Raw genomic sequence first — 57,671 nt, 5'->3', positions numbered from 1 at the left:
TCGAGAGCGCGACCGAGGTCATGTTCGCGCCGGCGCAAGGGTCGTCGCCGTGGCGGGTCGGCGACGACGTCACGCACCGCGAATTCGGGCACGGCTGGGTGCAGGGCGCGGGCCACGGCGTGGTGACGGTGCGGTTCGAGACCCGCGGTTCGGGTCCCGGCCAGGCGCGGACCTTTCCCGCGGACACCGCCGACCTGGCCGGCGCCAACCCGGTCGACTCGCTGGACTGGCCGGGCTACGTCGGCGCCCTACAGGCCACCGCCCCGCCGTCAGGTCTAGCCCCAGCGGCCGATGACGTCGGCGACCGGTAACCCCGCGGCCAGTGCGGCCATCAGCAGCACCCGGGCCTGAGGCGGCCGCAGCCGCGGCACCATCACCGCGCCGGCGGCCGCCATCGCGTGTCCGGGACCGTAGCCCGCGCCGACCCGCCCGCCGGGCACCCGGGTGGACACCGCAACGACGACGCCGTCGCGGCAATGGCGGCGCACCCCGTCGACCACGGCGTCGCCGGCGTTGCCCGAACCCAACGCCTCGAGCACCAACGCCCGCGCGCCGGCGCGCACACAGGCGTCCATGGCCACCGCGTCGCTGCCCAGGTACGCCGCGACGATGTCGACGCGCGGGGCGCCCGCGGCGCCCAGATCGCCGAGGTAGGGCCGCGTCTTGGCGCCGGTCAGCGCCGCCTCGCCGCCGCGCGACGTGCCGACCAGCTCACCGGCGAAGCCGCTCAGGTCCTCGGTGGCCACCTTGTGCATGCCCAACGGCTGCAGCACCCGGCCGGCGAAACACACCAACACCCCCAGGCCGCGGGCGGCCGGGCTGGCCGCCACCGCCAGCGCGTCGCGCAGGTTTGTGGGGCCGTCGGCGTCGGGGGCGTCGGCGCTGCGCATGGCGCCGGTGAGCACGACCGGAACGTCGCCGGCGTGCGTGAGGTCGAGCCACAGCGCGGTCTCTTCCATGGTGTCGGTGCCGTGGGTGACGACGACGCCGTCGGCTCCGCCGTCGATCGCGGCCCGCACGGCGCCGCGGATGCGGTCCCAATCGGCCGGCGTCAGCTGGGAGCTGTCCAGTGCGAGCAGGTCGACGACGTCGACGTCGAGGCCGGCCGTCAGGTCCGCCCCGCTGTAGGCGGGCCGGCGCACCCCGTCGGCGCCCCTGCCGGTCGATATCGTTCCCCCGGTGGCGATGACGGTGAGGCGGGCCATGCTGGAATCATCGCGCACTCGCCAGGCGGGCTCCGGCGAGGCAGCGCCCGCATTAGGGGAAGATAGGGGGGTGCCCGAGGAACGAACAGGACCGGCCGAGCCGGCAGAGGCCGGGGACGAGCCGGCGGCCGCCGCGCCACCACGCAGGTTGCGCCTGCTGCTGTCGGTCGCGGCGGTGGTGCTGACCCTGGACGTCGTGACCAAGGTGCTCGCGGTCAAGCTGCTGCCGCCGGGCCAGCCGGTGTCGATCATCGGCGACACCGTGACCTGGACCCTGGTGCGCAATTCGGGCGCGGCGTTCTCGATGGCCACCGGCTACACCTGGGTGCTGACGCTGATCGCGACGGGTGTGGTGGTCGGCATCGTCTGGATGGGGCGGCGGCTGGTGTCGCCCTGGTGGGCGGTCGGCCTCGGGATGATCCTGGGCGGGGCGATGGGCAACCTGGTCGACCGCTTCTTCCGGGCGCCGGGCCCGCTGCGCGGCCACGTCGTCGACTTCCTGTCCGTGGGCTGGTGGCCGGTGTTCAACGTCGCCGACCCGTCGGTGGTCGGCGGCGCGATCCTGCTGGTCGTGCTGTCGATCTTCGGCTACGACTTTGACATCGTGGGCCGGCGCAAGCCGGATCTGGGGCGGCGGAAGGCCGACCAGCGTTGACGGACCGTTCGCTGCCCGTTCCCGAGGGCCTGGCGGGCATGCGCGTCGACGCCGGGCTGGCGCGCCTGCTGGGCCTGTCGCGCAGCGCCGCGGCGGCGCTCGCCGAGGACGGCGGCGTCGAGCTCGACGGCGTCCGGGCGGGCAAGTCGGACCGACTGACCGGCGGAGCGTGGCTGCACGTGCGGTTGCCGGACGCTCCGCCGCCGCTGCAGAACACGCCCATCGACATCGAGGGCATGACGATCCTGTACTCCGACGACGACATCGTCGCGGTCGACAAACCGGCGGCGGTGGCCGCGCACGCCTCGGTCGGCTGGACCGGACCCACGGTGCTCGGCGGCCTGGCCGCCGCGGGCTACCGCATCACCACGTCCGGCGTGCCCGAGCGTCAGGGCATCGTGCACCGCCTCGACGTCGGGACCTCGGGGGTGATGGTGGTGGCGCTGTCCGAACGCGCCTACACCGTGCTCAAGCGGGCGTTCAAGTACCGCACCGTCGACAAGCGCTACCACGCGCTGGTGCAGGGGCATCCCGATCCGTCCAGCGGGACGATCGACGCGCCGATCGGGCGGCACCGCGGCGGCGAGTGGAAGTTCGCCGTCACCAAGGACGGCCGGCACAGCCTTACCCACTACGACACCCTGGAAGCGTTCGTGGCCGCCAGCCTGCTCGACGTGCACCTGGAAACCGGCCGCACGCACCAGATTCGGGTGCACTTCTCGGCGCTGCACCACCCGTGCTGCGGCGACCTGGTCTACGGGGCCGATCCGACGCTGGCGAAAAGGCTTGGGCTGCAACGGCAATGGTTGCACGCGCGGTCGCTGTCCTTCGCGCACCCGGCCGACGGCAGGCGGATGGAGATCGTCAGCCCCTACCCGCGCGACCTGCAGCACGCGCTTGACGTGTTGCGCGCCGAGGGCTGATCACTCCGGCTTGCGGGCGTCGACGAGGACCCGCGTCGGGTGCGCGACGAACGACCCGTCGGCCTCGATCCGGTCGTGCAGTTCCCGCAGCCGGTCCCGATAGCGCTCCACGGTGAAATCCGGCACCGTCCACACCACCTTGCGCAGGAAGTACACGACGGCGCCGATGTCGAAGAACTCCGCGCGCAGCCGCTCCATGCGCAGGTCGACGACCTCAAAGCCGGCGCCCTCCGCCTGCTTGCGCACGGCGTCCGGGTGGAATTCGGCCCACTTTTCGGGCTGCGGGCCGATGAAGAACTCGACCAGCTCGCCCATGGTCGCGGGCCCGATGTGCTGGGCGAAGTAGGTGCCGCCCGGGCGCAGCACCCGACGAATCTCGTCCCACCACACCGAGATCGGGTGGCGCGTGGTCACCAGGTCGAACGCCTCGTCGGCGAACGGCAACGGCGGCTCGTTCCGGGTCGCGACGAGCACCACGCCGAGCGGGTGCAGGCGCTTGGTCGCCAACGCCGCGTTCGGGGGCCACGTCTCGATGGCGGCCATCGTGGGCGGGAACGGTCCGGCGCCGGAGAGGACCTCCCCGCCCCCGGTGTGGATGTCGAGCGCGGCCGACACCGTCGCCAAGCGGCGGCGCAGCAACCGCTGGTAGCCCCACGACGGCCGTTCCTCCGTCGCGCGGCCGTCGAGCCAGGAGAAGTCCCAGCCGTCGACGTTCACCGAATCGGCCTCTGAGACCAGGTCTTCGAATGTGCGGGGCATGCATTGCATTGTGCCGCCCCGACGGCCGGTCGAACGTGGCGACGTTTCCCTACCAGGCCAGCACGTCGAGAACGTCGAATTCGATGGGCAGGGTGATCGGGCCGCTCAGCGTGGTCAGCGGTTTCCAGGGCGCCGGACCGGTCCGCCGGGCGTTCGGCATGCGGTGCGCCATGATGGCCAGGGCTTCGGCGAGTTCGAGCCTGGCCAGGTTGGCGCCGAGGCAGTAGTGCATGCCGGCGCCGAACGTCTGCATGGGGGGCGCCCCCAGGCGCGTGATGTCCAGCCGCTCCGGGTCGTCGTACACCACCGGGTCGCGGTTGGCGGCGGCGGTGTTGGGGATGACCAGCGTGCCGGCGGGAATCATGACTCCCGCCAGTTCGACGTCCTCCAACGCAAGGCGTAGGGCGCCCGCGGCGATCGGTGAATGGCGCATCGTCTCCTCGACGGCGTTGGGCGCCAGTTCGGGACGCTCGCCCAGCAGTGCCCACTGGTCGGGGTGCTCGCACAGCGCGTGCACCGAGGCCGCCAACTGGTTTCGGGTGGTGTCGGTGCCGGCCATCAGCAACCCCGCCACCAACATCCGCAGCTCATCGCCGCTGAGGCGGTCGCCGTGGTCCTCGGCGCGGATGAGTTCCGAGATGAGGTCGTCGGTCAGGTCGAGGCGCCGGCGGGCGACCAAGTCGTCGATGTAGGCGTCGAGTTCGTCCCACGCCGCCAAAATGGTCGCCTCGTGCGCCGCGACGTTCCAGTCGAAGACCTTGAAAATGTCGTCGGCCCAGTCGGAGAACAGTTCCCAGTCTTCGGCCGGGGCGCCGAGCAGCGCGCAGATGATCGGGATCGGGAATTGACGGGCGATGTCGCCGACCACGTCGCAATGCCCCGAGGCCGCGTGCCGGTCGATCAGGCCGGTGATGACGTCGGCGATCGTCGCGGCCAGCCGCGCACTGGCGCGCGGCGTGAAGGCTTTGGAGACGAGCCGGCGCAGGCGGTAGTGCTCCTCGCCGTCGAGGCTGAGCAGGTTCGTGACGAATCGGTCCCACAGCGCGCCGCTCGTGATGCCTTGGGCGGCAAGGAACATGCCCCGGGGCACCCGGAATCGCGGGTCGCGCAGCACGGTGCGGACGAGTTCATAGGTCAGCAGCTCGGGCCCGTGGACGCCGATCGCGATCGGCCCACGCTCGCGGGCCTGCGCGATCAGCCGGTGCGCCTCCGCGGGATCGTCCAGGTGCTCGTAGGCCAAGGTGGGCAGCCCGGCGTCGAAGACGTTCGGGCGACTGCGGGAAGGCCTCGTGTCGAGGTTGATGCCGGTCACGACGCCATCGTTGCCCCGGCTTGGAGACGACGCGTGAGTAGTCGACTACTCGATTCTCCGAAGCGGGGCCGCGCGGCCGCTCAAACGGTCGTGGTCTCCGCCGATGCGATCTCGGGCGCCAGCGGAGCGATGGCGTCGATGATCTCGGTGACCGTCTCGGACGGCACGCCGGCGGCGGTCAGCGCGTCGGTCAGATGGCCGGCCACCAGGCCGAAGTGGTGCATGGTGATGCCGCGGCCCTGGTGCACCTGCTTCATCGGCGCACCGGTGTAGGGCTCGGGGCCGCCGAGGGCGGCCGCGAAGAACTCGACCTGCTTGCCCTTGAGGCGGTTCATGTTCGTTCCCGCGAAAAAGCCGGACAGTTGCGGGTCGGCGAGCACGCGAACGTAGAAGTCTTCCACCACGGCTTCGAGGGCCTCGTGCCCGCCGATCCGCTCGTAGATGGTGGCCGGCTCGGGCTTGCGGAAGCGCGCCATGATTTTCATGACGTCGATTGGAACACCGGAGGTTTGCCTGTCAGTTAGTGCGTGGTCACGCACGGATTGCCGTGTGTAACAAGCGGATTGCGCTTGCGTAACCGCGTGGTGGGTCGCCGCGTGAGGCGCGGGCCCGGTTCACTTGCCCGCAATGTGCATCCGGTGGCCACACCGATGGCCTAGGTTAGGTTTTATGACCCACGTCACAAAGTCCACGGGGGACGAACATCGAGGGGGAGACCGGTGAATCTCATTGGCGACTTGACGAGCTTGGTGGAAAAGCCGATCGCGGCGGTCTCCAACATGATCAACACCCCGAACTCGGCCGGGCGATACCGGCCGTTCTATTTCAGGAATCTGCTCGACGTGGTGCAGGGCCGCACGCTCAGCGACGCGGTGCAGGGCAAGACGATCCTCATCACCGGCGGCTCGTCGGGCATCGGGGAGGCCGCCGCCAAGAAGATCGCCGAGGCCGGTGGCGCGGTGGTCCTGGTCGCCCGCACCCGAGAGAACCTCGAGAAGGTCGCCGACGAGGTCCGCGGGGAAGGCGGCACCGCCCACATCTATCCCTGCGACCTGACCGACATGGACGCCATCGCCTCGATGGCCGACCGGGTGCTCGACGACCTCGGCGGCGTGGACATCCTGATCAATAACGCGGGGAAGTCCATCCGGCGCTCGCTGGAGCTGTCCTACGACCGCATCCACGACTACCAGCGGACCATGCAGCTGAACTACCTCGGCGCGGTCCAGCTCATCCTCAAGTTCATTCCGGGCATGCGCGAGCGGCGCTTCGGGCACATCGTCAACGTCTCCTCGGTGGGCGTGCAGACGCGCGCGCCGCGCTTCGGCGCCTACATCGCCAGCAAGGCCGCGCTGGACAGCCTCTGTGACGCGGTGCAGGCCGAGGTCGTGAACGACAACGTCAAATTCACCACCGTGCACATGGCGCTGGTGCGCACGCCGATGATCAGTCCGACCACGATGTACGACAAGTTCCCGGCGCTGACGCCGGATCAGGCGGCCGGTGTGATCGCCGACGCCATCGTGCACCGGCCCCGGCGCGCGAGCTCGCCGTTCGGGCAGTTCGCGGCCGTCGCCGACGCCGTCAACCCGGCGGTCATGGACCGGCTGCGCAACCGCGCGTTCGAGATGTTCGAAGACTCCGATGCGGCCAAGGGTGCCGAATCCGCCAGCGACGGAAAGCCTTTCGACAAACGAAGCGAGACGTTCGTGCGGGCCACTCGCGGAATCCATTGGTGACGCCATGAGCCTGCCGAAACCCGACATGGGCACCACCGTCGTCATCACCGGCGCCTCCTCGGGCATCGGCGCCGAGCTGGCCCGCGGACTCGCCCGCCGCGGCTTTCCGCTGCTGCTGGTCGCGCGGCGCCGCGAGCGCCTCGACCAACTCGCCAACGAGGTGGGCGCTGAGCACTCGGTGGCGGTGGAGGTGCTACCGCTGGATCTCAGCGACAAGAAGGCCCGCGCCAAATTGGCGGACCGGCTGGCCGCCGAACCGATCGCCGGCCTGTGCAACAGCGCCGGTTTCGGCACCAGCGGGGTGTTCCACACGCTGCCGCGGGAGCGCGAAAGCGAAGAGGTGGTGCTGAACGCGCTGGCGTTGATGGAGCTCACTCACGCCGTCCTGCCCGGCATGGTCGAGCGCGGCGCTGGGTCGGTGATGAATATCGCCTCCATCGCCGGGTTCCAGCCGATGCCCTACATGGCGGTGTATTCGGCCACCAAGGCGTTCGTGCAGACCTTCTCCGAGGCCGTGCACGAGGAGCTGCACGGCACGGGCGTGTCGGTCACGGTGCTGTGCCCGGGGCCGGTCCCGACCGAGTGGGCCGAGATCGCCAACGCCGAGCGGTTCAGCGTTCCGCTCGCGCAGGTCTCGCCGCACGACGTGGCCGAGGCGGCCATCGGCGGAATGCTCGCCGGCAAACGCAGCGTGGTGCCCGGGCTGGTGCCCAAGGTCGTCAGCACCGGCGGCCGGTTCGTGCCGCGCAGCCTGCTGCTGCCGGGCATCCGGATCGGCAACCGGTTCCGCGGGGGGCCCAGCCGCTGAGGTTCTTTGCGGTTTATTTGGGGGGCTTTTGTGTGTGAGCCTGTGGCGGCGACTGTGAGCCTGTGGCTTTTGGTGTGAGCCTGTGGCGGGAAATTCGGCCGAATCCGCGCCCTGGACTCACACGCAAAGCCCTGGACTCACACGCAGCGCCCTGAATTCACACGCCAAGCCCTGAATTCACACGCCAAGACGACCGGCGGCTACGTTTGCGTCATGGCCTGCGTCGACATGACCACCGACATGCCGATGACCCCGCAGGACATGTGGGATCACGTGTCGGACCTGTCCGAGCTGGGTGATTGGCTCGTCATGCACGAGGGGTGGCGCAGTGAGCTGCCCGACGAGATCACCGAGGGCACGCAGATCGTGGGCGTGGCGCGGTCCAAGGGGTTGCGCAACCGGGTGACCTGGACGGTGACGAAATGGGACCCGCCGCACGAGGTCGCGATGGAAGGATCCGGCAAGGGCGGGGCGAAATACGCCGTCCGGCTCACCGTTCGGCCCACCAAAGACGGCTCTACCCTTGGTCTTCGGCTCGAGCTGGGAGGTCGGCCGCTGTTCGGTCCGGTGGGTGCGGCGGCGGCCCGGGCGGTCAAGGGTGACGTCCAGAAGTCGCTGCAGCAGTTTGTGGAGCTGTACTCCTAGGCGGACCGTCGAGCGCGGCCCGTGGGCCCGAAGCGTCGTGCTGGGCGCGCGCGGCCGCGCCCGAAGTCGTCGACGTTCGCGGTCGAAGCTGCGACTAGCACCATCGACCGCGTGAGTGGAGAGGCAATTGAAAAGTCCTTCACCAGTTGGCCTTTCGGTGCCTGACCGCCCACCCGGGTCGAGCCGGGAATGACGAGATACCCGGGCAGCAGGTCCCCAAGCTCGTCGGTGACGGCGACGGCCTCCCTAAGGGCCGGGTGGCACGAGCACGCGCGGGCGGTGCCGGCCTCCCTAAGGGCCGTCCCGGCACCGGCCTCGCCGCCCCGCAGCAGGCGCAGCGTCACCGCGAGCGGCCCGGCCTCGCGCCGCGACCCCGGTGACGGCGCCCCGCAGGGGTCGGCGGCTGGGTCCTAGCCATCGAACCGCCGCCTTCGCGGCGGCTTTGCAACCGACTTTGAGACACACTCGGCGACACGCCGAATTGCGTCGGTGCCCGGTCATAGACTGGCGTCCCTATGAATCAGTCGTCCTTCGTGCACCTGCATAACCACACCGAGTACTCGATGCTGGACGGTGCGGCGAAGATCACGCCCATGCTCGCCGAGGTCGAACGGCTGGGCATGCCCGCGGTCGGCATGACCGACCACGGGAACATGTTCGGGGCGAGCGAGTTCTACAACGCCGCGACCAAGGCCGGGATCAAGCCGATCATCGGGGTGGAGGCCTACATCGCGCCCGGCTCGCGGTTCGACACGCGCCGGGTCAGCTGGGGGGACCCGAGCCAAAAGGCCGACGACGTCTCCGGAAGCGGCTCCTACACGCACCTGACCATGCTGGCCGAGAACGCCGTCGGCCTGCGCAACCTGTTCAAGCTGTCCTCGCTGGCCTCCTTCGAGGGCCAGCTGAGCAAGTGGGCGCGCATGGACGCCGAACTCATCGCCGAGCACGCCGAGGGCATCATCATCACCACCGGCTGCCCGTCGGGGGAGGTGCAGACCCGGCTGCGCCTGGGCCAGGACCGCGAGGCGCTGGAGGCGGCCGCCAAGTGGCGCGAGATCGTCGGGCCCGACAACTACTTCCTGGAGTTGATGGACCACGGGCTCACCATCGAACGGCGCGTTCGCGAGGGGCTGCTCCAGATCGGCCGCACGCTGGGCATCCGCCCGCTGGCCACCAACGACTGCCACTACGTCACGCGCGACGCCGCCCACAACCACGAGGCGCTGCTGTGCGTGCAGACCGGCAAGACCCTGTCGGACCCCAACCGCTTCAAATTCGACGGCGACGGCTATTACCTCAAGTCGGCCGCCGAGATGCGACAGATCTGGGACGACGAAGTGCCCGGCGCGTGCGACTCGACGTTGCTGATCGCCGAGCGGGTGCAGTCCTACGCCGACGTGTGGGAGCCGCGCGACCGGATGCCGGTCTTCCCGGTGCCCGAGGGCCACGACCAGGCGTCGTGGCTGCGGCACGAGGTGGACGCCGGGCTGCGGCGGCGGTTCCCCGACGGCCCGCCCGCGGGTTACGCCGAGCGGGCGGCCTACGAGATCGGCGTCATCTGCGACAAGGGGTTCCCGTCCTACTTCCTGATCGTGGCCGACCTGATCAACTACGCGCGGTCGGTGGGCATCCGCGTCGGGCCGGGGCGGGGCTCGGCGGCCGGATCGCTGGTCGCCTACGCGCTGGGCATCACCGACATCGACCCGATCCCGCACGGCCTGCTGTTCGAGCGGTTCCTCAACCCCGAGCGGACGTCGATGCCCGACATCGACATCGACTTCGACGACCGCCGCCGCGGCGAGATGGTGCGCTACGCCGCGGACAAGTGGGGCCAGGACCGGGTGGCCCAGGTGATCACCTTCGGCACAATCAAAACCAAAGCGGCGCTAAAGGATTCGGCCCGCATCCACTACGGCCAGCCCGGGTTCGCCATCGCCGACCGGATCACCAAGGCGTTGCCGCCGCCGATCATGGCCAAGGACATTCCGCTGTCGGGCATCACCGACCCGAGCCACGAGCGCTACAAGGAAGCCGCCGAGGTCCGCGGCCTGATCGAGACCGACCCGGACGTGCGCACCATCTACCAGACGGCGCGCGGGCTGGAGGGCCTGATCCGCAACGCCGGCGTGCACGCCTGCGCGGTGATCATGAGCAGCGAGCCGCTGACGGAGGCCATCCCACTGTGGAAGCGCCCGCAGGACGGGGCCATCATCACCGGCTGGGACTACCCGTCCTGCGAGGCCATCGGCCTGCTGAAGATGGACTTCTTGGGCCTGCGCAACCTGACGATCATCGGCGACGCGATCGAAAACATCAAGGCCAACAGGGGAATCGACCTCGACCTGGAGTCGGTGCCGCTGGACGACAAGGCCACCTACGAGCTGCTCGGCCGCGGCGACACGCTGGGCGTGTTCCAGCTCGACGGCGGGCCGATGCGCGACCTGCTGCGCCGCATGCAGCCGACGGGGTTCGAGGACGTGGTGGCCGTCATCGCGCTGTACCGCCCGGGCCCGATGGGCATGAACGCCCACAACGACTACGCCGACCGCAAGAACGGCCGGCAGGCCATCAAGCCGATCCACCCCGAGCTCGAGGAACCGCTGCGCGAGATCCTCGCCGAGACCTACGGCCTGATCGTGTATCAGGAGCAGATCATGCGCATCGCGCAGAAGGTGGCGAGCTACTCGCTGGCCCGAGCCGACATTCTGCGTAAGGCGATGGGCAAAAAGAAGCGCGAGGTGCTGGAGAAGGAGTTCGAGGGTTTCTCCGACGGCATGAAGGCCAACGGGTTTTCGGCCGGCGCCATCAAGGCGTTGTGGGACACCATCCTTCCGTTCGCCGACTACGCCTTCAACAAGTCGCATGCCGCGGGCTACGGCCTGGTCTCCTACTGGACCGCCTACCTCAAGGCCAACTACCCCGCCGAGTACATGGCCGGGCTGCTCACCTCCGTCGGCGACGACAAGGACAAGGCGGCCGTCTACCTCGCCGACTGCCGCAAGCTGGGCATCACCGTGCTGCCGCCGGACGTCAACGAGTCGGGGCTGAACTTCGCCTCGGTGGGCCCCGACATTCGCTACGGGTTGGGCGCGGTGCGCAACGTCGGCGCCAACGTGGTCAGCTCGCTGATCCAAACCCGCAACGCCAAGGGCAAATTCACCGATTTCTCGGACTATCTGAACAAGATCGACATCTCGGCCTGCAACAAGAAGGTCACCGAGTCGCTGATCAAGGCGGGCGCGTTCGATTCGCTGGGCCACGCCCGCAAGGGGCTCTTTCTGGTCCACACCGACGCCGTCGACTCGGTGCTGGGCACCAAGAAGGCCGAGGCGATGGGCCAATTCGATTTGTTCGGCGGCTCCGACGGCGAGGCCCCCGACGCGGTGTTCACCATCAAGGTGCCCGACGACGAGTGGGAGGACAAGCACAAGCTCGCCCTGGAACGCGAGATGCTGGGGCTGTACGTGTCCGGGCACCCGCTCAACCGGGTGGCGCACCTGCTCGCGGCCCAGGTCGACACCGCGATCCCGGCGATCCTGGACGGCGACATCCCCAACGACACCCAGGTGCGGGTGGGCGGCATCCTGGCGTCGGTGAACCGGCGGGTCAACAAGAACGGGATGCCTTGGGCGTCAGCGCAATTGGAAGACCTCACCGGCGGCATCGAGGTGATGTTCTTTCCGCACGCGTATTCCACGTTCGGCGCCGACATCGTCGACGACGCGGTGGTGCTGATCAACGCCAAGGTGGCGATCCGCGACGACCGGATCGCCCTGATCGCCAACGAGCTTGTGGTGCCGGACTTTTCCAACGCCCAACCGGACCGGCCGCTGGCGGTCAGCATGCCGACGCGGCAGTGCACCTTCGACAAGGTCAGCGCGCTCAAGCAGGTGCTGGCGCGCCACCCCGGAACCTCCCAGGTGCATCTGCGGCTCATCAGCGGCGACCGGATCACCACCCTCGAGCTGGACGCCTCGCTGCGGGTCACTCCCTCGCCGGCGCTGATGGGCGACCTCAAAGAGCTGCTCGGCCCCGGCTGCCTGGGCGTCTAGCGCTCACTCCGCCGATCCGGCGGCCGCACGTTTACGAATCCGGCCGGCCAAAGTGTAGGGAAATCCCTAATTGATTCGGTGGCCCTGCGGGGCGTTTGCTGAAGTCACCGCGCGGTCGGCGGTCGCCTCATCGACCACGACGGACGAGCGACACATCGGCACGACTGCGTGCCGGTGCGGTCGCGTTTGAAAGGAACGCAATGTCAACGAATTCGCCTCTGCGCGGCCTCGTGCGTACCGGCACCGGCGGGTGGCGCGGCGCGACCGCGACCCTACGGCGCGGCGCCGCGGCGGGTCTGTTCGCGACCGTTGCCATCGCGGCGGCCCCGGCGATGTTGCCAGCGGCCCAAGCCAATCCGGGGCAACACACCGTCGTGTACCGGATCCTCGGCGGCGGTGACGTGTTCTCCGTCATCCCCGACCCCGGAACCCCGGTCTATCCGTCGAGCACTACGACCTGGGTTTCGACTCCCTGGTCGCAGACCGTGCAGGTCACCGGAAACCCGTACCTCGCGTTGAACTACACCGACAAAGACGGTGGTCCGCACGACTGCACGATCGAGGTGGATGGCCACCGCGTCGCGCTCACCGAACACACGACCGGTAGGTGCGCCTACCAGATTCCGGGCCCCGCGCAGTAACGCGCCGGCGACTCCAAGACGACTGCAACGCGAAGGAGCACAGCGGTGAAGCATCGAATCGTGGTCGGCATCGCCGGCTTGGCCGTCGTGGTCGCGGGATGCGCGGGCTGTTCCAAGTCGAACAAGCAAGCGTCGAACCCGCCGGCACCCGCTGGACCGCAGGTCATCGTCGACGGCAAGAGCCAAAACGTCAGCGGTCCGGTCACCTGCAACCCGGGCGACAACAAGATCACCATCGGCATCGGCGACCCGGCCAACGGCGTCGGCGCGGTGCTCAGCACCGACAACCCGCCCATCGTTCACGCGGTCGGGCTGGGCACCGTCGACGGCATCACGCTCGGTTACTCCGACGCCGCGCCGGGTCAGGGCGGGGCCGCCGGAGCCGCGGCAAGCGGCAAGTCATACCAGATCAAGGGCACCGCGACCGGCGCCGATGCGCGCAACCCGCAGCAGCCGCAACCGGTGACCAAGCCATTCGAATTGGACGTGACCTGCCCCTAAGGGTTGCGCGCACGGATCCCGAGAGGGGACGAAACCGATGTCTATGAAACACCTCGCCGCAGCAGCGGGCGTCGCCGCGGGCCTGGGCTTGTCAGTGGCGGGGGTCAACGCGGGGCTCGCCGGCTCCACCCCGCCGCTGGACCCCTGCCCCAGCTGGCAAAAGAGCTGCGCCCCCGGTCCGAACCCCAACCCGACACCCGCTCCCGGTTACGGGGGCACCGGGCCCGTGCCGCCGCCCGGGTCGAGCGTTCCCGGGGCCGGTCCCAAGCCGACGACCGCGCTGCCGCGGAGCACGACGCCGGTTCCGACCACCGCGCCGCCGCGGAGCACGACGCCGGCTCCGACGACGACCTCGCAGTGGAGCGGTCCGACGACGACGTCGCAGTGGAGCGGTCCGACCACGACGTCGCAGTGGAGCGGTCCGACGCCGACGACCTCGCAGTGGAGCGGTCCCGGGCCGACCACCTCGATACCGGTCTCGTGCGCGAGCTGGTATCCGAACTGCACCACCACTAACCCCGGGCCCAACCCGACCTCCGCCCCCGGTTACGGCGGCGCCGGTTCGACGCCGCCCTCGGCGCCGTGGGGCAACGGGCCCCGGCCGACCGACCGCCCAATCCTCAACGCGCCGAACTATCAGCCCCCGCATCCGCCGTACTATCCGCCGCGCGGTCCCATCTTGCGCGGGTCACCGCAAGTCGGTGGTCCGGTCGACGCGCCGGGCGGCTTCTACGGGTGGGGTCAGGGAGTGCCGCCCCCGCCGCCTCCGCCGCGGCCGAACGGCTACGGCTGGAACGACGGGTCGGCCCCCGGCCACCCGCCGCCGAACTGGGAAGGCCCACCGCCTTCCGGTGGCTGGAACGGGCCGCCGCCTCCCGGTGGTTGGAACCGCCCGTGGGTCGGGCCGCCGGTTGACGCGAGCTACGGACAGCGCTACTTCGCACCGTTCACCTACAACACCTACACCGTCCTGCCAATCTTCAACTGGCAGTACGGGGGCTGGGGCTACTGGTTCGACGGAGTGTGGATCCCGCTGTACTGACACCTAGCCGCGAGCGTGCGCAGATGTACGGGCGTTACGGCGTGTCGCCGTGCAGGCGCGCACGCTCGCGGTGCAGGGGCAGTGCCGCCTGATGGTCGTGCGTCGGGATGATCGACACGATGTGCCGCGCCCGGTGCAGGCGATGCAGCGTTCGGAACGTTTCGTCGCGGTCCTCGTCGACGAAAACGCCTGGATAGCTTGACTTTTGGCGGACCTTGTCGATCTGCAACGTGTGCCACGCCGCGTCGCCGGCGATCAGAAGCCATCCCCGGCGGGTGTGGGCGAGCACGCCGACGCTGCCCGGGGTGTGGCCCGCCAAATCCACCAAAACGACCGCGCCGTCGCCAAAAAGGTCATGGCTGGCGGCGAATGTCAGCACCGGCGGTCCGTCGAGGTCGTATTCGGTGACCCGCCGGTCGCGCAACGAGTCGCGGACGCCGCCGACCGGGGCGACGGGACACGTGATCCCAGTGCGCGTGGGTGGGCACGGCGAAATCCAGCCGCGGCCTTTCGGGCAGCCGGTTCAGCGCCGTGACGGTGGGAATGGTGGCGGCGGGCGGGCGCACCGCGACCCGCAGCGCCGCGGGAAGCTGGGCGATCGCGCGGTGCTGGACGTCCGTGCACACCGCTGGATCGACGATGAACGTCGCCTCGGGGTGCTCGACGACGAACGAGGTCAGCGAATTCTCGACGCGGGCCGGTGCGAACGTCCCCTCGACGACGGTGGCGGTCGGCACCGGGCGCGGCACCTGCGGCAGCGCGGTGACCGTCACGGTGTGGCGGGCATCCGGCAGGCCGGCGTCGGCGATGCCGCGGAGGAACCGCTCGTCGGGCCGCCTCGGCCGCACCAGGCCGCGGGCCAATCCCGCTGCCGCCGAACAGCATTGGGAAATGCTGGGGGAGCGGACCGGGTCGGGCCGCGCGGTCGTCTGCGTCATGGCAGGTCCACCCGGACGATGGCGCTGTCGGGCCACACGCCGCGATCGCGGGCGCGCCGAAGCTTCTCGCGGGCGCACAGGTCCTGGTGCACGTTGGTCACGCCGGGGACCTTGATCAGCGGCACGATGTTCCACTGCCAGCCGTATCGCCGGTGCAACAGGCGGTTGGCCCGCTCCGCGTCGTGCCCCGCCAGGACGGTGGCGCGGCCGGCCACCCACGACGCGGCGGCGCCGGGCCGAACCCGGCCGCGGTAGTCGCATGCGGTCAGTTCGACGTCGGGGCGCGCCGCCAGCCGCCTGGTCTTCGGCCCGACCTTGGTGCGCAACAGCAGCGCGTCACCGTCCAGCCCGAACCAGACCGGGGTGTCCACGGGTGTGCCGTCGGGGCGGAACGACCGCAGCAGGGCGTAGCGGGCGCCGCGCAGTTCCTCGAACGAATGTCTGTGCATGCCCCCAGTCAACGACTTAGAGTTAGCTCTAAGTCAAGCATCGAATCCCGGGGAGGCCCGATGGCCGCAGGCCTGACGATCGGCGAGGTTTCGCGGCGCGCCGGCGTCGCGGCCACGGCCCTGCGCTACTACGAGCAGATCGGCCTGATCGCGGCACCGGCGCGGGTGGGCGGACAGCGACGCTACGACGAATCGGTGCTGGCCCGGCTCGAGGTGATCGGCCTGTGCAAGTCCGCCGGGTTCGCGCTCGAGGAGATCCAGATGCTGTTCGCCGACGACGCGCCGGGGCGGCCGGCCAGCCGCGCCCTGGCGAAGGCCAAGCTCGCCGAGATCGACGCGCAGATGGAGTCACTGGCCCGCGCCCGGGCCGTCATCGAATGGGGCATGCGCTGCACGTGTCCCTCGATCGACGCCTGCACGTGCGGCATCCACGTCCCCAAGGCGAAGCCATGACCCAGCAACAATCCATTGCCGCGCAGAACTTCTCGCGTGTCCGCGGGGGCGTCTCCGACGTCGAACTCGGCGGGGCCGGGCTGGACGCGGTGACCGGCGGGTCCGCCCAGCGGGGGCGGCGGGCTGATCGGTGGTGCGATGGTCGAGCTGCTCTCGCTGGGCGCCGTGCCCGAGCGCCCGAGTGCCGGAGCGGGCCGCAGCCGGGCTACACCAACATCCCGTTCCAGGTCGACGACCTCGACGCCGCGTACGACGCCGTCCGGCGCCAGCATCCCGACGTGCGCGCGGAGCCGCCCGTCGACCTCGGGGGAGCGCGGACGTTTTTCATCCATGATCCCTGCCCGACGGCGTGACGAGCACGGTGCAGTTGTGGCGCCCGGATGCCGGTGACGTGTTCCGCGCCACCACCCGCGGACGTACGCTCACCAAGGGCAGTGCTCACCCGGCGCCGAGGAGAACGCAGATGACGACAGCCGATCGTCCGACCACCATGTGCGAGGCGTTCCAGCGCACCGCGTCGATCGACCCGGAGGCCGTCGCGCTCCGAACGCCCGGGGGCACCGAGGCTTTGACGTGGCGCGACTACGCGGCGCGGGTCCGCAAGGTCGCGGCCGGCCTGGCGGGGTTGGGGGTGCGCCGCGGCGACACGGTGTCGCTGATGATGGCCAACCGGATCGAGTTCTACCCGCTCGAGGTGGGCGCCCAACACCTCGGCGCCACTTCGTTTTCCGTGTACAACACGCTGCCCGCCGAGCAGTTGACGTACCTGTTCGGCAACGCCGGCACCAAGGTCGCGATCTGCGAGGAGCAGTACGTCGATCGCATCCGGGCCAGCGGCGCGCCGATCGAGCACATCGTGTGCGTCGACGGCTCGCCGCCCGGCACCATCTCGCTGGACGAGCTGTATGCCGCCGCGCGGGCGGACTTCGACTTCGAGTCGGCGTGGCGGGCGGTGCAACCCGACGACATCGTCACCCTGATCTACACGTCCGGCACCACCGGAAACCCCAAGGGCGTGGAGATGACCCACGCCCACCTGCTGTTCGAGGGATACGCCCTCGACGCCGTCTTGGGCATCCGGTTCGGCGACCGCGGCACGTCGTTCCTGCCGTCGGCGCACATCGCCGACCGGATGTGCTGTTTGTACCTGCAGGAGATGTTCGGCACCCAGGTCACCGTCGTCTCCGACGCGCGCGCGATCGCCGCGGCGCTGCCCGACGTGCGCCCGACCGTGTGGGGCGCGGTGCCCCGGGTATGGGAAAAGCTGAAGGCGGCAATCGAATTCACAGTCAGCCACGAGACCGACGAGGTCAAGCGGCAGGCGCTGGACTGGGCGCTGTCGGTGGCCGCAAAGCGCGCCGACGCCGAGCTGGCCGGGGAAGCCATGCCCGACAACGTCGCGGCCGAATGGGCCAGGGCCGACGAATTGGTGCTGTCGAAGCTGCGCGAGCGGCTCGGCTTCGCCGAGCTCCGCTGGGCCATTTCCGGCGCGGCGCCCATCCCGAAGGAGACCCTGGCGTTTTTCGTCGGCATCGGCATCCCGATCGCCGAGGTGTGGGGCATGTCGGAGCTGAGCTGCGTGGCCAGCGTCAGCCATCCCCGCGATGCGCGCCTGGGCACCGTCGGCAAGCTGCTTCCCGGGTTGGAGGGCAAGGTCGCCGAGGACGGCGAGTTTCTGGTGCGCGGCCCGCTGGTGATGAAGGGCTACCGCAAGGAGCCGGCGAAGACCGCGGAGGCGATCGACGCCGATGGCTGGCTGCACACCGGCGACATCCTCGATATCGATGAGGACGGCTACCTGTGCGTGGTCGACCGCAAGAAGGAGCTGATCATCAACGCGGCCGGAAAGAACATGTCCCCGGCCAACATCGAGAACGCCATCCTGGCGGCGTGCCCGATGGTGGGCGTCGCGATGGCGATCGGCGACGGGCGGCCCTACAACACCGCGCTGATGGTCTTCGACGCCGACTCGGTCGGCCCGTACGCGGCCCAGCGGGGCCTTGCGGACTCCTCGCCGGCGGCGCTGGCGTCCGACCCCGAGGTGATCGCCCGCATCGCCGCCGGCGTGGCCGAGGGCAACGCCAAACTTTCTCGGGTGGAACAGATCAAGCGCTTCCGGATCCTGCCGACGCTGTGGGAGCCCGGCGGCGACGAGATCACGCTGACGATGAAGCTCAAGCGCAAACCGATCATGGCGAAGTACGCCCACGAGATCGAGGAGCTCTATTCCGACGAGCTGCACCCGGACGTTCACGAGCCGTCCGAATCGGCGACGGTGCAGCCGGCGTGAGCGGGGGACTGGCGGGGACCGCGCGCGAGATCGGTCGCATGGGGGTGCGAAAGCTGTTGCAGCGCACCGGCTTCGTCGCCGGATCGAGCGGGCCGTTGCCCACCGACCGGCCCGAGGTGGTCCAGCTGCTGGCGACACCGTGGTATGACGAGCGGCTGATGAAGCTGGCCGCCGAGCTCGGCCGCGACCCCGACAGCGTGCGCGCCGAGGCCGTGAGCTACCTGCGCGAGATGGCCCCGTCGCTGGACGAGCGGGCCGTCCGGGCCTGGCGCAGCTTTTCCTGCTGGCTGATGCGGGCCTACGACATCCTGGTCGACGAGGACCAAATCGCGCAGCTGCGCAGGCTGGACCGCAAAGCCACGCTGGCCTTTGCCTTTTCGCACCGCTCCTACCTGGACGGCATGCTGCTGCCGGAAGTCATTCAGGCCAACCGGGTTTCGCCGACCCTCACCTTCGGCGGCGCGAACCTGAACTTCTTTCCGATGGGCGCCTGGGCCAAGCGCACCGGCACCATCTTCATCCGGCGCCAGACGAAGGACATCCCCGTATACCGGTTCGCGTTGCGCGCCTACGCCGCGCAGCTGGTGCAAAACCACGCCAACCTGGCCTGGTCGATCGAAGGCGGGCGGACCAGGACGGGCAAGCTGCGGCCTCCGGTGTTCGGCATCCTGCGCTACATCACCGACGCCGTCGACGAAATCGAGGGCCCCGAGGTGTATTTGGTGCCGACCTCCATCGTGTACGACCAGCTGCACGAGGTGGAGGCAATGACCACCGAGGCCTACGGCGCCACAAAGCGGCCCGAGGACTTCCGCTTCCTGATCCGGCTGGCGCGCCAGCAGGGCGAGCGGCTCGGCCGCGCCTATCTCGACTTCGGTGAACCGCTGCCGCTGCGCAAGCGCCTCGAGGAGTTGCGCGCCGAGGAGTCGGGAACCGGGACCGAGATCGAGCGCATCGCGCTGGACGTCGAGCACCGCATCAACCGCGCCACCCCGGTCACGCCGACGGCGGTGGTGAGCCTGGCGCTGCTGGGCGCCGACCGCTCGTTGTCGCTCAACGAGGTGCTGGCCACGGTGCGGCCGCTGGCGTGCTACATCGCGGCGCGCAACTGGAGCGTGGCCGGCGCCGCGGACCTGACCAATCGCTCGACGATCCGCTGGACGCTGCACCAGCTCGTGGCCTCCGGCGTGGTCAGCGTGTATGACGCCGGCACCGAACCGGTTTGGGGCACCGGGGTCGACCAGCACCTGGTGGCGGCGTTCTACCGCAACACCGCGATCCACATCCTGGTCGACCGGGGCATCGCCGAGACGGCGCTGCTGGCCGCCGCCGAGATCGCTGAAACGTCCGCCGACGGCTCGGTGCTGCCGGCCATGGTCCGCGACGAGGCGCTGCGCCTGCGCGAGCTGTTGAAGTTCGAGTTCCTGTTCTCCGCCCGCGCGCAGTTCGAAAAGGACCTCGCCGACGAGGTGCAACTGATCGGGCCGGCGGACGACCCCGTGGACACCACCAAGGCCGCCAGCGCGGCCGCCGTGCGGCGGCTGCTGGAGCGCGCCGATCTGCTGCTGGCGCACCTGGTGCTGCGGCCGTTCCTGGACGCCTACCACATCGTCGCCGACCGGCTGGCCGAGCTGGAGGACGAATCCTTCGACGAGGACGCCTTTCTCACCGAGTGCCTCGAGGTGGGCAAGCAGTGGGAGCTGCAGCGCCGGATCGCCAACGCCGAGTCGCGCTCGATGGAACTGTTCAAGACCGCGCTGCGGCTCGCCCATCACCGTGAGCTGGTCGACGGCTTCGGGGACCCGGACATTGCCCGGCGCCGGCGCGAGTTCGCCGACGAGATCGCCACGGCGATCCGGCGGGTCAACGCGATCGCGGAGCTGGCCAGGGCCCGGTAATCGGCCGGGCGCGGACGCCGCCGCGTGCGCTCGAGTGAGGCGAATTTGTAGGGGAATCACTTATTTCCCCGCGGCCCGACTGGACGTAGCGTCGAGTCGTCGGCAAGACCGAGGAGCCAGTGGAGATTCGCGGCATCGAGGAGAATCGCTGTGCAGCAACAACTTTGCGTACCCATCGCGTCGATAACGGCGGCGGGCCGGCCCGTCGCCGCACCGGTATGTCGCCCAGCAGCGTTGCTCGCCGCCGCCGCGGCGCTGTGCTGCGTTGTCGCGGGGTGCGGGTCGGGAGAGCCCGCGACGGGCGCGGGCGCTCCGGCGGCGTCGCAAAGCGCAGCGCCGCAACGGGCGGCGCGCATCGACGCTTGCTCGATGGTTGCGCCGCAAGACATTTCGTCGCTGCTCGGTGTCTCCGTGACCGGCGTGTCGACGGGTAAGACCGCCCAGATGGGGGATTGCACGTGGACGAATCCGGCTACCGAGGAATCGGTGTCGCTGACGATCAGCAACCCCGGCACGGCTGCCGACAACAAGCTCCCCGCGCCACCTTCGGGCTTTCCCTTGCCGAACGGCCCCGGGCCCGACGGCATGCGGTATCTGGGTGGCGGGCAGGTCGAATTCGCCGCCGGTAACAGGAGCAATACCGTGCAGGTGGCCGTTCTGCGGCTTTCGCCGTCCCAGGCCAACGCCGCGGCGGTGGATCTCGCCCGCAAGATCGCTCCAAAGGTGCCTCAATAGGCACACCGCGTCATCGACGCCAGATCCGCGAAATCAGCAGTCGAAGGCCGCGGGCCAGCCGCCGAACGCGTAGTCATCGGCGGGCACCGCCAGCGCCATCAACAACCGGATCTGGGTGCCGCCCGCCGCGACGGACGTGGCACCGTCGATGAGGCGTCCGGCGGTCTCGCTGATGCAACGAGCGTGCGCTCGAGGGCCGTACCACTCGACGAGGAAGCGCTCGAGCGGCGCTTCGGTGCGGTCCATCGCCCCACGCTATCGGGCCGCACCGTCGGTCGATATCAGGGATTTCCTACTCTTTGGGCAATGCGGGGTTCGTGGTATCGATTGCGCGGTATAGCTCCACGCGCGACCGGACCCCCAGTTTTTGGTAGCTGCGGCTGAGGTTGACCTCGACGGTTTTGGGACTGATGAACAGTGCGGCGGCGATTTCGCGGTTGGTCATCCCCGAGACGGCCAGTTCGGCGACGCGCTGTTCGGATGGGGTGAGCGTTCCGGTGCGGCGCCTGCCCGAAGTGCCGCGGGCCAGCTCGGCGCCGGCGCGGGTGGCCCACAAGGGAGTGCCGAGTCGGTCGAAGGTCTGCTGCGCCTCGCGCAAGGTGGCGGTGGCGGTGTCGCGGTGGCGTTGGCGGCGCTGGAGCTGACCGAGCAACAGCTGGGTTCGGGCCCGCTCGAAGGGCATCGGCAGGCGCTCGTGTTCGGCCATCGCGAGTTCGGCTGTGGCGCTGGCCCCCTCAAGGTCGCCGCGTGCGGCGAACTGCATCGCACGGCCGCGCAGGGCAACGGCCAGCATCCAGGCGCGATCGAGGCGGCGTCCGTTGCGCTCCAGGGCGGCGATCAATGGCTCGGCCTCGTCGGCGCGGCCAACGCCGATCAGCGCCTCGACGGCATCGGGGAGGAATCCGGCGACGAAGATCTCCGTCGCCTCCGGCGCCGCCTTGATGATCCCCAGCAGCGGTTCGAGCTCGGCGATCGCCGCCGGATAATTGCCGAGCGAGACCTCGAGAAAACCCAATGTCGCGACTGTCGACGCTGTCAGAAGTCGGGAGCCGCTGCGGGAGATGGGCCCGATCGCCTCGCTGACGTCGCGGCGGGCGTCGGGTTCGCGCCCGATGTAGGCGGAAACGATCCCTCGGGCGGCCAACGCCGCCGACAGCTGTAGCGCGCCCTCCAACTGCCGCGCCCGTTCGCAGGTGTCTTCGGCGATCAGGGCGGCGTAGCCAAAGTCCGCGCGCCATATCTCGTTGAGAACGCAGTGAAACGAGACGAAGACCAAGTCGCTTTCCTCGCCACGCTCGATGCATCTTTGCCTGATGGCCACGTACTGGCCATGGGCAACATCGAGTTGACCGGTCCAGGCCATGACCATCGCGCTATGGAATGTGGGGTGCAACGTCACCGAGATCGCCGTTTCGCGCTCGGCGAGCGCCAAAGCGTGCCGCAGGTTCCGCTCGTCCAAACCGTCGCCGAGCAGCAGGCGCACCACGGCGCGCATGCCAAGGGCCTGGCTCAATTGTTGCGAGTGGCCGAGCCGCTCGGCGCCCGTGACCGCATCGGCGATGCTGCGCGCGGACGCAGCGAGTCGGCCGATACGGACCTGCACCCAGGCCAAGGCGACCAGAATCTGCACGCGCAATGCGAGGTCGTCGCCTGCCTCCCCGAGGGCCCGCTCGAAATAGTTTGCGCTGTCAAGCAAACTCACCTCTACCTGGCTCATCACGGCGAGCAGATTCAACGCCTGCGCCCGCACCGGAGGTGACGCGGGCTTTTCGATGGTTCGCTCGAGCAAGGCGCGTGCCTGGGCGGCGTTTCCGGCGTTGAAATGAAATGCCGCACAACGGATTCGGCGCTCGGGTGTGTCGCCACCGAGCCGCATTGCCAATTCAAGCAGTTCGCTAGCGGTGGCCGGCGCCCCTCTGCCGCGCGCGATTTCCGCGGCCGTGTCAAGGGCTTCAAGGGTTTGCGGCTCGCCGGTGGGATCGGACAGGGCGAGGTGGCGTGCCCGAAGTTCGGGCTCGGTGACGAGTTCGGCCAGGCGGCGGTGCATGGCGCGTCGGCGCCCGGGGGCTGCGGTGCTGTACACGCCGTGGGCCAGTAGCGGATGGGTGAATTGAACTCGGTTGCCCTCGAAGGCCACCACGGCCTGCGCTTCGGCCGCATCGAGCAGCTTCACAACGCGATCCGGTGCGGTGCCGGTGACTTGGGCGACCAGCTGGACCGTCGGAGCGGGCACGCACGACATCGCCAGCAGCACGTCTTTCGCGCCCGTGCCGACCCGGCCGATCCGGGTGCGCACCAGGTCGCTGAGGCTGGCTGGCAAGCCCAATTCGGTGTTCGCGCGTCGGGTGCCGATTTCGCGGGCCAATTCCAATGCGTAGAACGGATTTCCGCCCGAGACGCTGTGCAGGCGCAGCAACGCGGGCCGAGTTGGCGAGCCGCCCAACCGCAACGTCAGGACTTGGTGCAACTCGCCAACCGTCAATGGCTGCAACCGGATTCGGCGCACGGCATCCGGGCTGGCGAGCTGCAGCCGAGGGGCCGCCTCCCCGGTGCGTACCGTCCATACCATTGCCGCACCGACCGGAAGCCTTCGCGCGGCGAACGACACGACGTTGGCGCTGGAGGTGTCCAGCCACTGCAGGTCGTCGATGGCGACGAGCACCGGGACCTCGGCAGCGAGCCGGTCGATGACGGTGACAAACGCCGCGGCCACGGCCCTGGCGTCGGTGTCGCGCGTGCCGTCTCGGCGGCGCAACAGTGCGGCATCCAAAGCCGCCTGCTGGGGCGCGGGAAGATCCGCCAATATCGGGTCGTCGACATCGCTGACCAGATCTGCCAGCGCGGTGTAGGCCAGCACGGATTCGGCGGCGGCGGCGCGGCTGGTGAGTACGCGAAAGCCACGGTCACGGGCCCGCGCCAGCGTGTCCTGCCACAGTGTCGTCTTGCCGATACCCGCGTCGCCTTCGATCACCAGTGCACACGGCTGGCGGGTCGCCGAGTCGAAAAAGTCGGCGAGGGCTTGCTCTTCAGCCTGCCGGCTGACGATTCGCTGCGCCATGGTCGGTCCTAGGCCCTAGGTCACCGGGCTCACAGACCGCGCACCTCATCGAGCCGCCGCCCTTTAATCGAGCTTTCCCGCCGAAGGGACACCGGTTAGACGGTACTCACATCCACGCTGTGCCCGGCCCAATTAAGCAGAACTGGCCGGGGACCGCCGAAAACGCCTGCCCGAGCCGGCACGGGCCACGCGCACTATGCCTAAGCTTGGGCTATGCCGCTTACGGGTGAATACGCGCCCAGCCCCTGGGATTGGTCCCGCGAACAAGCCGACAAGTACGCCGAATCCGGCGGTGCCGAGGCCGCGGACATGAACGGTAAGCCCATCATCGTGCTGACCACGATCGGAGCCAAGACCGGCAAGGTCCGCAAGACCCCGCTCATGCGCGTCGAGCACGACGGCGAGTACGCGATCGTCGCCTCGCTCGGCGGGGCGCCGAAGCACCCGGTCTGGTACTACAACGTCAAGAAGAACCCGCGGGTCGAGCTGCAGGACGGCAGCGTCACCCGCGACTACGAGGCCCGCGAAGTGTTCGGCGACGAGAAGGCCACCTGGTGGGAGCGCGCCGTCGAGGCCTGGCCGGACTACGCCGAGTACCAGAAAAAGACGGACCGCCAAATCCCGGTGTTCGTGCTGACCCCGGTCGACTAGTGGCGACCGCAAGCGCGGCGTAGCCGGGCGCGGCGGGTCGCCACCATGGGTCTCGTGGCGATCGCAAGCGCGGCGTAGCCGGGCGCGGCGGGTCGCCACCATCGGACCGATCCACCGGGCTGATACCCGGCCGGGCGGCATGGGACCATTGACCGGTGTCCGCTGAACTGAGCAGGAGCCCGGCCAGGTCGCCGTTGTGCGCGGCCGACATCGACGCGGCGGCGCAGCGGATCGCCCCGGTGGTGACGCCCACGCCCCTGCAGTTGAGCGATCGGCTGTCGGCGATCACCGGCGCGCAGGTGTACCTCAAGCGCGAAGACCTGCAGGTGGTGCGGTCCTACAAGCTGCGTGGCGCCTACAACCTGCTGGTGCAGCTCTCCGACGAGGAGCTGGCCGCCGGCGTCGTGTGCTCGTCGGCGGGGAACCACGCCCAGGGCTTCGCGTACGCGTGCCGGACGCTGGGCGTGCGCGGCCGCGTCTACGTGCCGGCCAAGACGCCGAAGCAGAAGCGTGACCGCATCCGCTACCACGGCGGGGAGTTCATCGAGCTGATCGTGGGCGGGTCGACCTACGACCTGGCCGCCGAGGCGGCCCTGGCCGACGTGGAGCGCACCGGCGCCACGCTGGTGCCGCCGTACGACGACCTGCGCACCATGGCCGGGCAGGGCACCATCGCCGTCGAGCTGCTGGACCAGCTCGACGGGGAGCCCGACCTGGTGGTGGTCCCGGTGGGCGGCGGCGGCTGCATCGCCGGCATCACCACCTACCTGGCCGAGCGGACGTCGGGCACCTCGGTGCTGGGCGTGGAGCCGGCCGGCGCCGCGGCGATGATGGCCGCGCTGGCCGCCGGCGAGCCGGTGACGCTCGACCACGTCGACCAGTTCGTCGACGGCGCCGCGGTGCAGCGGGCCGGGACGCTGACCCATGCCGCGCTGGCCGCCGCCGGCGACATGGTGTCGATCACCGCGGTCGACGAGGGCGCCGTGTGCACCGCGATGCTCGACCTCTACCAGCACGAGGGCATCATCGCCGAGCCGGCCGGCGCACTGTCGGTGGCCGGCCTGCTGGAGGCCGACATCGAGCCCGGCTCGACCGTCGTGTGCCTGATCTCCGGCGGCAACAACGACGTGTCGCGCTACGGCGAGGTGCTGGAGCGCTCCCTGGTGCACCTCGGCCTCAAGCACTATTTCCTGGTGGACTTCCCGCAGGAGCCGGGCGCGCTGCGCCGGTTCCTCGACGACGTGCTCGGGCCCAACGACGACATCACCCTGTTCGAGTACGTCAAGCGCAACAACCGGGAGACCGGCGAGGCGCTGGTCGGCATCGAGCTGGGGTCGGCCGCCGATCTCGACGGCCTGCTGGCCCGGATGCGGGCCACCGAGCTGCACGTCGAGGCCCTCGAGCCCGGCTCGCCGGCATACCGCTACCTGCTGTAGGTGCCGGCCTTCGGCACGAGGGTGCGTAGCTGCACGCGTTTCGCGGCATGTCGGCGCGCAACCGCGCACGGTCGCGGCTAGCGCAGGTATGCCGGCAGCGGGATAGCCGGGTCCAGGTCGTCGGCCGGCAGCGGCGCTCCGGCCGTCAGGCTCAGCGGCACCACGCCGGCCCAGTGCGGCAGCGCGGTGTCCTCCGGGTCGTCGGCTGGGCCGCCCGAACGCGCCTTGGCCGACACCTCGGCGAGGTCCAGTGCGAGCACCCCGGTCGCGGCGAGCTCACGCGGGTCCGGGGCCCGGCAGTCCGCCGCCCGGCCGGGCCGGACGTGGTCCAGCAGGGCGGCCAGGGCGCGCCGCTTCTCGGCCGGATCGTCGACGACGCGCGCGTCGCCCCGCACCACCACCGAGCGGAAGTTGACCGAGTGGTGCATGGCGGCGCGGGCCAGCACCAGTCCGTCGACGAGGGTGGCGGTGACGCAGACGGGCAGGCCGTCCGGCGCGGATCGGGCCGCCAGCATCGGCCCCCCGCCCGTCGAGCCGTGTAGGTAGAGCGTCTCGCCGAGGCGGGCGTGCGTCGTCGGCAGCACCACGGGGTCGCCGGCGTTCAGGTAGCCCAGGTGGCAGATCAGCGCCTCGTCCAGGATCCGGTGGACGGTCTGGCGGTCGTATCGCGCGCGGTCCCGGTAGCGGGTTGGCGTGGTGCGGGGCGTGGGCCGGTAGCTCAACGGATTGCCTCCCGCTATTGTCCTAGTACATAATTACTCTCGTGTCAGTACGATATACGGGGACCGGGGCGCAATCCATAGCCGCCAACGTGGAGGACGCCATCTCCCGCGGCGCCCTGGCGCCCGGCGACGCGTTGCCGCCGATCCGCGACTTGGCCGGCCGGCTCGGCGTGAACGCCAACACCGTGGCCGCGGCGTATCGCCTGCTGCGCGATCGGGGGGCGATCGAGACGGCCGGGCGGCGCGGCACCCGGGTACGGCACCGCCCCGCGACCACGCCCCGCTCGCTGCTCGGGGTCGACGTCCCCAAAGGCGTGCGCGACCTGTCGACCGGCAACCCGGACCCGGCGCTGTTGCCGGTCGGGCTTGCCCGGGTCCGGCGGCCCGGGCCGGTGCTATACGGGGAGCCGGCCCTGTCGCCGGAGCTGGCCGAATTCACCCGTCACGCGCTCTCTTGCGACGGCGTGCCCGCCGATCACCTGGCGGTGACAAGCGGCGCGCTGGACGGCATCGAGCGCGCCCTGGCCGCGCACCTGCGCCCGGGGGACCGGGTGGCCGTCGAAGACCCGGGTTGGGCCAACCTCCTGGATCTGCTTGCAGCGCTTGGTCTTTCGGCCGAGCCGGTGCGGGTCGACGATGACGGGCCGGTGGTCGCCGACATGGAGCGCGCGCTCGGTCGCGGGGCGCGCGCGGTGGTGTTGACCAACCGCGCGCAAAACCCGACCGCTGCGGCGCTGTCGGCCGATCGCGCGGAAGCGTTGCGCGCCTTGCTGTCCGGCCGCGGCGACGACCTGCTGCTGGTCGAGGACGACCACTGCGCGGGCATCGCCGGCGCGGCGCTGCACACCCTGGCCGGATCGACGCGGCGCTGGGCCTTCGTGCGCTCGGCGTCGAAGGCCTACGGCCCCGACCTGCGCGTCGCGGTGCTCGCGGGGGACCGCCGCACCGTCGAGCGGGTGCAGGGCCGCCTGCGGCTGGGGCCCGGTTGGGTGAGCCACCTGTTGCAGGACATCGCGGTCGGCCTGTGGTCGGACCCGGAGGCGGCGCGCCTCGTCGGCCGGGCGGAGGCGCGATACGCCCGCACCCGGACGCGGTTGTGCGCCAAGTTGGCCGAGCGGGGCGTGGCCGCGCACGGGCGGTCCGGGCTCAACGTGTGGGTTGCGGTGCCCGACGAGACCGTCGCCATTACCCGGCTGCTGGCCGCGGGGTGGGCCGCGGCGCCCGGGACGCGTTTCCGGATCCGCACGTCACCCGGAATGCGGGTCACCATCGCCGATTTGGGCGACGACGAGATCGATCCGCTCGCCGGCGCGATCGCCGAAGCGGTGCGGGCTACCGGGCGTCCGAGCGTGTAGGAATGCCGGCGGCGCGGGCGACTTCGCCGTAGGCGGCGGCGAGGTCGGCCACGGACGCGTGGGCGTTGCGACCGCTCGGGTTGGGGACCACCCACAGTTCGGTGCCCGGGTAGGGCGTCGGCTGCTTCCCGGGCCTGGCGCGGCGGTCGCCGAACGCGTCGCGGAAGGCGATGATGCCGAGCACGGCGACGACGCGGGGCGAGTACCTTTCCACCGTCGCGTCGAGCTTGCGTCGGCCCTCGACCAGTTCGCGGACGGTCAGTTCGTCCGCGCCCGCGGTCGCCCGGTCGACGAGGTTGGTGATGCCGATGCCGCGATTCAACAGGTATTTCCGGTCGGCGGGCGTGAATCCGGACGAGGCGTCGATCAGGTGATCGGTGATGCCGGCGCGGAATAGCGCCGGCCAGAACCGATTGCCGCGCGGAGCGAAATGGGCTTGCACGGCAACGGTTCTCAGGCCGGGGTTGATCCCGACGAACAGCAGCCGGACTCGGCCCGAGATCAGGTCTGGCAGCGTCCTACCGCTGAACCGCTTCAGCTCGTCGCGGGTGAACCGAACCTTGCTTTCCGCGGCGGGGCCCCGGCCGGATGTCAGAACCAGTGCCGCCGACCGCCGACCGCGCGACCGGTGGCGCCGAGGATCCACAGGATGGCACCGATGACGACCAGGATGATGCCGAGGATGATCATGGCGAGCCCTCCGTTTCGCCTGATGGCTGACCTAGTAAGTCGACCACGGTGATGGGGGGTAGCGATACACCCCGCGGATAGGCGACGGTGGGCGACCACGTCGTCGTGACGCGCGGTCGTGACGAACGTGGCGTCCCTAACCCAGCGTGGCGGTCAGGTAGCCGGAGTCGCGGCCGAAGGCGGCCAACGGGTCGTCGGGCAGCTGAAACCCGTTGGCGGCGTATGCCTGCTCGGTGGTTCGGACGTCGACCCGCCAACCGTGTCCGGCGAGGTACTCGGCGGCGGTGTTGCGCTCGCCGGTGTAGAACAGCTCGGCCAGATTGATGTCGGAACCGATGCGGCGGGACCGCTCGGTGAGCCGGTCCGCCCAGTCCGGGGGGACATTGCGCAGGTCCAGGTGCTCGGTCGCGACCCTGCTGCCGGGCGCCGAGAGCCCGGTGACGTTGTCGAACAGGCGGTCCTGGGCCTCGGGCGGTAGGTAGGGCAGCAGGCCTTCGGCGCTCCACGCCGTCGGACGCGTCGTGTCGAACCCGGCCGCCGCCAGCGCCGCGGGCCAGTCGTCGCGCAGGTCGATCGCGACCGTGCGGCGCGGGGAGGTCGGTTCGGCCCCGAGGCCGGCCAGGGTCCGCGTCTTGAACTCGATGACCTCGGGCTGGTCGATCTCGTAGACCACCGTGCCGGCCGGCCACGGCAGGCGATAGGCGCGGGTGTCCAGGCCGGACGCCAGGATCACCGCCTGCGTGATGCCCGAACCGGTGGCCTGGACGAAGAAGTCGTCGAAAAAGCGCGTCCGCACGGCGATCTGCTCGTTCATGGAACGGCGGCTGAGCACGGGATCGTCGCCGGCGGGCCCGATCTCGCCGTCGATCAGCTTGACGAAGGTGTCGATGCCGACCGCGCGCACCAGCGGGTCGGCCCACGGGTCGTCCAGCAGGGGATCCGGGCCCTGCGACGCCATCGCGCGCGAAGCGGCCACCGCCGTCGCGGTCGCGCCGACGCTGGACGCCAGATCCCACGTGTCGTTCTCGGTGCGGGCCATCAGGCAGCCCCTTTCCGCGCGGCGCGCATTACTTAGGTGATCTAGGTGATGCTTCCTACTGTACCCGCAGGATGGCGAACGAGTGGCCGTCCAGGACGGTGCCCTGCCGGTCCACGGTCGGCTCCCCCCAAGCCAGCACGACCTCGCCGGCGACAGGGACGTTGACCGGCTCGGCGCCGAGGTTGCACACGATGCGCAACCCGCCGCGGCCCACGCTGATCCAGCGTTCGTCCTCGTCGTAGTCGACGGTGAGGTGATCGAGCCAGGGGTCGGCCATGTCGGCGTCGTGGTGCCGCAGGGCGATCAAATCCCGGTACACCCGGAGCAGCCGGGCGTGCTCGCCGGAGTCGACCTCGTCCCAAATCAGCTTGGAGCGCTGGAACGTCTGGGGATCCTGCGGGTCGGGGATGTCGTCGGCGTTCCAGCCGTGCTCGGCGAATTCGGCCTTGCGGCCCTCGGCGGTGGCGCGGGCCAGCTCCGGTTCGGGGTGGGAGCTGAAGAAGAGGAAGGGCGTCGAGGCCGCCCATTCCTCACCCATGAAAAGCATTGCGGTGTAGGGTGATCCGAGCGCGAGGGCGGCCTTGACGGCGAGCTGGCCGGCGTTCAGGTTCTGCGACGGGCGATCCCCGAGGGCGCGGTTGCCGACCTGGTCGTGGGTGCAGGTGTAGGCGACCAGCCGGGTGGCCGGGATGCCCGTGCCCTCGGTGGTGTCCAGCGGTCGCCCGTGGCGGCGGCGCCGGAACGACGAATACGTGCCGGCGTGAAAGTAACCGTGCCGCAGCGTTTCCGCCAGGGTTTGCAACGAACCGAAGTCGGCGTAGTAGCCCTGGCGTTCACCGGACACCGCCGTGTGGATCGCGTGATGGATGTCGTCGGCCCACTGGGCGGTCAGCCCGTAGCCGTTGCGGTCGCGGGGGGTGATCAACCGCGGGTCGTTGAGGTCGCTTTCGGCCACCAGCGACAGGGGCCGGCCCAGCTGCCTTGACAGCCAGTCGGTTTCGGTGGCGAGCTCTTCGAGGATGTGGATGGCCGTGGTGTCGACCAGCGCGTGCACGGCGTCCAGCCGCAGGCCGTCGGCGTGGAAGTCGCGCATCCAGCGCAGCGCGCACCCGATGATGTAGCGCCGCACCTCGTCCGAGTCGGCGTCGGCGATGTTGATCCCCTCGCCCCACGGGTTGCTCGCCGACGACAGGTAGGGCCCGAAGCGGGGCAGGTAGTTCCCGGACGGGCCCAGGTGGTTGAACACCGCGTCGATCAGCACCGCGAGGCCGCGGGCGTGGCAGGCGTCGACGAACCGGACCAGGGCGTCGGGTCCGCCGTAGGGTTCGTGCACGCTGTACCACAGCACGCCGTCGTACCCCCAGCCGTGGGTGCCGGCGAAGGAGTTCACCGGCATCAGCTCGACGAAGTCGACGCCCAGATCGACCAGATAGTCAAGCTTTTCAACGGCGGCATCCAGCGTGCCGGACGGTGTGAACGTCCCGACGTGCAGCTCGTAGATCACCGCGCGGCCGTCCAGCGAGCGGCCGGGCCAATTCCCGTCGGTCCAGGCGAATCCTGCGATGGCGCCCGGGTCCCACAGCTGCGAGCGGGCGTGCACCCCGTCGGGCTGGCGCGGCGACCGCGGGTCGGGCAGCACGGTCGGGTCGTCGTCGAGCAGGAACCCGTACCGGGCGTCCGGCGCCGCCTCGACGTCGGCGTGCCACCAGCCGTCGTCCGAGCGCGTCATCGCGTGCACCCGGCCGTCGACGTCGAGCCGCACCCGCGCCGGTTTGGGCGCCCACACCCGGAATTCAGCCATGATGGCGCTCCAGCAGCACGACGGGCAGGTCGGAGAACGACTGGGCGGCCGCCGTCGGACCGTCGGCGATGGCGCCGCTGAGCGCGTCCACCCAGGTACCCTCCGGCAGCGGCAACACGGTGTTGCCCCAGCCCTTTTCGGCCAGCCGGACGGTCCAGCGGGTCACCGCGACCACGATGTCCGTGCCGCGGCGGAACGCCACGATGTGCTCGCTGGCCTCGCCCTCGGCCAGCACCGGGACGTAGTCGCCGCGCAGGAACGTCTCGGGATGGGCGCGGCGCACCCGAAGCGCGGTGGTGACGACCCGAATCTTGGGGTGCTGCAGCTCTTTCAGCGCGGCCCGCCGCGCGGCGTAGTCGACCGCGCGGCGGTTGTCCGGGTCGACCAGGCTGTCGTCCCACAGCTCGGTGCCCTGGTAGACGTCGGGAATCCCCGGGACGGTCAGCGCCAGCAGCTTCTGGCCCAGCGCGTCGCTCGCGGCATGCGGATTGAGTTGCGAGACAAGCTCGGTCAGCTGGCCGGCCACCGGCCCGTCCAACACGGTGTCCAGCCAGGTGTGCACCGCCGTCTCGAACCCGGGGTCCGGGTCGTTCCAGGAGGTGTGCCAGGCCGCCTCGCGGATGGCCTTCTCGGCGTATTGGTGCAGCCGGCCGCGCAGCTCATCGGTCACCTGACCGGTGAGGGGCCACACGCCGAAGATGTTCTGCCACAAAAACTGTCCGGTTGCGGGTTCGGGGGAGGGTGCCTTGATCTCCCAGCGCGCCAAGAACTCCGTCCACAGCGACGGAACCTGGGAGAGCACGCCGATCCGGGCCCGCACGTCCTCGCCGCGCTTGGTGTCGTGGGTGGTCAGGGTCGTCATCGCCTGCGGCCACAGCCGGGCGCGGTCGGCGGCGTTCTGGTGAAACTCCGCCAGGCCGACGCCGAAGCGGTGGGGTTCGCCGCCCACCTCGTTGAGCGACACCAGCCGGGCGTCGCGGTAGAACAGGCAATCCTCGACGGCCTTGGCGGTCACCGCCCCGCACAGCTGCTGCAGCCGGGTGGCCGGCTCGCCGCGGTGGGCCAGCGCCGCGGCCAGGACCTGCAGCGCCGGTCCCAGATGCGGTGCGGCGGACTGGGTTTCGGCCAACGCCGTGGGCAGCATGGCGGCGAGGCCGGGGTAGTCGCAGCGGTAGACGTCGATGTGGGTGAGCAGCGTGGCCACGGCCTCGGGCAGCAACGGGTGGTCGACGCCCGCCGCGGCCGCGATGGCGCGCCGCAGCCGGGCCAGCTCGCTGGCCAACGTCTGCGTCGCGGTCCGAATCTTGAGCTCGGCCAGCAGCTTTGGCATGGCCCGGTAGTCGACGCCGGCGGAGCCGACGAGCGCGGTGAGCGCCGGTTCGCCGCCCGGGTCCACGAAGACCCCGCCGACCTGCCGCAGCACGTCGTAGCCGGTGGTGCCGGCCACCGGCAGCGTCGGCTCCAGCGCCTCGTCGACGGCGAGGATCTTCTCGATGACGATCCAGGCGTCCGGGCCGGTCAGCTCCCGCAGCCGGACCAGATATCCAGCGGGATCGGACAATCCGTCCGGGTGGTCGATGCGCACGCCGTCCACCAGGCCCTCGTTGAACCAGCGGGCCACCTCGGTGTGGGTGGCCGCGAACACCGCGGGGTCCTCCTGGCGTAGGCCGGCCAGCGAGGTGATCGAGAAGAACCGCCGGTAGCCGCAGACCCCGTTGCGCCAGCCCACCAGCCGGTAGTGCTGGCGGTCGTGCACCTGTTCGCCGGTTCCCTGTCCGGTGCCCGGCGCGATCGGCAGGGCCAGGTCGCCGAGGCGCAGCAGGTCCCCGTCGACCGTCAGGTCGGCCGCGTCGTCGTCAGACCCCAAGATGGGCAACACGATTCGGCCGTCCACGTCGAGGTCCCAGTCGATGTCGAAGAACGACGCGTACGGCGAGTCCCGGCCGTGCCGCAGCACGTCCCACCACCACGGGTTCTCCTGCGGCGAGTCGATGCCGACGTGGTTGGGCACGATGTCGACGACCAGCCCCATGCCGCGCGCGCGGGCCGCCGCCGACAACCGGGCCAGCCCGTCGGCACCGCCCAGTTCCGGTGACACCGTCGTCGGGTCGGTGACGTCGTAACCGTGCGTGGACCCGGGCGCCGCGGTCAGGATCGGCGACAGGTACAGGTGGGTCACGCCCAGGTCGTCGAGGTAGTCGAGGAGGTCCTCGGCGTCGGCGAGGGTGAACCCGAAGCCGCTGGACTCGCCGCGGAGCTGCAGCCGGTAGGTGGAAAGGACAGGTAAGGCCATGCGTCACATGGTCTTACGGAGAACCAGCAGCGAACGGGACGGCAGCGAGACCTTCTCTTCGGCGTTCACGACTTGGTCGGCGTGCCCGGCGGGATGGTTGGTGTCGAGCTCGACGGTCCACTCCTGCGCGTAATCGGCCGGCGGCATGACGAATTCGACGGGGTGCTCGTCGGCGTTGAAGCACAACAGGAACGAGTCGTCCACCACCCGCTCGCCGCGGGCGTTGGGCGCGGTGATCGCGTCGCCGTTGAGGAACACCGCCACGCACTTGTGGAAGCTCTTGCCCCAGTCCTCATGGGTCATCTCCTGTCCGCCCGGGGTCAGCCAGGCGATGTCGCGGACCTCGTCGCCGCTGCGGATGGGCTCGCCTTCGAAGAAACGGCGGCGGCGAAACACCGGGTGGTTCTTGCGCAGGGCGGTCACCTTGCGGGCGAATGCCAGCAGGTCGGCGTTCTTGTCCGCCAAAGACCAATCCATCCAAGACAATTCGGAGTCCTGGCAGTAGACGTTGTTGTTGCCGTTTTGGGTGCGCCCGATTTCGTCGCCGTGGGCGATCATCGGCGTGCCCTGGCTGACCATCAGAGTGGCCCAGAAGTTGCGCATCTGGCGGTAGCGCAGCGCGATGATGTCGGGGTCGTCCGTGGGGCCCTCGACACCACAGTTCCAGGACCGGTTGTGGCTTTCCCCGTCGCGGTTGTCCTCCCCGTTGGCCAGGTTGTGTTTTTCGTTGTAGGAGACCAGGTCGTTGAGCGTGAAACCGTCGTGGGCGGTGACGAAGTTGATGCTGGCGCTGGGGCGCCGTCCCGTCGCCTCGTATAGGTCCGATGACCCGGTGAGCCGGGAGGCGAACTCGCCCAGGGTCGCGGGCTCGCCCCGCCAGTAGTCGCGCACAGTATCGCGATACTTCCCGTTCCACTCGGTCCACAAACCCGGGAAATTTCCGACCTGATAGCCGCCCTCGCCGACGTCCCACGGCTCGGCGATCAGTTTGACCTGGCTCACCACCGGATCCTGCTGCACCAGGTCGAAGAACGCGCTCAACCGGTCGACGTCGTGCAGCTCGCGGGCCAGCGTGGCGGCCAGGTCGAAGCGGAACCCGTCGACGTGCATCTCGGTGACCCAGTAGCGCAGCGAATCCATGATCAGCTGCAGCACGTGCGGGTGGCGGGCGTTGAGGCTGTTGCCGGTGCCCGTGTAGTCCTTGTACAACCGCAGGTCGGTTTCGACGAGCCGGTAGTAGGCGGCGTTGTCGATGCCGCGGAAGTTGATCGTGGGGCCGAGGTGGTTGCCCTCGGCGGTGTGGTTGTAGACCACGTCGAGGATGACCTCGATGCCGGCCTCGTGGAAGCTGCGCACCATCGACTTGAACTCCGCGACGCTGGAGCGGCGGTTGGCGGCGTACTGGTTGTGCGGGGCGAAGAAGCCAAAGGTGTTGTAGCCCCAGTAATTTCGCAGCCCGAGGTCGAACAGCCGCGAATCGTGCATGAACTGGTGGACCGGCATCAGCTCGATCGCGGTGACGCTGAGCGACTTGAGGTGGTCGATGATCACCGGGTGCGCAAGCCCGGCGTAGGTGCCGCGCAGCTCCTCGGGCACCCCCGGGTGGCACTGGGTCATGCCCTTGACGTGGGCCTCGTAGATGACGGTCTCGTGGTACGGGGTGAGCGGCGCCCGGTCGGAGCCCCAGTCGAAGAACGGGTTGCTCACCACACTGGTCATGGTGTGCCCGAGCGAGTCGACCATCGGCGGCGTCCCCGGATCGGCGCCGTCGCCGTCGGGGTTGACGGCCTTCATGTCATAGGAGTACAGCGCCTGGCCGAAGTTGAAATCCCCGTGGAAGGCCTTGCCGTACGGATCCAGCAGCAGCTTGCTCGGATCACAGCGGTGCCCGGCCGCCGGATCCCACGGCCCGTGCACGCGGAACCCGTAGCGCTGCCCCGGGGAGATATTGGGCAGGTAGGCGTGCCAGACGTACCCGTCGACCTCTTCCAGCGCGATCCGCGCCTCGCTGCCGTCGTCGTCGATCAGGCACAGCTCGACGCTCTCGGCGATCTCGGAGAACAGCGAGAAGTTGGTGCCCGCGCCGTCATAGGTGGCGCCGAGCGGATACGGGTTGCCCGGCCACACGGTGGCCAGTCGGGGCCGGGACCCGCCGTTATCCGGTGCGGCCTTTCCTTTTTGGGAGCCTGCTTCGGGAGCTCGGTCGTCGATCGGCATCATTCGACCTTATCCGTGCCGGGGTCGCGCCCGCCGGGTTACTCCGTCACCACCAGCCGGTGTTGGCGGCGATCTGGCGGCCCAGTTCGGTGGCCATGGTCCGCACGTAGGTGGGGGACAGGTGGTGGGCGCCGTGGTAGATCAGCACGTTGCCCTCGACCGGGCGGCAGACGTCGGCGCGGCAGATCGCGTCGGACATGTCGAGGACCTTGAGCAGCGGGAACTGCGCGACGAAGTCGAGGGTCTGGTTGCGGTCCGACAGCACGTCGGAGCGCTTGATCGCGCACGACTGCGCGTTGCCGCCCTTGGCCAGGCAGTCGGCGGGGTCGAACGGTTTGTCGTTCTTGACCAGCCACGGCGTGTCGCGCATGCCGAGGATCGGGATGTTGTTGTCGGACAACGTCTGCCAGATGCCGATGTAGGTCGCCGGCATCACGTCGCCGGTCTTGATGTTCCAGGGCCGGGTGGTGGTGGTGAACACGTAGTCGGGGCGGTCGGCGATGAGCTTGTCCAGCGTCCGTTGCACCCATTCGCGGCACTGCGGGTACGGGGCGTTGTTGCCCATGATCAACGGGACTTCCTCGGTGGACAGCGGGCAGCCCATCTTCAGGTACGTCACGACCTTGAAGTGATGCATGGTCCCGAGCAACTGCAGCGCCGGCAGCCAGTGTTCGGCGTGCGAACCGCCGGCCAGGGCGATGGTGCGGGAGGCGCGCACGTCGCCGTAGGTGCAGTTGACCACCGCGGGGTTGACGAAGTCGCTGATGCAGCCGTCGCGGGTGGAGTCCGGCAGGTCGTGCTTGACCTCCAAAACGGTCGGCCGCATCGGCAGGGCGGGCACCCGCACGCGCTCGGTCAGGGCGCGGGCGCCGGGGTAATCCTGCGGGTTGAGGACGCTGAGCTCCTTGCCCGCCGAGCGCAACACCGTGACGTGCTGACGCCAGGTGAAGGAGGTCGCGGTGAGGGTGACGCCGAGCAGCACCACCATCGATCCGAGCGCCATCGTCGGGCGGCGCAGGCGCACCCACCACGGGGTCGTCGGCATCGCCGACGGGGCCGGGGCCCGGTAGCGCAGCGGGTCCTCGACGAGCCGGGTGGTCAGGTGGGCCAGCACGCCGGACACCAGCAGTACCGCCGCCCCCTCGACGAAGCCGGCGTGCCGGTGCCCGCTGTAGGACAGCCAGAAGATGAGCAGCGGCCAATGCCACAGATACAGCGAATACGCCATCGCGCCCAGCGCCACCAGCGGCCCGGTGGCCAGCAGCCGGTTCGGCAGCGGCATCCGCTCACCGGCGCGGTCACGGCCCAGGTTGGCCCCGGCCAGGATCATCAGCACGGTGGCCCCGACGGGGACCAGGGCCCACGGCCCGGGGAATTGTTTGACGCCGTCGATCAGCGCGCCGCACGACACGATCGCCGCCAGCGCGGCGGTGGCCAGCGCGGTGCGCAGCCACATCGGCCAGCGGATGTGGGGGACCACCGCGCCGACCAGCGCGCCCAGCAACAGCTCCCACGCCCGGGCGAAGCTGTCGTAATAGGCGATGGCCTGGTTGTTTTGATGGGCGAGGACCGCGTACCCGAACGACGCCACCGTGAGCGCGCTCAGCAGCACCAAAAACAGGGTCCGCAGGTGGGCGCCCAGCGGTCGGCGGAAGGCGTACGCGCAGCCGGCCACCAGCAGCAGGAACCCGATGTAGAACTGGCCCTGCACCGACATCGACCAGATGTGCTGCAGCGGGGTGACCGCCTCGCCGGCCCGCAGGTAATCGGACGCGGTGTTGGCCAGCTCCCAGTTCTGGTAGTAGCCCAGGCTGGCCAGGCTCTGATCGGCGAACGTCTCCCAGCGGGTCTCGGGCTGCACCAGGATGGTCAGCAGCCCGCACCCGGCCAGCACCACCACCAGGGCGGGCACCAGGCGGCGCACCAGCCGGGTCACCTCGGCGACCGGTGACAGCGACGCCGCCGGGTCGAGGGCGGCGCGCAGGATCTTGCCGCCGAAGAAGAACCCCGACAGTGCCAAGAACACGTCGACGCCGCCGGAGACCCGGCCGAACCAGACGTGGAACACCGCGACCAGCGCGATGGCGATGCCGCGCAGGCCGTCGAGATCGTAGCGGTAGAACCCACCCGCGCGCGCCCCGGTAACGGCCGGCTGCGCGGCCGCGACCGGGGATCGAGGAGGTGCGAGGCTCTGCATGGTCGACCGCCAATTTACCCAAACCCGCCCCCCGCTCCCGTGCGCGAGGGAGCGAGTGGCGGGTGTTGGGACCGGCCGGAGAGCCGGGAGCGGTTACCGCACGACGACGGCGGGAGCCTGCTGGACCGGCGCCTGTTGCGTCGGCGGCTGCAGCAACGGCATCTGCTGCAGCGGCGCCTGCTGGGCGGGCGCCTGTTGGGCGGGGGCCTGTTGCAGCGGCACCTGTTGGGCGGGCGCCTGTTGTAGTGGGGCCTGTTGCAGCGGCGCCTGCTGGGCGGGTGCCTGTTGCAGCGGCACCTGCTGGGCGGGCGCCTGTTGGAGCGGCGCCTGCTGGAGCGGGGCCTGCTGGGCCGGCGCCTGTTGCAGCGGCGCCTGCTGGAGCGGCGCCTGCTGGACTGGGGCCTGCTGGGCCGGCGCCTGTTGCAGCGGCGCCTGCTGGGTGCCCAGCACGCGCACCAGGTAGGGGGCCATGCCGTTGCTGCGCACCGGCGACACCTGCACCACGTCGCCCACCTCGAGCATCTGGTTGTTGCCCAGGTACATCGCGACGCTCTGGGTGCCCTCGGGACCGTAGAAGATCAAGTCGCCGCGGCGCGCCTGCTGCGGCAGCACCTTCTGCCCGACCCGGTACATCTCGCCGGAGGAGCGCGGCAGCTTGATGCCGGCGCCCGCGTAGGCGTATTGCATCAGGCCCGAGGCGTCGAACCCGACGGTGTAGATGCCGGTGCCCTTGCCGCGGCTGGGCCCGTTGACACCGCCGCCGGCCCAGGAGAACGGCACGCCCCGCTGCGACAGGCCGCGCATGACGACGATGTCGGTGGCCTGCTGGTAATCCATCGTCCGGGTGATGGGGTCGGCCGCCGCGATGCCGGCGGCGGCCAGCGGGGCCACCAGCATCGCGAGACCGATCGCGAAGGCGTAGATGCGTTTCATGGATTCCCACTCCTCGGGGTCCTGGGCCTCAGTCGCGGTGACTGCGCGCATCGGCCGCTGTTGCGGCGGCGCGCCGGCCTCGTCGGGGCCGAACGCCGCTGCATGACGCTTGGCGGAAGCCAGGCCGTCAGCCGCCTGAATTCACACCAGTCACTAAGGACACTTCTACAACAGAAGTGGGGGCCGGAAAATACCTTGTGGCCTGCGCAGATGATTTTTTGTCGTACCGTGACCGCGCGGTGACTGGGGGAGCCGAATTTGCGTCCGTCGTTGTGACTTGGGTCTCAGCGCGCCGCGGCCGGCTCAGAGCCAGTACCGCGAGCTGAAGGTGGTCAGCAGCGAGCCGGCCACCGAGGCCACCATGAGCACGGCCAGCGACAACACCGGCCAGAACGACATGTACCAGCCCTTCAAAAGCGAGATGAACGGCCCGATCCCGGCCGCGGCGATCGCGGCGCCAATGCCGCCCCACACCACGGGGTGGATGTAGTAGTCGACCCCGAACGGCACGGCCCCGCAGGTGTCGCCCTCGCACACGTTCGCCAGGAAGCCGAACAACCGTGTCGGCCAGTTCGTCGCCGTGGCCAAATAGAGCAGCAACGCCAGCAGGACGACGGTGGAGACGACGTCCCAGGCGGCGATCCGCAGCCGAAGCACCCGCGGCGGTCGCTGCTCGGATTGCTCACGCCCGGGCGCCGGCGGAAGGACCGCGGGGTTGCTCGGACGCGGATCGTCGGGCGGATACGGCGCTGCCATGGCGTCGATGCTTCCCGATGGCCGCCGATTGTGCGACTCGGCTGCTTTACCCTCGATCTCTATGCCGCCGGCCAGGGCCGGGCTGACGCCCGAAGAGATCAGCGCGATCGACGCCGCGCACGTGTGGCACCCCTACAGCGGCGTCGGCCGCGAAGCGGTGCCGCCCGTGGTGGCGGTGGCCGCCCGCGGCGCCTGGCTGACGCTGATCCGTGACGGCGAGCCGATCGAGGCGCTCGACGCGATGAGTTCCTGGTGGACGGCGATCCACGGGCACGGCCATCCCGAGCTGGACGCGGCCCTGGCTGCCCAGCTCGCCACGATGAACCACGTCATGTTCGGCGGGCTGACCCACGAGCCGGCGGCCCGGCTGGCGCGGCTGCTGGTGGGCATCACGCCGGCGGGCCTTCAGACCGTGTTCTTCAGCGACTCCGGCTCGGTGTCGGTCGAGGTCGCCGTCAAGATGGCGCTGCAGTACTGGCGCGGCCTCGGCCGCCCCGGCAAGCACCGGCTGATGACGTGGCGCGGCGGCTACCACGGCGACACCTTCACCCCGATGAGCGTGTGCGATCCCGACGGCGGCATGCACTCGCTGTGGACCGACATCCTGGCCCGGCAGGTGTTCGCCCCGCAGGTTCCCCGCGACTACGACCCCGCCTACAGCGCGGCGTTCGAGGCGCAACTGGCGCGGCACGCCGCCGAGCTGGCGGCCGTGATCGTCGAGCCCGTCGTGCAAGGCGCGGGCGGGATGCGCTTCCACGACCCGCGCTACCTGCGCGACCTGCGCGACGCCTGCGACCGGCACGGCGTGCTGCTGATCTTCGACGAGATCGCCACCGGCTTCGGCCGCACCGGCGAGCTGTTCGCCGCCGACCACGCCGGGGTCAGCCCGGACATCATGTGCGTGGGCAAGGCGCTGACCGGCGGCTACCTCACCCTGGCCGCGACCCTTTGCACCGCCCGCATCGCGCACACCATCGGATCCGGGGAGGCCGGCGCGCTGATGCACGGGCCCACCTTCATGGCCAACGCGCTGGCCTGCGCGGTGTCGGTGGCCAGCGTCGAGCTGCTGCTCGGGCAGGACTGGCGGTCGCGAGTCGCCGGGATCGCCGCCGGGCTCGCCGAGGGGCTCGAACCGGCCCGGGCGCTGCCCGGCGTCACCGACGTGCGGGTGTGCGGCGCCATCGGCGTGATCGAATGCGCCCGGCCCGTCGACCTGGCCGTCGCCACCCCGGCGGCGCTGGACCGCGGGGTCTGGCTGCGCCCGTTCCGCAACCTGGTCTACGCGATGCCGCCCTACGTCTGCTCGGCGGGCGAGATCGCGCAGATCACCGCCGCCATGGTCGAGGTGGCGCGGCTGGCCTGAGGCGCTCCGCCGGCGCCGGTGCGGCCGGCGACGGGAGCGACCAAAATTCCACTTGTGTCTCATAACTCTTCCCGCGACATTCCATCTGTATGTAATGTGCCTACCGAGCGGGACGCGAGTCATGTTGCTTGTTTTGCCGCCGGTCGATCGATGACCAGGTGGGAGGGTAAATATGTCGTATGTCATGGCAGCGCCGGCGATCCTGACGGCGGCAGCGGTGGACGTGGCCGGCGTCGGTTCGACGCTCAACGCGGCACACGTGGCGGCGGCGCCCCCGACGATCGGCCTGATCCCCGCGGCCGCCGACGAGGTGTCGGCAGGGATCGCGCAGTTGTTTTCCCGATGTGCACAGGACTATCACGCGCTGGCCGCCCGGGCGGCGGCGTTCAACGAGCAGTTCGTGCAGCACTTGAAAGCAAGCGCGGACTCGTATGTGGCCGCCGAGGCGGCCGCGGCCGCGTCCTTGCAGCACCTGAATGCGAGTCCCGCTTCGAGTGTCGGCGGCATCGCCGCCGCCGTGCCGACCCAGTTGACCGAGGCGATAAACGGCATCTGGAACATGTTGACGTCCTTCGCAGCAACCCTGCAAACCTTCTTATTCGAGCTCGCGCTGATCCCCGTTATAGGGGCATATTTGCTCGCCGGCTTGGCCTATTTGATAATCGGCTTTGCCATTCTCGCGGTGCAATTCTCCCAGTTTTTCGTGCTGGTGTTATAGCGTGACTCGCACCATTCCTCGACTCCTTGACGACGAGGATTGACTATTCGCGGAGGATGGATATGTCGTATGTGATGGCGGCGCCGGGGACGTTGGCTGCGGCGGCGACCGACGTGGCGGCCCTCGGTTCGACGGTAAGTGCGGCCCACGCGGCGGCGGCGCCGTCGACAATCGCGATGCTGCCCGCCGCCGCCGATGAGGTGTCGGCGAGCGTGGCACGCCTGTTCTCCCAGTATGCGGCGGATTATCACGCGCTGGCCGGCCGGGCGGCGGCATTCAGCGAGCAGTTCGTCCAGCAACTGAACGCGAGCGCGGGCTCGTATGCGGCGGCCGAGGCGGCCAACGTCGGGTCGTTGGGGAGCGCGGCGTCGGATGTCAACACGGTCGCCGGTCCCTTGCCGAGCCAGGTGCTCGACCCGCTGATCGGCTTTTTCCATAGCTTGCCGATCACCGTTCAGATCTATTTGACCGCGCTTTACAACGTGGCCTACGCGTGGGCGTTGGTGGCAAATGAGGCGAGCGTTTTGGGGTCATTGCTGTTGGAGCGAGCAGTGGCGCAGCTGCAATTGGCGTTGTCGCAATTAAGAATGATGTTGCCATTCTGATGCGTGCCGCGGCGATACCGCCGGTAAAGCCGCGGATCAGGCGGACGGGACCGGGATCTCGGCCGTGACCGCATCGTCGTCGTAGTCATCCCGCCAAAGCAGCAACGCTCGCACCACCGGCCGCGGCGCCTCGGATCGAAGCATCTGACTGGCCGGACGCGGACGAACCGCCTGCGGCCACCAGAACCAGCGCCCGAGGAGCGCGGCGATGGCCGGGGTCATGAACGAGCGCACCACCAGGGTGTCGAACAACAGGCCCAACCCGATGGTCGTCCCGACCTGACCGATGATCCGCAAATCGCTGAACGCCATCGAGGCCATGGTGAAGGCGAACACCAGGCCCGCATTCGTCACGACCTTGCCCGTGCCGCCCATGGCCCGGATGATGCCGGTGTTTATCCCGGCGGCTATCTCCTCTTTCATCCGGGATACCAAGAGCAGGTTGTAGTCGGACCCGACCGCCAAAAGGACGATCACGGACATCGGGAGAACCATCCAATGCAATTTGATGCCCAGAAGATACTGCCACGCCAGCACCGAGAGCCCGAACGATGCGCCCAGCGAAAGCAACACCGTCCCCACGATCACCAGGGCGGCCACGAATCCCCGCGTGATGAGGAGCATGATGATGAAAATGAGGCAGAGAGCGCCAACCCCCGCGATCCACAGGTCATATGTCGAGCCGTCGCGAAAATCTTTGAATGTCGAGGCGGTGCCCGCGATATAAATCCTGGCGTCCTCCAGGGGAGTCGTCTTGAGCGCCTCCTCGGCCGCCGTCCTGATCTGATCGATGCGGGCGATGCCCTCCGGCGTCGCCGGGTCGCCCTTGTGGGAGATGATGAACCGAGCCGCTTTGCCGTCGGGCGACAGGAAGGAACCGATCGCGCGCTGAAAGTCCGGGTTTGAAAAGACTTCCGGCGGCAGATAGAAGGAGTCGTCGTTCTTGGCGGCGTCGAACGCCTGGCCCATGGCCATCGTGTTCTGGTTTGATTCGTCCAAGTCGCCCAGGGCCCCGGCCATGGTGCTGTGGGCCGTCAGCAGGACGGTCCGCATGGACTCCATCATCGCGATCATTCTGGGCAGCTGTTCGAGCAGCTGTTGCTGCAGTTGGTCTATCGTGTCCAGGTCGTGCACGAGGGCATGCATTTTGTCGCTGAGCGCGTCGACGCTGTCGAGTATGTCGAAAATGGATCGTATCGACCAGCAAATGGGAATGTCGTAGCAGTGCCGTTCCCAGTAAAAGTAGCTACGGATCGGCCGCCACATGTCCTCGAAATCCGAAATGTGACCGCTCAACTCGTCGACGATGGCGATCAGCTCTTTCGTCTGGCCGATCGAGTGGTGGGTGATGTCGGCGATCTGCCGCTGCAGTTCGTACATGCGCTTCATCAAGGCGATCTGCCTGGACATGATTTCGGCCGATTTGAGCATGTCGTTGATGCGAGCCTTCATGTACTTCAGGTCTTGCATCTGAGCCGCGTTCTGCAGGCTGATCAAAAAAGGTATCGAAGTGTGTTCGATCGGTGTTCCCTCGGGCCGGGTTATGCCTTGTACCCGAGAAATCCCGGGAACCCGGAAAATTCCCTTAGCTAGTTTGTGGAGCACGATGAAGTCCGTCGGATTGCGCATGTCGCGATTTGCTTCGATCATCAGGATTTCGGGCATCATCCGGGACTGGGAGAAATGACGATCCGCGGCCGCGTATCCGGCGTTGGCCGGGATGTCTTGGGGCATGTAGAGCCGATCGTTGTAGCTGGTCTCGTAGCCCGGGAGGGTGATCAGACCGATCAGCGCCAGCGCCAACGTGGCGACGAGAATGGGCGCGGGCCAGCGTACGATCGCGGTGCCCACCCGCCGCCATCGACGGAAGCCGATCCGGCGCTTGGGATCGAACATCCCGAAGCGGCTCCCGACGGTCAGAACCGCCGGGACCAGCGTCAACGCCACCGCGACGGCGACCAGCATGCCCACGGTGCAGGGCACGCCGATGGTCTGGAAGATCGGCATCCGGGTGAAGCTCAGGCACAGCATCGCTCCGGCGATCGTCAACCCGGATCCCAGGACGACCGGGGCGACCCCGCGGTAGGTGGCGTAGTAGGCCGCTTCCGGGTCCGCGCCCGCCTGACGCGCCTCCTGATAGCGACCGAAGAAAAAGATTCCGTAGTCGGTTCCGGCCGCCATCGCCAGGGCCACCAGCAGATTGATGGCGAACGTCGAAAGGACGACCACATTGTGGTCGCCGAGAAACGCGACGATTCCGCGGGCCGCAAATAATTCGATGCCAACCGTCACCAACAGGCCCACCACGGTGACGACCGAACGGTAAACGAAAAGCAGAACCGTGAAAATGATCACGGCGCCTATCAGGGTCATCTTCAAAATGGATCTGTCGCCGCTGCGCTGCATATCCGCGACGAGCGCGGCGGGGCCGGTCACGTAGGCGTGCAGCCCGGGCGGCGGCGGCGTGCGCTTGACGATGTCGCGCACCGCGGCGATGGAGTCCTGGCCCAAAGTCGTGCCTTGGTTACCGGCGAGGTTCAATTGGGCGTACACGGCCATGCGGTCGCGGCTTTGCGCACCGGCCGCCGTGAGTCGATCGGCCCATAAATCCTGCACGTGCTCGACGTGCGTCGGGTCGCCGGTGAACTGGCGGATCAATCGGTCGTAGTACGCGTGGGCGTCGTCGCCGAGCGGTTGCTGTCCCTCCAGGACGAGCATGGCGAAACTGTCCGAGTGGGACTCCTTGAAGTCGCCGCCCATGCGCTGCATGGCCTGCACCGCGGGGGCGTCCCGGGGCGCCAGCGGTACGGAATGTTCGCGGCCGACCGTCTCCAGCCAGGGAACGCCGAAGCTTACCGTCAGCGTCAACCCGACCCAGGCCAGGAGGATCGGTACCGCGAGCCGGCGGATCATGCGCGCCAGGACGGGCCGCCGAGCGGCTTCGGTGCTCATGCCGCCTGCACCGGCCCGCCGGAGGGGGCGTCGAGCTCGCGGCCAATCGCCTCGGGTTCGACCGCGCCGTCGAGCACGAAGCGGCGGCCGCCGGTGTCGCTATCGCCCTGTGTCACGATGCTTCCCACGGTCGCCGTCCAGTTCCGCAAGTCCGCCGGTTACTGGTGCTGTCCCAGCAGCAGGGCGCGCACCACGGGGCGGGGTCCGGTGGGGCGAAGCAACGAACTGGCGGGGCGGGGGCGCACCTGTTGGGGCCACCAGAACCAGCGCCCCAAAAGTGCCGCGATGGAGGGGGTCATGAAGGCGCGCACCACCAGGGTGTCGAACAGCAGACCCAGGGCGATCGTCGTGCCCACCTGACCGATGCTGCGCAGGTCGCTGACCACCATGGACCCCATGGTGAAGGCAAACACTAGCCCGGCATTCGTCACCACCTTGCCGGTCCCGCCCATGGCGCGGATGATGCCGGTGTTGATGCCGGCGCCTACTTCCTCTTTCATCCGGGCGACCAGCAGCAAATTGTAGTCAGACCCCACGGCCAAAAGGACGATCAACGACATCACGACAACCGCCCAGTGTATTTGCATGCCCAGCAAATACTGCCAAACGAATACGGACAGCCCGAAGGAGGCGCCGAGCGAGACCAATACGGTGCCGACGATAACGAGGGCGGCGACGAAACTTCGGGTGATGATCAGCATGACGATGAATATCAGGCAGAGCGCGGCGATTACCGAGATCGCCAGGTCGTAGGTCGAGCCCTGCACCACGTCCTTCACCATCGCCGCGGTCCCGGCGAGGTAAATCTGCGAATCTTCCAGTGGCGTTCCTTTGAGCGCCTCCTCGGCCGCGCTCTTTATCGCGTCGACCCGGGAAAGGCCCTCCGGCGACGCCGGATCACCCTTTTGGGTGATGAGCATGCGTGCGGCCTTCCCGTCCGGCGACAGGAAGATGTTCAGGACTCGTTTGAAATCCGCGTTTTTGAAGACTTCGGGCGGGATGTAGAAGGTGTCGTCGTTTTTGGATGCGTCGAACGCCTTTCCCATGGCGGTCGAATTATTGCTGTTGTCGTCCATCTGGCCGAAGACGCCCGACATGGTGCTATGCATCGTGAGCATCATGGTGCGCATGCTCTGCATGATTTCGATCATCTCGGGAAACTGAACGAGCAATTGCGGCAGAATCGCGTCCAGGTGGTCGAGGTCTGCGACCAGATCTCGCAGCTTATCGGTTACCGAGTCGACGCCGTCGATGGTGTCGAAGATCGATCTGATGGACCAGCAAATGGGGATGTCGAAGCAGTGCTTTTCCCAGTAGAAATAGCTGCGGACCGGCCGCCAGAAATCTTCGAAATCGGCGATGTGATCCCGCAGTTCGTTCGTGATCTCCTGCACTTCATGCGTCTTGGCGACCATGTCATGCGTCGTGGCGACCATCTGCTTGAGCAGGTCGTACATCCGCTGCATGATCGTGATGGATTCCGTCAGCATGTCGGCCTGCTTGAGCATGTCGTTCATGCGCAGCTTCTGAAAGTACATGAATTGTTGCATGCTGGCCTGCTGCATGCTGAGCATATATGGCAGGGTCGTGTGCGCGATCGGCGTTCCCTCGGGCCGCGTCACGGCCTGCACCTTGGAAATTCCCGGAACGGCCAGCACCGCCTTGGCCAGTTTATTCAAGACCAGAAAATCCGCCGGATTCCGTAAATCGTGGTCGGTCTCGACCATCAGGATTTCGGGCGCCATCATCGCCGACTGCGGAAAATGGCGCGCGGCCGCCGCAATCCCCAAATTGGCGGGAATGTCTTTGGGAATGTACTGCTGGTCGTTGTAGCTGGGTTTGTATCCCGGCAGCGTCAACAGCCCGACGAGCGCGACCGCCAACGTCGTGATCAAGATGGGCGCGGGCCACCGAACGATCGCCGTGCCCACCCGTCGCCATCCGCGAACCTTTATTTTCCGTTTCGGCTCGAACAGGCCGAAACGGCTTCCCAGCGCGAGAACCGCCGGAACCAGGGTGAGCGCGACCGCAACCGCGACGGCTATGCCGACCGCGCACGGGACCCCGAGGGCGTGGAAATAGGGCAGCCGGGTAAAACTCAGGCAATAAACCGCCCCCGCGATCGTCAGGCCGGAGGCCAAGACCACCTTCGCGACGCCGTGGTAGGTGGTATAGAACGCCACTTCTCGGCTCTCGCCGGCTTGGCGTGCCTCCTGATACCGCCCGATGAAAAAAATCCCGTAGTCGGTCCCGGTCGCGATGCACAGCGAAATCAGCAGATTAACGGCGAAGGTGGTGAGGCCGATGATTCCGTGATGGCCGAGAAACGCGACGATCGCCCGGGCGACCTGCAATTCGATACCGACCACGAGCAACAACAGGGTTACGGTGACGATCGACCGGTAGACGAGGAGCAGGGTGATAAAGATGACCGCGACGCTGAGCGCGGTGACGGTGGCGACCGTCCGGTCACCGCTGCCGTTCATGTCCGCCGAGATCGCCGCGGGGCCGGTGACATAGGCCTTGATCCCCGGCGGGGACGGCGTGCGCTCGACGATGTGCTGGACGGCTTCGACCGACTCGTTGCCTAAGGTCTGGCCGGGTTTACCGGCAAGGTCCAACTGAACGTATGCGGCCTTACCGTCGGCGCTTTCCGCGGCGCCCCGGGTGTATTCGTCCCCCCAGAAATTCTGAATGTGCCGCACATGCTTGGGGTCGTCTTTGAGCTGGAGAATCAACCGGTCGTAGTACCGGTGGGCAGCGTCGCCGAGCTGTTGGTCGCCCTCCAAGACGATCATCGCGATGCTGCCGCCGGAAGCGGATTGCTTGAAGTCCTCGTTGATCCGTTGTGCCGCCTTGAACGACGGCGCGTCGGTGGGATTCAGCGAAACCGAATGTTCCTTTTCGACCTGGTCCAGCGACGGGACGCCCAACTGCACGATGACGATGAGCGCCAACCACGCGAGGATGATCGGGACCGCAAATCGGTGGATCGTGCGTGCTACCAGCGGCTGAGAATGCAGCTGATGGTTGCTCATGCGGCCTTCAACAGGCATGAGGCGAAGGCGCTGACTTCGTTGGTGACCTTCTCGGCCTTGACCACGCCGTCCACCGTGATGCGGCAGCCGATACTGTCGCTATCTCCCTGTGCGGCAATACTTCCGATGGACGCCGCGGTGGTGATCGGGAACTCCAACGACCACGGCAGCTTCGCCCCGTCGACGTGCTGCGGATCGCCGTTGGCGTCGAAATAGCTGATCTCGGCCTCGGTCCCCGGCGGCCCGAAGATTTCGTATTTCAGGCGCTTGGGATTGAAGGGCTTGCTGTTGTCGACCTTGGTGTCGGCATAGGACAGCCGCTTTTCCGAGCCGAAGATGCCGTGCAGCCGCGACACGGTCAGCCCGCCGGCGCCCACCACGACGAGCACGACCAGCGGAATCCAGAGCCGCCGCAAACCCCGGAAAATGACGGACCTCGGATTCCGGTCGCCCCTTCCCGGTCGGCCCGGCCTGCCAGGTGCGGGCGGAGCCTGTCGAGCAGCGCGCGGAAAAAGACGCCGACGGCCCGGCTGGGGGCCGGCGCTTTCGCCAACCCCGACGGCGGCATCGGACGGGGCCCGCTCGAAATCGCGCACGCTGCCTTCAACCACGGACTTACACTAACCGACACGAGTTCAATAACGGCTCCAAATTTTTTAAGAGACCACGCGGCCCGCCGGCGAACTAGCGCCCCTGCGCATCGACCGCCCTCTTGACTTCTTGCGCGCGCGCCACCTGCTGCGCGGTGTAGCCGATGAGCAGCGCCATCGCCGCGATGAGAACGACAACCCCGCCCAGCCACATCCAGCCGTAGGAGTAGCCGTGGTCCAGCGCCCGCAACTGTGCCTCGGTCATCGACTTCACCGGCCCGTGAACGCCGCCGAGGCGCAGCGTGCGCGCCGCGATGGCGGCCTGGACGACGGCCATCACCAGCGGTCCGGCCAGGCTCCGCAGCATCAACGCGACCGCCGAGGCGGGACCGATCTGGTCGACGCCGACGCTGGCGATCAGCGCGAGCCCGAGGGGCACGTTGATCATGCCGAGACCGATGCCCGCGACGACGATCGGCAGCGCGAGATCGGGGAAGTACGGCATGCCGCGGCCGAGCGTCGCCCCGCACAGGATCGCGCCCAGCAGCACGACGACGCCGGCGATCACCACCACCCGCGGCGGGAACCACGACACCAGCCGCGAGGCCGCGGCGGCCCCGACGGCGGTCGCGAAGCCGAACGGGATAAAGCCGATCGCCGCGCGCATCGGCCCGTAGCCCATGATGTTTTGCACGTACAGGGCGATCAGCACGGCCATGGTGAACGTCACCCCGCCGGTGAGGAATGTGGCGGCGAACGTGGCCATGCGGTTGCGGTCGAAGAACAGTCCCAACGGCACGATGGGGTTCTCGGCCGTCCGCTCCACCAGGGCGAACGCGACAAACGCCGCCACGGCCACCGCGGCTGAGCCGACGGTGACCCCCGACGGCCAGCCCGTCTCCGGGCCCGTGGTCAACGCCAGGACGGACGCGGTGCAGGCCAGCGTGGCCAGCACACCCCCGAGGGCGTCGAGCTTCATCCGCTCCTTGACGGTCTCCCGCAGCGCCACGCAGGACAGGTAGATCACCACCAGCCCGATCGGCACGTTCACCAGGAACGCCAGCCGCCACGACACCTCGGTGAGCGCCCCGCCCGCCACCAGGCCCACCACCGACCCGACGCTGGCCATCGCGCCGAACACCGCCATCGCGGCGTTGCGTGACGGCCCCTTGGGGAACGTCGTCGCGACCAGCGCCATGGCCGTGGGCGCGACGATGGCCGCCGCCACGCCCTTCAGCAGCCGGGCCACCACGAGCAGGCTTCCGTCCCAGGCGACTCCGCACATGGCCGACGTGATGGTGAACAGCGCCGCGCCGACGATCAGGGTCCGCTTGTGCCCGATGGTGTCGCCGATGCGGCCGCCCAACAGCATCAGGCCCCCGGCGGCCAGCACGTAGCTGGTGATCACCCAACTCCGCGCGGCATCCGATAGCCCCAGCTCGTTCTGGATCTTCGGGAGCGCGAAGATCGCGACGGTGCCGTCCATCATCGCCAGCAGCTGGATGCCGCCGAGGGCGCTGACGACGGCGACGAACTGCCGCGCCGGCAGCCGGGTCGCCGGCTGCCGACCCGTGTCGCCCGCCGTGGTCGGCTCGACCTGCATAGGCCCGCTCATCTCATGGCTGGTGCCGTCGGGTGCGTGGGTGCCCGCTCACGTCGCGTTAGCAGACACGAGTGCAATAACGGTCCACACCCTAGTCCAGGGCTGGTCCGGACTTCGACCATGTTTCGGCCGTGGCCGCGAAAGCGGCTCGGTTCGTCAATCGATGTCGCCAGTCAGGCCGAACTCGGCCAGCGTGCGCGCGGCCACCTCCCGCAACGCGGGCTTGGTGTTTTCGGCGCCCGGTCGGTAAGCCAGGACGTGAACGAAGATCCTGCCCAGCGGCGGCGTGCGCAGCGACAGCAGTTGCAGCTGGCCGCCCGTTCGGTCGAGCCACCGTCGGGTCACGCACTGCCTGATCCCCCGGGCGAAGGCGTAGTCGCAGTGGGTGCCGTCGATCAGGCTCACCACCGAGCCCACGTCGCCGAGGTTGGAACACACCACCGGGCGATCGGGATCGGCGAACGCCGCGTCGACCCCCCGCCGCCAAGTTCGTTTCGGCGTGAACGGGCTCAGCGCGGCGAGCTGCGAGGACGCATCCGGCGTTTCGCGGCACGCCTGCAGCGCGTTCTTGATCGCCGCGCGCGCTTCGCTCAGATCCTCGGTCAGCCGCGTGGGGTCGACGCTGGCGCGGGCCAGGGAGACGGCAACGGCACGGGTATCGCCCTCGGTGCGGTCGCTCAAGATCAGCTGCAGGGTCACGGCGCCGTCGCTGGCGCGCCGGCGGCCGAGGCGCTCGGCGAGTTTCGCGGTCAGCCCGGCGGCCAGCGTGTTGCTCGTGCCGCCGAGGGCCTTCGCGCGCAAGTCCCACTCTTCCAGGCCGACGGCGATCGTGACGCCGGGCACCACGACGGGCTCGTCGTCGCCGCCTTCGACGGGGGCGGCGGGTCGGGGGGCCGGCGGTCGGGTGCCGTCGCGCCGCTGCCGGCGGGTCAGTTTGGCCAGCGCGACGAGCGCGCGGCCGGCCTCGGGCGCGTCCCGCACCGTTTGGCGGGCGTCCTGAACCAGTGCGCGCAGTCGGGTGCGAGACCGCGGTGGCGGGTAGCCGAGGTCGTGCGCGTTGCCCAGGATCGCCTCGATGATCGCGACGAGAAAGCCGATGCCGTCGAGCAGGTAGTGCGAAGCCACCAGGCTGACGGCGGTCGAGCCATCGGTCAGCGGTAGCACGCCGAGGTGCCAGCCGGGCCCCGATTCCGGATCGACGGGCAGTTGTGAGCGCTCGTCGGCCCAGTCGCTGAGTTCGGCGCGGGGACGGGCGCGCTCGGCGAAGTCGATTTCCGGGTGCCCCGGATCCAGGACCCATCGATGCCGACCGAAGGGCAGCGGCGAACGCTCGATCAGCCGCGCCAACAATCCGTGACGCAGATTTTGGTGAAAACGCCGCAGGCCGTCGAGGTCGATGGGGTGCTCGTAAAGCCAGACGACCTGCATCACTTCGGTCTGGCCGGCGGCGCGCTGCCCCGCGAAGAACGCTTGGTCCACGAACGTGAGCCGGTTATCCGGCCGCGCGGCACCGCTGGGCGTCCGGCTGCCGGACGACTCGCCGGTTGGCAGGATCGGGACCGGCACCGATCAGCTCCCGAGCTGGCTGCGCGGGGTGGCGCCGGGCGCCACGGCGGCGCCCTTTGGGGGTGGGTACGAAATCATCGCATCAGGTTAGCTTCGGGACTTTAGCTTGGCCCAGCATTTTCGGGCGGCCTTCGGTCAAGGAGAATCGCGCATTTTCCGGCGGGACGTATGGAATGTGACCCGCCCGAAATTGCGCGACATTGCGCGGCGAGAGGCGGCGGGCCCTTATGGTGTTGTCGTGACTTCATGGTCCGGCGCCGCGGCGGTCGACCGTAACCGCGCAACGCATCCCGAACGGCTGTGCCGGTGGCGCCCGCGCGCGTCGCGCATGGCGTCGAGCGGCGAGTTGCGGTGGTGACCCCGGGCGCGCGGCCCGGTTCGGAGTCGCGCCCCACGGCTCTGTTCGTGCTGGGGTTTGCGCGGTCCGGAACGTCGGCGTTGACGCGGGTCTTGTCGCTGTGCGGCGCGGCGCTTCCGCCCGGGCTGCTGGGCGCGACCGCGCGCGATCCCGCCGGCTTCTGGGAGCCCCGCGCCGCCGTCTACCTCAACGGAACGATCCTGCGCCGCCACGGCAGCGCCGGGTTCGATCCGACGTTGCGCCTGCAGGAGGAGGGCGCGTTCGGCGCCGACGAGACGGCCGCGTACATCGCCAAGATGCGGGCATTTTTCACCTCGCTGCCCGCCGCGCCGCTCGTGGTCATCAAGGACCCGAAGATTACGGCCATCGCGGGTATGTGGCTGGAGGCGGCGCGTCAGGCCGGATTCGCGCCCGCGGCAGCGATCGCGGTGCGCCACCCCGAAGAAGCCGTCCAGTCGTTGATGGCGGGTGCAAGCGTCACGCCGGAGCTGGGAAGCGCGTTGTGGTTGAAATACAGCCTGCTGGCCGAAAGAGACACCCGCGGCTTGCCGCGGGTGTTCGTTGACTACGCCAATCTCATGGACGATTGGCGCCGCGAAGTCAAGCGGATTTCCGCGGCGCTGGCAATCGATTTAGATGTCCGGAATGAGGATGCCGTCGAGAAGTTCCTGGCGCCCGCTTTGCGGCACCACCGAAACGATCACTCGGCGACCCGAGTTTTCGGTGCGGACTGGATTCCGGTGGCCCACGAAGCGCTGAGCGCGGCCGCCCGCGACGAGCCCTGGGATCAAACCGCGCTGGATAACGTTTTCGAGGCCTATCGGGCGAGCGAAGAAGGTTTTCGGATCGCGTTCGACAATTTCGACCAGCTCAGCCGGGTGTACCGACGCATCCCGATCTCGGTCGTCAACCTCTTCATCAGGCTCAACGCCATCGCGCGCCGGCGAAACGAGACGTGGGCGTAATCGAAGGTCGGAGACCCGCCGATGAGATTCGTGCTCGCTTTCTATGGAACTCGCGGCGATGTCGAGCCCGGCATCGCCGTCGGCCGTGAGCTACTGCGCCGAGGCCACGACGTGCGCATGGCCGTCCCGCCCGATTTGGTCGGGTTCGCGGAGTCGGTCGGGCTACCGGCGATCGAATACGGCCCGGACACGCAGGCCTGGCTGGAAGCGACCCGCAACTTCTGGGCGCGGCTCTTTCGCAGCCTCTGGAGGATCCGGGATGTCAAGGCGCTGCTGCGCGAGGCTCGCGAGCCGGGCATCCAGCGGTGGGCGGAGATGAGCGCGACGCTGACGGCGCTCGCCGAGGGCGCCGACCTGCTTTTGACCGGCATGAGCTACCAGGAACTGGCGGCCAACGTCGCCGAGCATCGCGACCTTCCGCTGGCGACGCTGTTGTGGTTTCCGATAAGGGTCAACGGCCGCCTCGTTCCGATGCTGCCGGCGCCCGTGGTGCGCTCGGCGATGCGGGTGTACGAGTGGTTGGTCTGGCGCGGGGTCAAGCGGGGCGAGGACGCGCAGCGGCGCGAATTGGGTTTGCCGAGGGCGACAGGCCCGGCGCCGCGGCGGATCGCCGCACGCGGATCGCTGGAGATCCAGGCGTACGACGAGGTGTGCTTTCCGGGGCTGGCCGCCGAGTGGGCGAAATGGAACGGGCAGCGGCCCCCCAAGCGGCCCTTTGTCGGCACGCTGACGCTGGAGCTGGCGACCCAGGCCGACGACGAGGTCGCCGCTTGGATCGCCGCGGGAACGCCGCCGATCTTCTTCGGGTTCGGCAGCATTCCGATCGAATCTCCGGCCGAGGCGCTCGCCATGATCGCGGCGGCCTGCGCGCAGCTGGGCGAGCGGGCGCTGGTCAGTGCCGGCTGGACCGACTTCGGCGACGTCACTAGCTTCGAGCACGTCAAGGTCGTCGGCGCGGTGAACTACGCGGCGATCTTCCCGGCCTGTCGCGCCGTCGTGCACCACGGTGGCGCGGGCACCACGGCGGCGGGCCTGCGCGCGGGCGTGCCCACGTTGATCCTCTGGATGGCCGACGTGCAGGGGATCTGGGGGGCCGCGGTCAAACGGCTGAAAGTGGGCACCGCCCGGCGCTTTTCAGCCACGACGGAACGGTCTCTGGTCGCGGACCTGCGCCGGATCCTGGCCCCGCGATACGCCGCGCGGGCCCGCGAAGTCGCCACCCGGATGACGCAACCCGCCGAGAGCGTTGCCGCCGCCGCCGATCACGTGGAGGATTTCGCCCGCCTGCGGCGGGTCGGCTGATCGGCGCCCCGGCCGTCAGCGACCGGCCCCCATGCCGCCGCCGACGCCGAGGGCCAGCATCGCGACCCCGGCCACGGCGACCATGGTTATCAGTACCTGCCGCCGGTGGGCCAAAATCCAGTCGTGCAGAAACTGCAGGGCCGCATGGGTTTTCGCGGGCGCGGCCAGGTGGCTGAGCAGAATGATCTCGACGACCGCGAACATGCCGACCACCCAGACGAGGGCGAGGCCGACCTGCGCGCCGATCGCGGCGCCCGAGGCCATGATGGTGGTCAGCACCAAAAGGGCCGTCAAAGGCGGCGGCCCTGACAGGACGCCGAAGACGAATGCGGGCCAAATGGACCCGTTTTCCCACGCGCCGTAGGTGCGGGCGCGCCACCCCCGGCGCGCGGAGCCGTTTCTGGTCGCCGCATCCCGGCCCGGCGGGAGTGTCGACGGCGCCCCGGCCGGGGCCGCCACGGTGGCGCGCCGACGCGCCCGGAGGCGGGCCGCCAGCACCGCGGCGATCGACAGCGCGACCACTCCGATGCCGATTTGGGTGTGCCGGACGGCGGGGCTGGCAAGCGTGGCCGGGGTGGCATAGCGTTCGGCGAACGACCGCAAGGATGGGGTGAGGTGCAGGACGGTCAGCGGAACCAGCATGTAGGGCACGCTCGAGGTCATGGCGCCCACCCAGTACGTGCACAGGCTTTGCAGGGGCCGTGGTCGGGTGATCAGCAGGAGGATCAGGCCGAGGCGCACGGGATCGAGCGTGAGCAGAAGCGTCGGCACCAGCAGCACTGAGCTCCACACGGTCGGAACACTACCGCCGGGTCATTTGCCGTCGCGCGCCGCAAAAGGCGATTCGATCTCTGGCGGCAGCGCCGTTCCGGAAAGCCAACCGTCGACGGTGCGGGAGAACAGGTCGGGGCAGCGAAGGGGCCAGTCGTGGAGCATGCCGGTGGCGATCATGTCGATTCCGTTGGGCATTCGCCGCGCCAGCGCCGCCGCGGAACGGCGTACGAACGGCATCTCGTAGGTTCCGGTCAGAAATAGCGTGGGCGAATCCGATTTGTCGAGGCCGGGCGGAAGCGTGAACCCCGCGGATTCCTCGACGATCTGGGCGATTTCGGCGCTGTCCATCGGGTTCCGATCCTCGCGGCGGTCTTGGATCGTGGCCGAGGAGATTTTCGCGTAGCGCGGTGCCTTCATCCGGATGGTCACGAACCGAGAGACCCGCGCGACGCGCCCCAAAAGGAACGCCGACAGGCGCGCGCCGGGGATCGCGTTGATGACGATTCCGCACAGCACCGCCCGGTCGACGAGCTCCGGCTCGGTGGCCAGCAGCTGCGCGCCCACCTGGGCGCCGAGCGACAAGCCCACCACGTGCGCCCGGCCGGAACTCGCCCGCGCGCGGATGAGCTCTGCGACCGCGGCGGCGGTTTCGCCGATCCGGAACGGGCCCAGCCCCCGGCTCTTGCCGTGCTGCGGCAGGTCGGGGACCAGGCAACGGTAGCGCTGCATCCGCTCGACCACGGGCTGCCACGATTGGCCGGTGTATTCCCCGCCGTGCAAGAAGACGATAGCCGGCGCGCCGGCGGGGCCGGTTTCTCGCACAAACAAATCCACCCGGCGGTCCTATGCACTCGATGGGCTAAGTTGGTTCAAGGATTTCACCACCCGCTTTCGGCACTCTGCTCAGTTGGCGAATTCGGTGTCGTTGATGTGGGTGGCCACGCGCAGGGCGTTGGCGGCGACGGTCAGGCTGGGGTTGAGCCCGGCACTGGAGGGGAAGAAGGACGCGTCCACGACGTAGAGGTTGTGCACCTCGTGGGCCCGGTTTTGCGGGTCGAGGACGCTGGTTTTGGGGTCGGTGCCAAAGCGGCAGGTGCCGCAGACATGGCCCAGGGTCGAGTTGTGATCGCCGGTGCGCAGGGTGAGTTTGCGAAACGGCCGCAGCGCCTCTTTTACCTGCCGCAAAAACACCGCGCGGCGCTCGAGTTCGCTGGCGTGCAGCCGATACCGAAGTCGCAGCCGCTGGCGGCCGTCGTCGCCGGGCCGGTCGGGCGGCAGGATGCGGTTGTCGAGGTAGGGCAGGTCTTCCATCATCGCGGCCAGCACCAGCCCGCCGCCCAGGAAGCGCTCGTAGAGCGGCCGCATCAGCGGGCTGACCAGTCGCAGCGCCCTGGGCCGCCAGCCGGGGTGGTTGGTCAGCATCTCCAGGGACGCCAGCGACGCCATCACGCCGGCCGACTGCACGGTGCCGTACTTTTGGCCCTGCCAGAAGTAGAAGTCGTTGAGCCCGATCTCCTTGTTCTCGGCCGTGATATTGCAGTCGGGTTGTGGCCAGACCTCGATCCAGTCGAGGAGGTGGCGCATGAGGTTGCGTCCGACCCAGTCGGAGCCGTTGGCCAGTCCGCGGGGCCAGTGGCCGCTGCG

49 protein-coding genes and 1 pseudogene (1 of these 50 running past the window's edge) are annotated in these 57,671 nt (G+C 69.0%); 23 read left to right on the top strand and 27 right to left on the bottom strand.

The window, feature by feature from the left end; genetic code table 11:
• The coding region annotated (locus AWC19_RS04090; protein WP_483869930.1) for a DinB/UmuC family translesion DNA polymerase crosses the window boundary (this coding region is incomplete at its 5' end): on the top strand, window positions 1-311 show 311 of its 603 nt. The annotated region extends 292 nt beyond the left edge of the window.
• Here AWC19_RS04090 and AWC19_RS04085 read toward each other — a convergent pair.
• Complete coding sequence (locus AWC19_RS04085) at window positions 276-1,205, bottom strand: asparaginase (RefSeq protein WP_085076815.1); 930 nt, start codon at window positions 1,203-1,205, stop codon at window positions 276-278. The genes AWC19_RS04090 and AWC19_RS04085 overlap by 36 nt on opposite strands.
• Before the next feature lie 70 nt (window positions 1,206-1,275).
• On the opposite strand from AWC19_RS04085, the gene lspA reads away from it, so the two are divergent.
• On the top strand, window positions 1,276-1,860 hold the full coding sequence (lspA, locus tag AWC19_RS04080) for a signal peptidase II (protein WP_085076802.1): 585 nt from the start codon (window positions 1,276-1,278) through the stop codon (window positions 1,858-1,860).
• Window positions 1,857-2,783, top strand: a complete 927-nt coding sequence (locus AWC19_RS04075; RefSeq protein WP_085076801.1) for an RluA family pseudouridine synthase — start codon at window positions 1,857-1,859, stop codon at window positions 2,781-2,783. Before lspA ends, AWC19_RS04075 begins: the two co-directional genes overlap by 4 nt.
• On the opposite strand, the gene AWC19_RS04070 is transcribed toward AWC19_RS04075, so the two are convergent.
• The 3 genes from AWC19_RS04070 to AWC19_RS04060 form a co-directional block, all read right to left on the bottom strand.
• Window positions 2,784-3,542, bottom strand: coding sequence for a class I SAM-dependent methyltransferase (locus AWC19_RS04070; protein WP_085076800.1), 759 nt, complete (start codon window positions 3,540-3,542; stop codon window positions 2,784-2,786). It lies immediately after the preceding gene.
• Between the two features lie 49 nt (window positions 3,543-3,591).
• Window positions 3,592-4,845 carry a cytochrome P450 gene (locus AWC19_RS04065; protein ID WP_085076814.1) on the bottom strand — a complete coding sequence of 418 codons (1,254 nt, stop codon included), beginning with the start codon at window positions 4,843-4,845 and terminating at the stop codon, window positions 3,592-3,594.
• Between the two features lie 89 nt (window positions 4,846-4,934).
• Window positions 4,935-5,339 carry a group I truncated hemoglobin gene (locus AWC19_RS04060; protein WP_085076799.1) on the bottom strand — a complete coding sequence of 135 codons (405 nt, stop codon included), beginning with the start codon at window positions 5,337-5,339 and terminating at the stop codon, window positions 4,935-4,937.
• A gap of 234 nt (window positions 5,340-5,573) precedes the next feature.
• Between AWC19_RS04060 and AWC19_RS04055 the strand changes: the two genes are divergently transcribed.
• The 7 genes from AWC19_RS04055 (at window position 5,574) to AWC19_RS30340 (ending at window position 14,282) form a co-directional block, all read left to right on the top strand.
• A complete protein-coding gene (locus AWC19_RS04055) occupies window positions 5,574-6,593 on the top strand; it encodes an SDR family NAD(P)-dependent oxidoreductase (protein ID WP_142280967.1) in 1,020 nt (339 codons plus the stop codon).
• Between the two features lie 4 nt (window positions 6,594-6,597).
• The gene (locus tag AWC19_RS04050; protein WP_085076798.1) at window positions 6,598-7,401 is read left to right on the top strand and encodes an SDR family NAD(P)-dependent oxidoreductase; all 804 of its coding nucleotides are present in this window, start codon (window positions 6,598-6,600) and stop codon (window positions 7,399-7,401) included.
• Window positions 7,402-7,614: 213 nt separating this feature from the next.
• A complete protein-coding gene (locus AWC19_RS04045; protein ID WP_085076797.1) occupies window positions 7,615-8,046 on the top strand; it encodes a type II toxin-antitoxin system Rv0910 family toxin in 432 nt (143 codons plus the stop codon).
• Between the two features lie 515 nt (window positions 8,047-8,561).
• Window positions 8,562-12,098 carry a DNA polymerase III subunit alpha gene (dnaE, locus tag AWC19_RS04035; protein WP_085076795.1) on the top strand — a complete coding sequence of 1,179 codons (3,537 nt, stop codon included), beginning with the start codon at window positions 8,562-8,564 and terminating at the stop codon, window positions 12,096-12,098.
• Window positions 12,099-12,298: 200 nt separating this feature from the next.
• Complete coding sequence (locus AWC19_RS04030; protein WP_142280966.1) at window positions 12,299-12,739, top strand: hypothetical protein; 441 nt, start codon at window positions 12,299-12,301, stop codon at window positions 12,737-12,739.
• Window positions 12,740-12,784: 45 nt separating this feature from the next.
• Window positions 12,785-13,240, top strand: coding sequence for a lipoprotein LpqH (locus AWC19_RS04025; protein WP_085076793.1), 456 nt, complete (start codon window positions 12,785-12,787; stop codon window positions 13,238-13,240).
• A 37-nt stretch (window positions 13,241-13,277) separates the two neighbouring features.
• Window positions 13,278-14,282 (top strand): MAP_0585 family protein, encoded by a 1,005-nt coding sequence (locus AWC19_RS30340; RefSeq protein WP_245848713.1) that lies wholly within the window; start codon window positions 13,278-13,280, stop codon window positions 14,280-14,282.
• 34 nt (window positions 14,283-14,316) lie between these two features.
• On the opposite strand, the gene AWC19_RS30335 is transcribed toward AWC19_RS30340, so the two are convergent.
• From AWC19_RS30335 to AWC19_RS04010, 3 genes are read right to left on the bottom strand one after another with little or no spacing between them, the layout of a single operon-like run.
• Window positions 14,317-14,661: an MBL fold metallo-hydrolase gene (locus AWC19_RS30335; protein ID WP_245848711.1), complete on the bottom strand. Its 345-nt coding sequence runs from the start codon at window positions 14,659-14,661 to the stop codon at window positions 14,317-14,319.
• Complete coding sequence (locus AWC19_RS30330; RefSeq protein ID WP_245848709.1) at window positions 14,636-15,220, bottom strand: MBL fold metallo-hydrolase; 585 nt, start codon at window positions 15,218-15,220, stop codon at window positions 14,636-14,638. The genes AWC19_RS30335 and AWC19_RS30330 overlap by 26 nt, the downstream gene beginning before the upstream one ends.
• Window positions 15,217-15,669, bottom strand: a complete 453-nt coding sequence (locus AWC19_RS04010) for a PPOX class F420-dependent oxidoreductase (RefSeq protein WP_085076792.1) — start codon at window positions 15,667-15,669, stop codon at window positions 15,217-15,219. Before AWC19_RS04010 ends, AWC19_RS30330 begins: the two co-directional genes overlap by 4 nt.
• Before the next feature lie 60 nt (window positions 15,670-15,729).
• Between AWC19_RS04010 and AWC19_RS04005 the strand changes: the two genes are divergently transcribed.
• From AWC19_RS04005 to AWC19_RS03985, 5 genes are all read left to right on the top strand, one after another.
• Window positions 15,730-16,122: a MerR family transcriptional regulator gene (locus AWC19_RS04005; protein WP_085076791.1), complete on the top strand. Its 393-nt coding sequence runs from the start codon at window positions 15,730-15,732 to the stop codon at window positions 16,120-16,122.
• The gene (locus AWC19_RS04000) at window positions 16,119-16,475 is read left to right on the top strand and encodes a VOC family protein (protein WP_245848707.1); all 357 of its coding nucleotides are present in this window, start codon (window positions 16,119-16,121) and stop codon (window positions 16,473-16,475) included. The genes AWC19_RS04005 and AWC19_RS04000 overlap by 4 nt, the downstream gene beginning before the upstream one ends.
• Window positions 16,476-16,585: 110 nt before the next feature.
• Window positions 16,586-18,412: a fatty acid--CoA ligase FadD11 gene (gene fadD11, locus AWC19_RS03995; protein WP_085076811.1), complete on the top strand. Its 1,827-nt coding sequence runs from the start codon at window positions 16,586-16,588 to the stop codon at window positions 18,410-18,412.
• A complete protein-coding gene (locus tag AWC19_RS03990) occupies window positions 18,409-20,310 on the top strand; it encodes a lysophospholipid acyltransferase (RefSeq protein WP_085076790.1) in 1,902 nt (633 codons plus the stop codon). The genes fadD11 and AWC19_RS03990 overlap by 4 nt, the downstream gene beginning before the upstream one ends.
• A 234-nt stretch (window positions 20,311-20,544) precedes the next feature.
• Window positions 20,545-21,045: a hypothetical protein gene (locus AWC19_RS03985; protein ID WP_142280965.1), complete on the top strand. Its 501-nt coding sequence runs from the start codon at window positions 20,545-20,547 to the stop codon at window positions 21,043-21,045.
• A 33-nt stretch (window positions 21,046-21,078) separates the two neighbouring features.
• Here the strand turns inward: AWC19_RS03985 and AWC19_RS03980 are convergent, their stop codons facing one another.
• Window positions 21,079-21,291 (bottom strand): hypothetical protein, encoded by a 213-nt coding sequence (locus tag AWC19_RS03980; RefSeq protein ID WP_085076788.1) that lies wholly within the window; start codon window positions 21,289-21,291, stop codon window positions 21,079-21,081.
• 46 nt (window positions 21,292-21,337) lie between these two features.
• Entirely contained in the window at window positions 21,338-24,103 is a 2,766-nt protein-coding gene (locus tag AWC19_RS03975) for a helix-turn-helix transcriptional regulator (protein WP_085076787.1), read from the bottom strand.
• 213 nt (window positions 24,104-24,316) lie between these two features.
• Here AWC19_RS03975 and AWC19_RS03970 point away from each other — a divergent pair, with 213 nt between their 5' ends.
• The gene (locus tag AWC19_RS03970; protein WP_085076786.1) at window positions 24,317-24,754 is read left to right on the top strand and encodes a nitroreductase family deazaflavin-dependent oxidoreductase; all 438 of its coding nucleotides are present in this window, start codon (window positions 24,317-24,319) and stop codon (window positions 24,752-24,754) included.
• A gap of 155 nt (window positions 24,755-24,909) precedes the next feature.
• Window positions 24,910-26,190 carry a threonine ammonia-lyase gene (ilvA, locus tag AWC19_RS03965; protein WP_085076785.1) on the top strand — a complete coding sequence of 427 codons (1,281 nt, stop codon included), beginning with the start codon at window positions 24,910-24,912 and terminating at the stop codon, window positions 26,188-26,190.
• A gap of 77 nt (window positions 26,191-26,267) precedes the next feature.
• Here the strand turns inward: ilvA and AWC19_RS03960 are convergent, their stop codons facing one another.
• Window positions 26,268-26,912, bottom strand: coding sequence for a pyridoxamine 5'-phosphate oxidase family protein (locus AWC19_RS03960; RefSeq protein WP_211284838.1), 645 nt, complete (start codon window positions 26,910-26,912; stop codon window positions 26,268-26,270).
• Between the two features lie 41 nt (window positions 26,913-26,953).
• On the opposite strand from AWC19_RS03960, the gene AWC19_RS03955 reads away from it, so the two are divergent.
• A complete protein-coding gene (locus AWC19_RS03955; protein ID WP_085076783.1) occupies window positions 26,954-28,267 on the top strand; it encodes an aminotransferase class I/II-fold pyridoxal phosphate-dependent enzyme in 1,314 nt (437 codons plus the stop codon).
• Here AWC19_RS03955 and AWC19_RS03950 read toward each other — a convergent pair.
• The 9 genes and pseudogenes from AWC19_RS03950 to AWC19_RS03915 all read right to left on the bottom strand — a co-directional run bounded on the left by AWC19_RS03950 (window position 28,245) and on the right by AWC19_RS03915 (window position 40,193).
• A complete protein-coding gene (locus AWC19_RS03950; protein WP_085076810.1) occupies window positions 28,245-28,862 on the bottom strand; it encodes a mismatch-specific DNA-glycosylase in 618 nt (205 codons plus the stop codon). The genes AWC19_RS03955 and AWC19_RS03950 overlap by 23 nt on opposite strands.
• Window positions 28,859-28,948, bottom strand: a pseudogene (locus AWC19_RS30325) (DUF6131 family protein); the annotation flags it as partial. The gene AWC19_RS03950 and the pseudogene AWC19_RS30325, both read right to left, overlap by 4 nt.
• 145 nt (window positions 28,949-29,093) lie before the next feature.
• Window positions 29,094-29,996 (bottom strand): class I SAM-dependent methyltransferase, encoded by a 903-nt coding sequence (locus tag AWC19_RS03945; protein WP_085076782.1) that lies wholly within the window; start codon window positions 29,994-29,996, stop codon window positions 29,094-29,096.
• Between the two features lie 55 nt (window positions 29,997-30,051).
• The gene (treZ, locus tag AWC19_RS03940) at window positions 30,052-31,797 is read right to left on the bottom strand and encodes a malto-oligosyltrehalose trehalohydrolase (protein ID WP_085076781.1); all 1,746 of its coding nucleotides are present in this window, start codon (window positions 31,795-31,797) and stop codon (window positions 30,052-30,054) included.
• Window positions 31,790-34,090 carry a malto-oligosyltrehalose synthase gene (gene treY / locus AWC19_RS03935; protein ID WP_085076780.1) on the bottom strand — a complete coding sequence of 767 codons (2,301 nt, stop codon included), beginning with the start codon at window positions 34,088-34,090 and terminating at the stop codon, window positions 31,790-31,792. The genes treZ and treY overlap by 8 nt, the downstream gene beginning before the upstream one ends.
• Before the next feature lie 3 nt (window positions 34,091-34,093).
• Complete coding sequence (gene glgX / locus AWC19_RS03930) at window positions 34,094-36,226, bottom strand: glycogen debranching protein GlgX (protein ID WP_085076809.1); 2,133 nt, start codon at window positions 36,224-36,226, stop codon at window positions 34,094-34,096.
• Window positions 36,227-36,353: 127 nt separating this feature from the next.
• Complete coding sequence (locus AWC19_RS03925) at window positions 36,354-38,504, bottom strand: acyltransferase family protein (RefSeq protein ID WP_085076779.1); 2,151 nt, start codon at window positions 38,502-38,504, stop codon at window positions 36,354-36,356.
• Window positions 38,505-38,597: 93 nt separating this feature from the next.
• A complete protein-coding gene (ripD, locus tag AWC19_RS03920; RefSeq protein ID WP_085076808.1) occupies window positions 38,598-39,437 on the bottom strand; it encodes an NlpC/P60 family peptidoglycan-binding protein RipD in 840 nt (279 codons plus the stop codon).
• A 303-nt stretch (window positions 39,438-39,740) separates the two neighbouring features.
• The gene (locus AWC19_RS03915) at window positions 39,741-40,193 is read right to left on the bottom strand and encodes a hypothetical protein (protein ID WP_085076778.1); all 453 of its coding nucleotides are present in this window, start codon (window positions 40,191-40,193) and stop codon (window positions 39,741-39,743) included.
• Between the two features lie 61 nt (window positions 40,194-40,254).
• Here AWC19_RS03915 and AWC19_RS03910 point away from each other — a divergent pair, with 61 nt between their 5' ends.
• The 3 genes from AWC19_RS03910 (at window position 40,255) to AWC19_RS31515 (ending at window position 42,879) form a co-directional block, all read left to right on the top strand.
• The gene (locus AWC19_RS03910; RefSeq protein ID WP_085076777.1) at window positions 40,255-41,556 is read left to right on the top strand and encodes an adenosylmethionine--8-amino-7-oxononanoate transaminase; all 1,302 of its coding nucleotides are present in this window, start codon (window positions 40,255-40,257) and stop codon (window positions 41,554-41,556) included.
• Window positions 41,557-41,740: 184 nt separating this feature from the next.
• The gene (locus AWC19_RS31095; protein ID WP_281255265.1) at window positions 41,741-42,274 is read left to right on the top strand and encodes a PE family protein; all 534 of its coding nucleotides are present in this window, start codon (window positions 41,741-41,743) and stop codon (window positions 42,272-42,274) included.
• Between the two features lie 56 nt (window positions 42,275-42,330).
• Window positions 42,331-42,879, top strand: coding sequence for a PE family protein (locus AWC19_RS31515; protein WP_425436870.1), 549 nt, complete (start codon window positions 42,331-42,333; stop codon window positions 42,877-42,879).
• A 36-nt stretch (window positions 42,880-42,915) separates the two neighbouring features.
• Here AWC19_RS31515 and AWC19_RS03895 read toward each other — a convergent pair whose 3' ends face one another.
• The 5 genes from AWC19_RS03895 to AWC19_RS03875 form a co-directional block, all read right to left on the bottom strand.
• Complete coding sequence (locus AWC19_RS03895) at window positions 42,916-45,831, bottom strand: MMPL/RND family transporter (RefSeq protein WP_085076774.1); 2,916 nt, start codon at window positions 45,829-45,831, stop codon at window positions 42,916-42,918.
• A 158-nt stretch (window positions 45,832-45,989) separates the two neighbouring features.
• Complete coding sequence (locus AWC19_RS03890) at window positions 45,990-48,869, bottom strand: MMPL/RND family transporter (protein WP_085076773.1); 2,880 nt, start codon at window positions 48,867-48,869, stop codon at window positions 45,990-45,992.
• Entirely contained in the window at window positions 48,866-49,285 is a 420-nt protein-coding gene (locus AWC19_RS03885; RefSeq protein WP_085076772.1) for an MmpS family transport accessory protein, read from the bottom strand. The genes AWC19_RS03890 and AWC19_RS03885 overlap by 4 nt, the downstream gene beginning before the upstream one ends.
• 268 nt (window positions 49,286-49,553) lie before the next feature.
• Window positions 49,554-51,062 carry an MFS transporter gene (locus tag AWC19_RS03880; RefSeq protein ID WP_085076771.1) on the bottom strand — a complete coding sequence of 503 codons (1,509 nt, stop codon included), beginning with the start codon at window positions 51,060-51,062 and terminating at the stop codon, window positions 49,554-49,556.
• A gap of 156 nt (window positions 51,063-51,218) precedes the next feature.
• Entirely contained in the window at window positions 51,219-52,628 is a 1,410-nt protein-coding gene (locus AWC19_RS03875; protein ID WP_245848702.1) for a condensation domain-containing protein, read from the bottom strand.
• A gap of 399 nt (window positions 52,629-53,027) precedes the next feature.
• On the opposite strand from AWC19_RS03875, the gene AWC19_RS03870 reads away from it, so the two are divergent.
• Both AWC19_RS03870 and AWC19_RS03865 read left to right on the top strand, forming a co-directional pair.
• Window positions 53,028-53,951: a sulfotransferase family protein gene (locus AWC19_RS03870; RefSeq protein ID WP_085076806.1), complete on the top strand. Its 924-nt coding sequence runs from the start codon at window positions 53,028-53,030 to the stop codon at window positions 53,949-53,951.
• A gap of 21 nt (window positions 53,952-53,972) precedes the next feature.
• Window positions 53,973-55,253: a glycosyltransferase gene (locus tag AWC19_RS03865; RefSeq protein WP_085076770.1), complete on the top strand. Its 1,281-nt coding sequence runs from the start codon at window positions 53,973-53,975 to the stop codon at window positions 55,251-55,253.
• A gap of 15 nt (window positions 55,254-55,268) precedes the next feature.
• On the opposite strand, the gene AWC19_RS03860 is transcribed toward AWC19_RS03865, so the two are convergent.
• The 3 genes from AWC19_RS03860 to AWC19_RS03850 all read right to left on the bottom strand — a co-directional run.
• Complete coding sequence (locus AWC19_RS03860; RefSeq protein WP_211284836.1) at window positions 55,269-56,033, bottom strand: GAP family protein; 765 nt, start codon at window positions 56,031-56,033, stop codon at window positions 55,269-55,271.
• A gap of 33 nt (window positions 56,034-56,066) precedes the next feature.
• Window positions 56,067-56,861: an alpha/beta fold hydrolase gene (locus tag AWC19_RS03855; RefSeq protein ID WP_085076769.1), complete on the bottom strand. Its 795-nt coding sequence runs from the start codon at window positions 56,859-56,861 to the stop codon at window positions 56,067-56,069.
• A gap of 69 nt (window positions 56,862-56,930) precedes the next feature.
• Window positions 56,931-57,671, bottom strand: a 741-nt coding sequence (locus AWC19_RS03850; protein WP_142280962.1) for a GMC family oxidoreductase, incomplete at its 5' end; no start/stop codon positions are given.

Source organism: Mycobacterium palustre (assembly GCF_002101785.1).
Taxonomy (GTDB): domain Bacteria; phylum Actinomycetota; class Actinomycetes; order Mycobacteriales; family Mycobacteriaceae; genus Mycobacterium; species Mycobacterium palustre.
This window is presented reverse-complemented; position numbering and strand designations above follow the sequence as displayed.

Excerpts from the sequence above, each read along its gene's own strand:
- AWC19_RS03925 (WP_085076779.1), bottom strand. The coding sequence starts at position 38,504 with ATGCAGAGCCTCGCACCTCCTCGATCCCCGGTCGCGGCCGCGCAGCCG.
- AWC19_RS04050 (WP_085076798.1), top strand. The coding sequence starts at position 6,598 with ATGAGCCTGCCGAAACCCGACATGGGCACCACCGTCGTCATCACCGGC.
- AWC19_RS30330 (WP_245848709.1), bottom strand. The coding sequence starts at position 15,220 with ATGACGCAGACGACCGCGCGGCCCGACCCGGTCCGCTCCCCCAGCATT.
- AWC19_RS04010 (WP_085076792.1), bottom strand. The coding sequence starts at position 15,669 with ATGCACAGACATTCGTTCGAGGAACTGCGCGGCGCCCGCTACGCCCTG.
- fadD11 (WP_085076811.1), top strand. The coding sequence starts at position 16,586 with ATGACGACAGCCGATCGTCCGACCACCATGTGCGAGGCGTTCCAGCGC.
- AWC19_RS03910 (WP_085076777.1), top strand. The coding sequence starts at position 40,255 with ATGCCGCCGGCCAGGGCCGGGCTGACGCCCGAAGAGATCAGCGCGATC.
- AWC19_RS04005 (WP_085076791.1), top strand. The coding sequence starts at position 15,730 with ATGGCCGCAGGCCTGACGATCGGCGAGGTTTCGCGGCGCGCCGGCGTC.
- AWC19_RS04070 (WP_085076800.1), bottom strand. The coding sequence starts at position 3,542 with ATGCCCCGCACATTCGAAGACCTGGTCTCAGAGGCCGATTCGGTGAAC.
- AWC19_RS03890 (WP_085076773.1), bottom strand. The coding sequence starts at position 48,869 with ATGAGCAACCATCAGCTGCATTCTCAGCCGCTGGTAGCACGCACGATC.
- treZ (WP_085076781.1), bottom strand. The coding sequence starts at position 31,797 with ATGGCTGAATTCCGGGTGTGGGCGCCCAAACCGGCGCGGGTGCGGCTC.
- AWC19_RS31515 (WP_425436870.1), top strand. The coding sequence starts at position 42,331 with ATGGATATGTCGTATGTGATGGCGGCGCCGGGGACGTTGGCTGCGGCG.
- AWC19_RS04045 (WP_085076797.1), top strand. The coding sequence starts at position 7,615 with ATGGCCTGCGTCGACATGACCACCGACATGCCGATGACCCCGCAGGAC.
- dnaE (WP_085076795.1), top strand. The coding sequence starts at position 8,562 with ATGAATCAGTCGTCCTTCGTGCACCTGCATAACCACACCGAGTACTCG.
- AWC19_RS03895 (WP_085076774.1), bottom strand. The coding sequence starts at position 45,831 with ATGAGCACCGAAGCCGCTCGGCGGCCCGTCCTGGCGCGCATGATCCGC.
- AWC19_RS04060 (WP_085076799.1), bottom strand. The coding sequence starts at position 5,339 with ATGAAAATCATGGCGCGCTTCCGCAAGCCCGAGCCGGCCACCATCTAC.
- AWC19_RS03980 (WP_085076788.1), bottom strand. The coding sequence starts at position 21,291 with ATGGACCGCACCGAAGCGCCGCTCGAGCGCTTCCTCGTCGAGTGGTAC.
- AWC19_RS04030 (WP_142280966.1), top strand. The coding sequence starts at position 12,299 with ATGTCAACGAATTCGCCTCTGCGCGGCCTCGTGCGTACCGGCACCGGC.
- AWC19_RS30340 (WP_245848713.1), top strand. The coding sequence starts at position 13,278 with ATGTCTATGAAACACCTCGCCGCAGCAGCGGGCGTCGCCGCGGGCCTG.
- ripD (WP_085076808.1), bottom strand. The coding sequence starts at position 39,437 with ATGAAACGCATCTACGCCTTCGCGATCGGTCTCGCGATGCTGGTGGCC.
- AWC19_RS31095 (WP_281255265.1), top strand. The coding sequence starts at position 41,741 with ATGGCAGCGCCGGCGATCCTGACGGCGGCAGCGGTGGACGTGGCCGGC.
- AWC19_RS03865 (WP_085076770.1), top strand. The coding sequence starts at position 53,973 with ATGAGATTCGTGCTCGCTTTCTATGGAACTCGCGGCGATGTCGAGCCC.
- AWC19_RS04000 (WP_245848707.1), top strand. The coding sequence starts at position 16,119 with ATGACCCAGCAACAATCCATTGCCGCGCAGAACTTCTCGCGTGTCCGC.
- AWC19_RS03915 (WP_085076778.1), bottom strand. The coding sequence starts at position 40,193 with ATGGCAGCGCCGTATCCGCCCGACGATCCGCGTCCGAGCAACCCCGCG.
- AWC19_RS03970 (WP_085076786.1), top strand. The coding sequence starts at position 24,317 with ATGCCGCTTACGGGTGAATACGCGCCCAGCCCCTGGGATTGGTCCCGC.
- AWC19_RS04085 (WP_085076815.1), bottom strand. The coding sequence starts at position 1,205 with ATGGCCCGCCTCACCGTCATCGCCACCGGGGGAACGATATCGACCGGC.
- AWC19_RS03945 (WP_085076782.1), bottom strand. The coding sequence starts at position 29,996 with ATGGCCCGCACCGAGAACGACACGTGGGATCTGGCGTCCAGCGTCGGC.
- treY (WP_085076780.1), bottom strand. The coding sequence starts at position 34,090 with ATGGCCTTACCTGTCCTTTCCACCTACCGGCTGCAGCTCCGCGGCGAG.
- AWC19_RS03880 (WP_085076771.1), bottom strand. The coding sequence starts at position 51,062 with ATGCAGGTCGAGCCGACCACGGCGGGCGACACGGGTCGGCAGCCGGCG.
- AWC19_RS03975 (WP_085076787.1), bottom strand. The coding sequence starts at position 24,103 with ATGGCGCAGCGAATCGTCAGCCGGCAGGCTGAAGAGCAAGCCCTCGCC.